Here is a 47,637-nt window from a genome sequence, read left to right on the forward strand (position 1 = left end):
TTCTTTTGCCTACTTTTCTTTGCCGCGGCAAAGAAAAGTAGGTGCCGCCCCGCACAGGGGCAACGCATGAAGCACCACTAACAAAACGCGGACGCCAGCAAAAAAGCAACCCGCGGATGCCAAAGCAAAAAAACAAACCGCAGATACCAACCAACGAGCGACAAAGCAACCCACCCCGCCGCCCGCCCAGGGCAAAAAAACCCTTACCCTAACCACTTACGCGCATTCTGAAACACCCGCATCCACGGACTGCCATCGGTGGCGCTATTCTTCCACGCATCAGGATGCCAGCTCATCTGCACATTCCGATGAACACGCTCAGTGTGCGGCATCAGCACAGTGAACCGACCATCGGCCGTCGTCACAGAAGTAATACCAGCCGGCGAGCCATTCGGATTGAACGGATACTGTTCCGTAGCCTGCCCGCGATGATCAACATACTTCATCGCCACCGCCACCCGCGACATATCGCCCTGCTGCGAGAAGTCCGCAAAACCTTCACCGTGCGCCACGGCAACAGGAATCCGCGAACCTTCCATGCCGGCGAAGAAGATAGACGGCGACGGTTGCACTTCGACCAGTGAGAAGCGTGCTTCGAACTTCTCCGATTTGTTGCGTGTGAACTTCGGCCAGGCCTCGGCACCAGGAATCATCGACGCGAGACTGCTCATCATCTGGCAGCCGTTGCAGATGCCGAGCGCAAACGTGTCGCTACGGCCGAAGAACGCCGCGAACATATCGGCAAGCTCGGCGTTGAAGCGGATCGTCTTCGCCCAGCCCTCGCCTGCACCGAGCACGTCGCCATACGAGAAGCCGCCGCAAGCAACCGCGCCGGCAAAATCCGCCAGCGTCGCGCGGCCGGACAGCAGATCGCTCATATGCACGTCGTGCGCATCGAAGCCTGCGCGGTCAAACGCATACGCCGTTTCGAGATGCGAGTTCACGCCCTGCTCCCGCAGGATCGCCACGCGCGGACGCGCACCCTTGCCGATGAACGGCGCCGCCACGTCTTCGACAGGATCGAACGACAGATGCGGCTGGATGCCAGGATCCGATGCGTCGAGCAATGCATCGAATTCCGAGTCAGCACACGCCGGGTTGTCGCGCAGACGCGAAATGCGCCAGCTCACTTCGCTCCACGTACGATGCAGTTCGGCACGCGGCGCATCGAAAATCTTCTTGGCGTCGCGATAGATTTCGAGCACGTCGCGATCATTCGGCTTGCCGATCACATGCGAGCACGCGGACAGACCATGTTCGCGCAGCGCAGCCAGCACGACGTCACGATCCGACGCACGCACCTGCACCACGGCGCCCAGTTCTTCGTTGAACAGCGCGCGGATCGTGCGATCTTCGCGACGGCCACTGGTTTGCTTCGCCCAGTCCTTCGCGTCGCCGTAATCGGATTCGTGATCCGGGTCGAGTGTGAGCATGTCGACGTTCATCGTCACGCCCACGTGGCCCGCGAACGCCATTTCGCAGACCGTCGCCCACAGGCCGCCGTCCGAGCGGTCGTGGTACGCGAGCAGCTTGCCGTCTGCGTTCAGCGCCTGGATGGCCGCGAAGAAACGCTTCAGGTCTTCCGGATCGTCGACGTCAGGCACCGTGTCGCCGACCTGCTGCGTGACTTGCGCCAGAATGCTGCCGCCCAGACGATGCTTGCCGCGGCCGAGATCGATCGCGATCAGCACGGTTTCGCCCGCGTCCTTCTGGCTGACCAGTTGCGGCGTCAGGTGGCGGCGCACGTCTTCTACGGGAGCGAAAGCGGAAATGATCAGCGATACCGGCGCGACCACTTCCTTCTGAACGTTGTTGTCCGCCCACTTGGTGCGCATCGACAGCGAATCCTTGCCGACGGGAATGCCGATACCCAGCGCCGGGCACAGCTCCATGCCGATCGCCTTCACCGTGTCGTACAGCGCGGCGTCTTCGCCAGGGCTGCCGCAAGCGGCCATCCAGTTCGCCGACAGCTTGAGCTTGTCGAGCGATTCGATCGGTGCGGACGCAATGTTCGTCACCGCTTCGCCGACCGCCATGCGGCCCGACGCCGGTGCGTTGATGACAGCGAGCGGCGTGCGCTCGGCCATCGTCATGGCTTCGCCGCGGAAGCCCGCGTAATCGACCGTTGTGATTGCGCAGTCGGCGACGGGCACCTGCCACGGACCGACCATCTGGTCGCGCGCCGTCGTGCCACCTACCGAACGGTCGCCGATGGTGATCAGGAACGACTTGCTCGCGACAGTCGGATGACGCAACACGTTGACAGCCGCTTCATGCAACGCGATATGCGTGACATCGACGGGTTGCAGCGGCGTCGACACGCGCTTCACATCGCGATGCATGCGCGGCGGCTTGCCGAGCAGGACTTCCATCGGCATGTCGACGGGTTCGTGCGCGCCCGCTTCCGTCAGCTCGGCGTCGATCAGTTTCAGCTGACGCTCGGCCGTTGCCGTGCCGACCACCGCGAACGGGCAGCGCTCGCGTTCGCAGATCGCCGCGAATTCTTCGAGGCGTGCCGGCGGAATGGCCAGCACGTAACGTTCTTGCGCTTCGTTCGACCAGATTTCGCGCGGCGACAGGCCGCTTTCTTCCAGTTGGACCTTGCGCAGTTCGAACAGCGCACCCTTGTCCGCGCCATCCACCAGTTCCGGGAACGCGTTCGACAGACCACCCGCGCCGACGTCGTGAATGCTCAGGATGGGATTGCACTCGCCAAGCTGCCAGCACGAGTTGATCACTTCCTGTGCACGGCGCTCGATTTCCGGATTGCCGCGCTGGACCGAGTCGAAATCGAGCTCGGCCGTGTTGGTGCCCGTTGCCATCGAGCTCGCCGCGCCGCCACCCATGCCGATGCGCATGCCGGGACCGCCGATCTGGATCAGCAGCGAGCCCGCGGGCAGATCGTGCTTGTGCGTGTGCTGGTCGGAGATGTTGCCGAGGCCGCCCGCGATCATGATCGGCTTGTGATAGCCGCGCACGAGGCCCGCCACGTTTTGCTCGTAAGTACGGAAGTAACCGCCGAGGTTCGGACGGCCGAATTCGTTGTTGAACGCGGCGCCGCCGAGCGGCCCGTCGATCATGATCTGCAGCGGCGATGCGATGCGGTCCGGACGGCCATAGACGTCGAACTGGTCAGCGGCGTTGCGGTGGCCGACGGGCTGCGTCGTGTCGCGGGCGTTTTCCCACGACTCGCGTGCGTCGGGCAGTTCGAGGTTCGACACCGTGAAGCCCGTCAGACCCGCCTTCGGACGTGCGCCACGACCCGTCGCGCCTTCGTCGCGGATTTCGCCGCCTGCGCCCGTCGCAGCGCCCGGGAACGGCGAGATAGCTGTGGGGTGGTTGTGCGTCTCCACCTTCATCAGCGTGTGCGTCAATTCGGTGTGACGGCCATAGCGTTCGCCCGGCTCGGTGGCGTCGCCTGCCTTGCGCGGGAACCAGCGCTCGGCCATGCCGCCCACCATGATCGACGAGTTGTCCGAGTACGCGACGATCGTGCCTTGCGGATTGAGCTTTTCGGTGTTGCGGATCATGTTGAACAGCGACATGTCCTGCGCCTCGCCGTCGATGGTCCAGCTGGCGTTGAAGATCTTGTGGCGGCAGTGCTCGCTGTTTGCCTGCGCGAACATCATCAGTTCGACGTCGGTCGGATTGCGGCCGAGCTTCGTGAAGGCGTCGACGAGATAGTCGATTTCGTCTTCGGCGAGCGCGAGGCCCAGTTCCGAGTTGGCCTTTTCCAGCGCCTTGCGGCCGTCCGTCAGCACGCCGACCGTTTGCAGCGGCTTGGCGGGCAGTTCGTCGAACAGGTGCATGGCGTGATCGCGCGACGGCGCGACGCTTTCCGTCATGCGGTCATGCAGCGCGGCGACGACGGCAGCACGCGCCTCGTCCGACAGCGCCTTCTTGCCGCCGAGCAGCCCGCTCTTGAGCACCACCGTGTATTCGACGCCACGCTCGATACGGCGCACCTGGGTCAGGCCGCAGTGCAGCGCGATGTCGGTGGCCTTGCTCGCCCACGGTGACACGGTGCCGAAGCGCGGCACGACGAGGAAGGTTTCGACGGCGCCCTTGTCTTTACCCGCGTCGAACGGATCGCCGTAGTGCATCAGCGCTTCGATCTTCGCGCTGTCTTCTGCTGACAGCGGCGTCTGCGAGTTCACGAAGTGCAGATACTGGCCGCGCACGCCGACGATGCTGGCGTCGATGCGCGACAACGTGTCGAGCAGACGGGTTAGACGGAAATCGGAGAGGGCCGCAGCGCCGGGGAAACACGAGAAGTGAGCCATGGACTTGACGTTGCGTCGATCGGTTGCGTCGCTGGGTGCCGCGCGTGATTGCTTTGATTGCTTCGACAATCGCAAGGACAGTCGCGCGTGGGGCGACGTGAGGCGTAAGGAAGTCCGAGATTATAACCCGGGAAGGCCCGGCAGACCTGACCTGCGTGACGTTCCGCATGCACCGGCGATGCGCGCTCGACGCCGGCGAACCGCGCCCACCGGGCGATTGGCCTTTTTGGGATGCTTTTTTGACCATTTGTGGTAGGCAAAAATGCATATGCACGGCGTGGGCGTCGCGTCCGGCAAGTCAAGGCCGGGCGATGCTTCCCGCGCCGAGCGACAGCGTGCCGTGCGGGTCGTTTGGCTGCTATCATTCGGCCTTTCATCAGATCGGCGCAGCCTTGGCAGTCACACCGCGCCGCATGTCACGAAATACGCCTGGCCCCACGCGTGCCGCGGGCAACACGAATTAACCATGGATGTCATTGTCATTGGCGGCGGGATCGTCGGCGTCGCTACCGCCTATCAGCTTCGTGCGGCCGGTCATCGGGTGTGCGTCGTCGAACGGCACGCCACCGTCGCGCAAGGCGCCACTTACGGCCACGGCGGCACGCTGCTGCCCACCCCGCTCGATGTCTGGTTCGGCCCGACCTTCATGCAGCACCGTCAGGCCACCAAAAGCGGCATCATCAAGAAAACGGGCTTCAACGGCCAGGTGCGCGATTTCGTGCGCAAACTGACTACGTTGGCTGAACCGGAAGCCTTCAAGAAGCAGTTCGCGCTGCTGCGTCCGCTGATCGAATCGGCGCGCGAGTCGCTGGCCGATATCGAGCATCACTTCAATCTGGATTTCGAACAGACGAAGGGCCAGCTTTACCTCGTGCGCAGCCCGCAGGATTGGGAGCACACGCAGCCCGCGCTCGATCTGTTGCGGCAGTTCGAAGTGCCGCACCACGTGCTCAGCCCGCGCGAATGCCAGACCATCGAGCATTCGATTCCGCTCGAACCGCCGTTTGCAGGCGGCGTCATGTTCGACGACGAAGGCACCGCGAATTGCCCGCTGTTCGCCAAGCTCATCAAGCAGACGCTCGATACGCAAGGCGGCGTGCAGTTCCAGTGTGGCCGCGAAGTGACGGGCATCCGCCTCGACAACCAGCGCGCAGCCGTCGAACTGGCGCCTGCCAACGGCGAATCGTCGCGTTCACGCGACGTCGAAGTGATCAGCGCAGATGCCGTGGTGGTCGCGGCGGGTGTCGGCAGCCTCGCATTGCTGGAGAAGCTCGGGCTGAATCTGCCGCTGCATCCACTGCGGCTGCACAATCTTGTTGCGCCTATCGCACGCGAAGAATTCGCGCCGCATACCACCGTGATCGATGCCGTCAAACGCATCACCATCACGCGCAGTAACCACCGGCTGCGCATTGCGGGCGGCGCCGTGCTGCAAAGCGCGAGCCAGACGAAGCAGCCGCTGCCCGAACCGCTGACCAAGGAAGCGCTGGCGCTCCTCAGCCAGGCGACGCACGACTGGGTGCCGGGTTCCGCGCGTATCTCGGCGGCGCTGCCGTGGGAAGGCGTCAAGCTGCTGTCGCCGGATGGCCTGCCCGTGACGGGCAATGCGCTGCATCCGCGACTCTTCGTGAACGCGGCGCACGGCCCCGTCGGCTGGGCGCTTGCGTGCGGCTCAGGCAAGCTGATCGCCAGCCTCGTGTCCAGCACGCCCTCGGAACTGCCGCCCGACACGATCGCGGCGCTGCGCCCCGAGCGCTTCAACGCCTGAAACCTGTCATTTGTCCTATGCCGTTGCGCGTGCTGGCGGCAGCACGCGCAATGCCACTACCATGGGCGTACCCTGTTGCTCTCGTACGCTGCCATGACCGACCCTTCCCTGCCGTTCAGCCACGCCGATCTCGTCAAACCGTATGACCGGCCGTTCCCGCTACTGAGCGTCGCCGAACTTCGCGCGCTCGAAAAAAATGCCGAATCCAGCCTGCCTGCCCATACGTTGATGGGCCGGGCGGGACACGCAGGCGCCCGCTTTCTCCGCGAGCACCTCGCTTTCGACGGATCTGGCGATCCGCACCTGCCCGTGTGGCTTGTCGCCGGACCCGGCAATAACGGCGGCGATGCGCTCGTCGTCGCGACTGAATTGCGGCGCATGGGCGTCGCCGTCGAAGTCTGCATGCCTGTCGAGGTCAAACCCGACGATGCCCGCTGGGCGCTCGCGGAAGCACGCGCCGCGGGCGTGCCCATTTCGGACACCGTGCCGGACTCTTTCGACGACTTCAGCTGGGTCGTCGACGGCATGTTCGGCATCGGGCTGTCGCGACCGCTGGAAGGCGTGTTCGCGTCGATTGCCGGGCGGCTCTCGGCGCGAGCCAGAACGCGCGGACGCGTGCTCGCACTCGACGTCCCGAGCGGGCTGGACAGCGACACAGGGAATGTCGTCGCAGGCGGCGTGGCCGTGCGGGCGACGCACACGGTCAGCTTTATCGGCGCGAAACCGGGCCTCTACATGGCGATGGGACGCGATCTGGCAGGCGATGTGACCGTCGCGCCCATCGGTCTCGAACCAGCGCATGATGCGCCCGTTCGGCTCAACAGCCCCGATCTGTTCGCCCCGCATTTCCCGCCGCGTGATTATTCGACCCACAAGGGCACGTTCGGCAGCCTCGCCGTCGTGGGCGGAGACACGGGCATGTGCGGCGCGCCCATCCTCGCGGCACGCGCGGCGCTGTACGCGGGCGCGGGCAAGGTTCACGTCGCGTTTCTCGGCGCGGGCGCGCCGCCGTACGATCCGCCGCACCCTGAGCTGATGCTGCATCCACTCGACGACCTGCCGCTCGCCTCCATGGATGCGCTATCGATCGGTTGTGGAATGGGCAAGCGCGAGCGCGCCGTCGGCGTATTGCGCGACGTGCTGCCGCTGAGCATGCCCAAACTGCTCGATGCCGATGCGCTCAACCTGATCGCGGATCATGCCGATCTCGCTGCTGCCGTGAAGCAACGCGGCGAATCCGCCGACGATCCATGCGTGCTCACGCCTCATCCACTCGAAGCGGCACGGCTGCTCGGCACGGACGCGAAAAGCGTCCAGCACGACCGGCTGGCCGCTGCACGTGCGCTGGCCAACCGCTATGCGAGCATCATCGTGCTGAAAGGCACGGGCACGGTGATCGCGGCGCCGGACGGACGCCTCGTCGTCAACGCCACGGGTAACGCGGCGCTCGCAACGGGCGGCACAGGTGACGTGCTCGGCGGCCTGATCGGCGCGTTGCTCGGGCAAGGCATCCCGCGCTACGAGGCGGCGCTTGCAGGCGTGTTTCTGCCCGGCCTCGCCGCCGACATGCGCACTGCGCGCGGCAAAGGGCCAGCGGGGCTGACGGCGGGCGAACTCGCGCCGATGGTGCGCAAGCTGTTGAACCGGCTCGGCTATCCGCGACGGGATTGATGGCCGGCCCGCGCCGGCGCGGACATCCCGCTATCTGGCGCCCCATCCCATCTATGCCGGCTGTCATCCTGGCCCGCTATACTGTTTGACTGCGTCGTGGAACCGGCCAACGGCCCCGACGCAAACGGCAGACACCCGCTGACGGGGCACGAGACACGCCGCCGCGCATCCGGCGACCGTACCGCTCAGCCAACCGCGTGTCTGCTGTTTCCCCCGGTACGCCCGATGCGCGGCCGGCCATTCGTTTTCCTTCGTTAGACGGACGGTTATGACTCTCAACTCGCTCCCAGCCTGGAACTCGCTGCAAACACACTACGATCAGATTCGCGATGCGCGCCTGCGCGACTGGTTTGCACCCGAGAACGATCCCGCGCCGACGCGCGCCGAACGCTTGACGCTCGCCGGCGGCGGTCTCGCGGCCGACTTTTCGAAAAACCGCGTCACCGACGAAACGCTCAAGCTGCTCGTGCAACTCGCGCGCGAGGCCAATGTCGAGAAGCGCCGCGACGCCATGTTCGCAGGCGATATCGTCAATCCGACGGAAGGCCGCGCGGTGCTGCACACGGCGCTGCGCGCCAGCAATCCGAATGCGCCGTTCTACGGCAAGATCCAGGCCGAGCGCGCGAAGATGGCGGCGTTCGCCGACAAGGTCCGCAGCGGCGAATGGAAGGGCTACACGGGCAAGCGCATCCGTTATGTGGTGAACATCGGCATCGGCGGCTCGGACCTCGGACCGAAGATGGTCGTGCATGCACTCCAGCATCTCGCAACGCCCGACATCACCACGCACTTCGTATCGAACGTCGACGGCGCGGATCTGTATCGCGTGATGCAGCAGATCGATCCGGAAGAAACGCTGGCCATCATCGTGTCGAAGACCTTCACGACGCTCGAAACGATGACCAACGCCAATTCGCTGCGCGACTGGTTCATCGAAAAAGGCTGCCCGGAGAATGAACTGGCGAAGCACTTTGTCGGCGTGTCGGCGAACCCGGCTGAAGTCGTCAAGTTCGGCATCGCGCAGGACAACGTGTTCGAGATGTGGGACTGGGTCGGCGGCCGCTATTCGCTGTGGTCGGCCGTGGGTCTCTCCATCATGATCTCGATCGGTCCCAAGCAGTTCGACGAACTGCTCGCGGGCGCCAACGAGATGGACGAGCATTTCCGCACGGCGCCGCTCGAACGCAATCTGCCTGTGCTGATGGGCATGATCGGCATCTGGTATCGCAATTTCTTCGGCTCGCAGAGCTACCTGGTCGCGCCGTACTCCGAGGCGTTGCACTTCCTGCCGTCGTACCTGCAGCAGCTCGAAATGGAGAGCAACGGCAAGCAGGCGTGCCTCGACGGCAGTTTCGTCACCTATGACACGTCGGCCGTCACGTGGGGCGAGCCGGGCACGAACGGCCAGCACGCTTTCTTCCAGATGCTGCATCAGGGGCCGACCATCGTGCCGATCGACTTCGTCGCGGTGCTGACGCCGGAACATCCCCTCGTCTCGCATCATCCGAAGCTGCTGGCGAACTGCTTCGCGCAAAGCGAAGCGCTGATGCTCGGCCGCACGCGTGAAGAAGCCGAAAAGGTCGCTGGGCCGAACAAGCCGGAACTCGTGCCGCACATCATGTTCCCCGGCAATCGCCCCACCACGACGCTGCTCGTCGACGCCCTCACCGCCCGCTCGCTCGGCGCGCTGATCGCGCTGTACGAACACAAGGTGCTGGTGCAAGGCACGGTCTGGAACATCAACTCGTTCGACCAATGGGGTGTCGAGCTGGGCAAGATTCTCGGCAAGGTCGTCGAGGCGGATATCACGGCAGCCAGCGTCGAGGAGAAGAAGCACGACTCGTCGACCTCGGCATTGAGCGCGCGTGCCCGCGCGGCGCTCAAGCGTTGATCGCTTAGCCGTTCGTCTGAATGCAAAACGGGCCTTCCACTGGAAGGCCCGTTTTTTTATGCGCTGCGTGCTATCAGATCAGACGCCCTGCTTCGATCGTCACCGTCGTATCGCAGCGCCGCGCCAGCTCGACGTCATGTGTGACGAGCACCAGCGTCGCACCGTTTGCGCGGTTCATATCGAACATCAGATCGATCACGGCATGCCCGGTCGCGGCATCGAGGCTGCCTGTCGGTTCATCGGCGAAGAGAATCGCGGGATGGGTTGCGAATGCGCGGGCCAACGCCACGCGCTGCTGCTCGCCGCCCGACAGGAGCATCGGATAGTGCCGCATGCGCTCGCCGAGTCCGACCTGGGTCAGCAGCGTACGCGCACGCGCATGAACCTCTCTGGCCGGCAACCCGCCTTGCAGCTCGAGCGGAAGCGTGACATTCTCGAGCGCGGTCAGATGCGGCATCAACTGGAAAGACTGGAACACGAAACCGACCGAACCGTTGCGAAGCGCCGCGCGGCCGTCTTCGTCGAGTGCGGTGAGTTCGCGGCCAAGCAGACGAACCGACCCGGAGGTCGCGCTGTCCAAACCGGCAAGCAAGCCGAGCAGCGTAGACTTGCCAGAGCCCGACGCGCCGACGATCGCCACGCGGCTGCTCGCCTGAATCGACAGGTCGATGTTGTCGAGGATCGTCAACTCGCCCGTCGCATCCTTAACCCTCTTGCACAAACCCCGCACTTCGATGACTGGATCGGTTTTCTTTTGCATGGTGAAGCGTAGGTTGAAAGTGCGCGCCCTGATGTCGTTCACGGCGCTGACTGCGGCCTGTTTCCCCATCGTGTTCGCCGCGACTTTTTCTGCAACTGCCCAGGCTGCCAGCAACACCAACGCGGCCGCTGCCATGGCGACCACAGCCGGCAGCACTGCGCAACAGTCGAAGCCGACCATCGTCGTGCTCGGCGACAGCCTCTCCGCCGAGTACGGCCTGCCCCGCGACACCGGCTGGGTTTCACTGATGCGTCAGCGTCTGTCGAGTGAGCGAATCGATTATAACGTTGCCAATGCCAGCATCAGCGGCGACACCACCAGTGGCGGGCGCGCCCGTCTGCCCGCGCTGTTGCAGCGGCTCAAGCCCGCTGTCGTCATCATCGAGCTGGGCGCCAACGATGCCTTACGCGGTGTGCCACTCAATACGACAGAAGACAATCTGCGCACTATCATTGAACAGGCGCAGCAAGGTCACGCGAAGGTACTGCTCGTCGGCATGTATGTACCGCCTAATTACGGCCCCGACTACACCCAAAAGTTCCACGGTCTGTACGGCCAGTTGTCGAAGCAGTTGAGCGTGCCGCTCGTTCCATTTCTCCTTGCTGGAATCGAAGACAAGCCTGACATGTTCCAGTCGGATCAGATTCATCCGACGCAACGGGCACAGCCCCTGCTACTGGACAACGTGTGGCCAACGCTGAAGCCGTTGCTCCACACCACGTCGCAGTAAACCCGGCGCCAGGATGTTACAGCGCGCTAACAACTTGTTTCCGAATAATGGGGAACGTGCCCAGGCACGGTCGATCAGACACATTCGCCTGAATTCGACAACCGGCTCCATGTGAGCGATTTCTGGAAGGAGATAACGTGAAATACTTACCGATTATCGCTATGACTATTGCCATTTCCGCTTGTGCTGCACAACCGCCTGCCGGCGTGCAGTCCGTTGGCACCAGCCAGCAGCCGCCGAAGGTCGTCGGCCAGTGCATCGCCAAGAAGTGGGCTGACAAGACCCAGCAGCAGGTCGTCGCACAAGACACATTGGCTAATGACGCAGCGATGGACGTGTATGTCCCTGGCCAGCAACCGCCGAACGGCGCAGCTGCCGTTGTGCGCCCGAACTATCAGGGTTCGGGTACGTGGGTCGGCTTCCGCGCCGCGGGTGGTGCGGGCAGCGACGCAACGGGCGACATCAGCGCCTGCCTGTAACGCTTCCTGACGCTCCTCGCGAGAAAAAAAGCCCCGCTTATGCGGGGCTTTTCTGTTTGCAGAGGCGGCTTGTGTTGCAGCCGCCAGGCGATGGCTTATTCGCCCGATTGCTGGGTGTCGAGCGAACCGTACATCTTCACCTTCGAGCGCGCCCGCAGCGCATCCAGATACGCTTCCGCTTCGGCCTGCGCGTTCACCGACGCAATCTGCTGCTGGGCCGATGCGAGACGCTGCGCATCGGTCGCAGCCGGTTGCACGACCGCATTCACGCGATAGATCGCATAGCCGTCTGCGCCCAGATCGACGCCGACGTAGGCCGGCAACTTTTGCGCATCGACCTTGTAAATTGCACTCAATGCGGCAGGCGGCACGCCTTGCGCGTCGTTGCGCGATACCTTCAGCGCCGACGAGAACCCGTCCGTCGACTTCGATTTCTGCAGATCCGCCAGCTTCGCCTCGCCTTCCTTACGCGCGAGATCGGCTGCCTGCTGTGCGACCACCTTCTGGCGCACGGCATCCTTGACGGCGGCCAGCGCAGGGACAGCCGCCGGCTTGTAGTCCGTCACGTGCGCTGCGATCAGCGTGTTGTTGCCGACGTCGATGGCCTGCGTGTTGTTGCGGTCCTTGGCCGAATCGTTCGCAAACACGGCGGCGAGGAACTTCGCGTTGTTCAACGGGCTATCCGGCGGCAGCGCGCTATTGGGCTGCGGCGTGACCGTCGCAGTCTGGATCTGCAGCTTGTACTTGTCGGCGGCCGGTTGCAGGCTCTTTGCCTGTTCGTACACCGTCGACGTGAAGCCTTCGGAATCGTCGCTGAATGCCTTGGTCGCGAGTTGCGTCTTCAGGTCTTTGGCGATCGAATCCTTCACTTCATCGAACGGTTTGGTCACCGACGGCTTCACGTCCGTCACCTTGACGATGTGATAGCCGAAGTCCGACTGGATCAGATCGCTGATCTCGTCCTTCTTCATCTTGAAGACGGCGTCGTCGAAAGCCTTGCCGCCCGCGATCATGCCCGGGCTGAAGTAGCCCAGATCGCCGCCCTTCGAAGCCGAGCCCGGATCCTGCGAATTCTGCTGCGCGAGTTGCGCGAACTGATCAGGATGCGCCTTCACCTGTGCCAGCCCTTCCTGCGCTTTCTGCTTCGCCTTGTCCTTGTCGGCAGCGCTCGCGTCCTTCGACACCGTGATCAGGATGTGGCTCGCGCGCACTTCGCCCTGCGTGCTGTAGTGCGCGATGTTGTCGTCGTAGTACTTCTTGAGATCAGCATCGCCCGGTGTTGCCGATGCCGCGAGCGTAGCCGGCGACAGCACGAGATACTGGATCGTGGCCGTTGCCGGCGTGGAGAATTCGTCGCGATGCGCATCGTAGTACGACTGAATTTGCGCGTCGGTCGGCTGCACTTTCGACTCGTACTCCTTCGCGCGGAACGCGAGGCCCTGCACTTCACGCTGCTGCTCGGCAAGCTCAGTCAGATGCTGCGCAAGCGTCTTCGGCGTGAAGGCCGTCTGCGTGATGGCGGCCGGCAGCTGTTGCATGGCCATGCTATAGCGCACCTGCTCCTGGTACTGCTCGGGCGTGATGCCCTGCATCGCAAGGAGTTCTTTGTATTTGTTCAGGTCGATAGAGCCGTCGGGGTTCTTCAGCGAACCGATGATCGGGTCTGCCATCAACGCGCGGCGCAGCGCGTCATCGGACGCCGTCAGATGCAGACGCTGCGTCTCGTCGGCGAGCACGCGCTGCTGGATCAGGCCGTCGAGCATGTCCTTGCGGCGATCCGGTGTGTCGAACATCTTCGCGTCGAACTGCGCGCCGAGCATCTGACGCGCGCGGTCCATCTGCTGACGCCAGCCGTTATCGAATTCGGCGCGCGTGATCTTGTGACCGTTGACGCTCGCGACATTCGCGCTCTCGTCAAAGAAACCGCGGAAGCCCTGGATACCCACAAAACCCAAACCCGGCAGGATGACCAGGATGAGCATGAACATCATCAGACGTTGGTGATTGCGGAAGAAATCGAGCATGCTTGAGGTGCCAAAAACGGAACGCCCGATGTTACATCAGCGGGCAATAAAAAAGGCGAACCGGAGTTCGCCTTTCTAGGATACTGGCGGAGTGGACGGGACTCGAACCCGCGACCCCCGGCGTGACAGGCCGGTATTCTAACCGACTGAACTACCACTCCTTATTGCTGCTTATGCTGCGCAGCGCGTCACTTCGATCTGGAACTGGTGGGTGCTGAGAGGCTCGAACTCCCGACCTACGCCTTGTAAGGGCGCCGCTCTACCAACTGAGCTAAGCACCCGCTCCGAGACCGCTGCTGCCTGATTGCAGAGATCGATTTGCATCGACACATTCATCAAGCAGCGAGCCCGTTAGTTTAACGCATCCTTTAGTGCTTTGCCAGGCCTAAATTTAGGAACCTTGGCTGCCTTGATCTTGATCGCTGCGCCCGTGCGCGGATTGCGACCGGTGCGCGCCGTGCGCTTGCCCACTGCAAATGTACCGAAGCCGACCAGCGTGACCGAACCGCCCTTCTTCAACGTGCCTTTGACGCCACCGATCACTGCATCCAGCGCGCGACCTGCTGCCGCTTTCGAAATGTCGGCTTGTTGCGCGATGTGATCGATCAATTCCGTTTTATTCATTCCAAGCCCCCGAGAATGTAGTTGGGCAAATCATGAAAGCGCTTGTGCGCCCGGTTATATACGGCGCGGCAGAATTTGCCGGCCACTCATTAGAATGGGCCGAAACCCTTGTGTCAAGCGGGATTGCGCCTGATTCGAGGGGCTTGTCGAAGCGCTTTCGATGACGAAATCTTGCAAGCGATGGATGCGGATGCAACCAGTTTACCGCGCGCTGCAAGGTCTCCTGGATAGCGGGCAAATGACTCGATCGACGGCACTGTCGATCAAACGTTTGCTTCGCGCGGACAATAAAAAACCCGCGGACTAGCCGCGGGTTTTTTGATCGCTGAAGACTGAACCGGATGAGGCGTTCAGTACATGGCGTTGGGTTTCATGCGAAGTGATTAGTGCTTCACGACATCGCTTGCGCCCGAGTCTTTCGACTCACCAACGGGCGCGGCTGCCTTCGGCTCTTCTTCCGGCAAGGCCGTCGGCGCGCGTTCCAGCGCCAGTTCCAGCACCTTGTCGATCCAGCGCACAGGCACGATCTCGATCGCGTTCTTCACGTTGTCCGGAATCTCCGTCAGATCCTTGACGTTCTCTTCCGGAATCAGCACGAGCTTGATGCCGCCGCGATGCGCTGCCAGCAGCTTTTCCTTCAGCCCGCCGATCGGCAGTACTTCGCCGCGCAGCGTGATTTCACCCGTCATCGCGACATCCGCACGCACGGGAATGCCCGTGAGCACCGACACCAGCGCCGTGGTCATCGCACCGCCCGCCGACGGACCGTCCTTCGGCGTCGCGCCTTCCGGCACGTGGATGTGGATGTCCTGCTTCTCGAACGCTTCGTCCTTGATACCGAGACGGCGCGAACGCGACCGCACCACCGAGCGCGCAGCTTCGACGGATTCCTTCATCACGTCGCCGAGCGAACCCGTGCGGATCACATTGCCCTTGCCCGGCATCACGGCTGCTTCGATCGTCAGCAGATCGCCGCCGACTTCCGTCCACGCCAGCCCCGTCACCTGACCAATCTGGTTTTCCTTCGCGGCCAGACCGAAGTCGTACTTGCGCACGCCGAGGAACGTATCGAGGTTGGCGGCGTCGACCGTGACCGCCTTATCTGCCTTCTTCAGCAGAAGCATCTTCACGACCTTGCGGCAGATCTTCGACACTTCACGCTCGAGCGAACGGACGCCCGCTTCACGCGTGTAGTAGCGAATGATGTCGCGGATGGCTGCTCCCGTGACTTCGATCTCGCCTTGCTTCAGGCCGTTGTTCTTCTTCTGCTTCGGCAGCAGGTAACGTTGCGCAATGCTGACCTTCTCGTCTTCCGTGTAACCCGACAGACGGATCACTTCCATACGGTCGAGCAGCGGCGGCGGAATGTTCAGCGAGTTCGACGTTGCCACGAACATCACGTCCGACAGGTCGAAGTCCACTTCGACATAGTGGTCCGCAAACGTGTGGTTCTGTTCGGGGTCGAGCACTTCGAGCAGCGCCGACGACGGATCGCCGCGGAAATCCATACCCATCTTGTCGACTTCGTCGAGCAGGAAGAGCGGATTGCGCACGCCAACCTTGGTCAGGCTCTGCAGGATCTTGCCCGGCATCGAACCGATGTACGTACGACGGTGGCCGCGAATCTCAGCCTCGTCACGCACACCACCCAGTGCCATGCGCACGAACTTGCGGTTCGTTGCGCGCGCAATCGACTGGCCCAGCGACGTCTTACCGACACCCGGAGGCCCACCCAGGCACAGGATCGGCGCCTTCACCTTGTCCACGCGCTGTTGCACAGCGAGATACTCGAGAATGCGTTCCTTGACCTTCTCGAGACCGAAGTGGTCTTCGTCCAGCACGCGTTCTGCATTCGAGAGGTCGTTGTTGACCTTGCTCTTCTTGCGCCACGGCAGGCCGATCAGCGTGTCGATGTAGTTGCGTACGACCGTCGCTTCCGCCGACATCGGCGACATCAGCTTGAGCTTCTTCAGCTCGGCGTCGGCCTTCTTCTTGGCTTCCTTCGGCATGCGCGCAGCCGTGATGCGTTTCTCGAGTTCTTCGAGATCGGCACCCTCTTCGCCTTCGCCCAGTTCCTTCTGGATTGCCTTGACCTGTTCGTTCAGGTAGTACTCGCGCTGGCTCTTCTCCATCTGACGCTTGACGCGTCCACGGATGCGCTTTTCAACCTGCAGGATGTCGATCTCGGCTTCGAGTTGCGCGAGCAGATGCTCGAGGCGCTCGATGACCGGGAACATTTCGAGAATCTGCTGTTTCTGGTCGAGCTTGAGCGGCAGATGCGCAGCGATGGTATCGGCCAGACGGCCAGCTTCATCGATGCCCGACAGCGACGTGAGGATCTCCGGCGGGATCTTCTTGTTCAGCTTCACGTACTGGTCAAACTGCGACACGATCGCGCGACGCAGCGCTTCCGTTTCAGCGCTATCGGCGTGGTCGGGTTCGAGCGGCATGACTTCGCACGAGAACTGCGTTTCCTGCTCTTCGATCGACAGTGTCTTTGCGCGCTGCAGGCCTTCGACCAGCACCTTCACGGTGCCGTCAGGCAGCTTGAGCATCTGCAGGATGTTGGCGATACAGCCAACTTCGTACATGTCTTTTTCAGTCGGCTCGTCTTTGGCCGCCGTCTTCTGGGCAACAAGCATGATGTGCTTGCCACCTTCCATTGCGGCTTCCAACGCCTTGATCGACTTCGGGCGCCCCACGAAGAGCGGGATCACCATATGCGGGAAAACGACTACGTCGCGCAGCGGGAGCAGCGGCAGCGTGATGCGTTCCGGCGGGAGGAGTTGGGTTCCTGACATTTCATTTCCCCATGAGTGGAATCAGTTTGTTCGATAGTTGAGGCCGACAAAAAAGATTGCAAGCCTTCGCGTGTGGGAAAAAGTTCAGTGACTCCAGAAAAACGGTCCATCCTGACGACACGATAAACGAAAAAAGCCGTTCACGTCGCCATGAACGGCTTTTTTTCAAAAAACCGGGCAGCCGATCAATTCGAACCCGCAACCTTAGGTGCGTCTTCGTAGATCAGAAGCGGCTTTCCGTCACCATCAATGACATTGTCGTCAATAATGACTTTGCTCACGCCCTTCATTGCCGGCAACTCGTACATGACGTCGAGCAGTGCCTGTTCGAGGATCGAACGCAGACCGCGCGCGCCCGTCTTGCGACGGATCGCCTTGCGGGCGATGGCTTGCAAAGCCGCCGGGCGGATCTCCAGCTCGACGCGTTCCATGTTGAACAGCTTGTGATACTGCTTGATCAACGCGTTTTTCGGCTCGACCAGGATCTTCATCAGCGCGGCTTCATCCAGCTTGCCGAGCGTCGCCACCACGGGCAAACGGCCGATCAGTTCGGGGATCAGACCGAATTTGATGAGGTCTTCCGGCTCGGTTTCACGCAGCACTTCGCCGGCATCGCGATCCTGCTTGCTCTTGACGCTCGCACCGAAACCGATCCCCGTTTTTTCCGTACGGTCGACGATCACCTTTTCGAGGCCATCGAACGCGCCGCCGCAGATAAACAGGATGTTGGTCGTGTCGACCTGGATGAAATCCTGGTTCGGATGCTTACGGCCACCTTGCGGCGGCACCGAAGCCATCGTGCCTTCCACCAGCTTCAGCAGTGCCTGCTGAACGCCTTCGCCCGACACGTCGCGCGTAATGGACGGGTTGTCCGACTTACGGCTGATCTTGTCGATTTCATCGATGTAGACAATGCCGCGCTGCGCCTTGTCGACTTCGTAGTTGCAGTTCTGCAGCAGCTTCTGAATGATGTTTTCGACGTCTTCACCGACATAGCCGGCTTCCGTCAGCGTGGTCGCGTCCGCGATCACGAATGGCACGTTCAGAAGGCGCGCAAGCGTCTGCGCGAGCAGCGTCTTGCCCGAGCCGGTCGGCCCGATCAGCAGGATGTTGCTCTTCGACAGCTCGACGTCGTCTTTCTTGTCGAGATGCTTCAGGCGCTTGTAGTGGTTGTAAACCGCAACGGCGAGAATTTTCTTCGCGCGCTCTTGCCCGATCACGTATTGATCGAGAATATCGCGGATTTCCTGAGGACTAGGCAGGTCGGACTTGGACAGGCCTGTTTCCAGACCGGCGCCCGCCGCTTCGTCGCGAATGATTTCGTTGCACAGGTCGATACATTCATCGCAGATGAATACCGACGGGCCAGCAATCAGTTTTTTGACTTCGTGCTGGCTTTTGCCGCAAAACGAGCAATACAACAGCTTTTCGCTGTTAGAACCTTTTTTGTCCGCCATAGATGTGTGAGCCTCCGGACACTCGAATGACATGATACGCCGTTTGCCCACCTCGTTCAGTCAGGGGTGGGACGGATGCGCAAAAGCTGTGACGGCGTTTGCCGCAGGCGTTCAGACGGGTCTTATTATTTCACAAGGTTTTGCGCCGGCGCTCTTCCCCCAATTCAGGGAAAAAGCGCTCCGGATCAGCCATGTTCCAGCGATTGTTTTACGGGCGCTTGTGCAGCACCTGGTCGACGAGGCCGTAAGCCTGTGCATCGTCGCCCGACATGAAGTTGTCGCGGTCCGTGTCGCGCTGGATGCGCTCTACGGGTTGACCCGTGTGGTGTGACAGCAACTGGTTCAGACGTTCCTTCAGGTACAGGATTTCGCGTGCCTGAATTTCGATGTCCGATGCCTGGCCGCGTGCGCCGCCCAGCGGCTGGTGAATCATCACGCGTGCGTTCGGCAGCGCAAAACGCTTGCCCTTTGCACCCGCCGCCAGCAGGAACGCGCCCATGCTGGCCGCGAGACCCATGCACAGCGTCGACACGTCCGGCTTGATGAACTGCATCGTGTCGTAGATCGCCATGCCAGCCGACACCGAGCCGCCCGGGCTGTTGATGTAGAAGCTGATGTCCTTGTCCGGATTTTCGCTTTCGAGGAACAGCAACTGCGCGATCACGAGGTTTGCAGTCTGATCGTTCACCTCGCCCACCAGGAACACTACGCGCTCCTTCAGCAGGCGCGAGTAGATGTCATACGAACGTTCGCCACGGCCGCTCGTTTCGACCACGATCGGCACGAGGCCGAGCGCTTGCGCTTCGAGATCCCGATCCCGCGACGACTGCGAGGTCAACGTGTCCAGCATTTGAGCGCGAAAGGTCATGCAATGGATCCTTGTCAGGAAATGTTCTGATAATCGGTTCTGACCAAGTGGGTGCGGCCGCGCGCATCTTCAAGAGCCCGAACGGCCGACATACGATCTTTTACAGAATCGGCCGCGCAGACGGAAAAACGGCGTGCGGGCCGTCGTTCGGACAGCCGGCACGCCGTTACAGCGATGCTATTACGCTTGCGCCGTTGCGCTTGCCAGCTCTTCGAAGCTCACTTCCTTGTCCGTCACCTTCGCCTTGCTCAGGACGAAATCGACGACGTTGGACTCAACGACATACGCTTCCATCTCGGCAAGACGCTGCTGGTTCGAATAATACCAGCGCACGACTTCCTTCGGGTCTTCGTAGCTCTTCGCGAATTCGTCGACTTCTGCGCGGATCTGTTCCGGCTTGGCCTGCAGTTCGTTGGCCTTCACCAGCTCGGCCAGCACGAGGCCCAGCTTGACGCGGCGCTCTGCCTGCTCGGCGAACATTTCTGCGGGGATGGGTGCATCCTTCGCGTTCGGCACGCCACGTTGCGTCAAATCCTGACGCGCCATTTCGACGAGGCGTTGCTGGTCCTGCTCGATCAGCGCCTTCGGCACGTCGAGTTCGGAGATCTTCAGCAGCGCGTCCATCACCTGGTTCTTCACGACAGCCTGCGTGCGGCGCTTCGCTTCGCGCTCGAGGTTGTCGCGGATTTCAGCGCGCATCTTGGTCAGGTCACCGTCTTCGATGCCGAGCGACTTCGCGAACTCACCGTCGATTTCCGGCAGATGCGGCCACTCGATCTGCTTCATCGTGATCGTGAATTGTGCCGTCTTGCCCGCGACTTCCTTGCCGTGATAGTCCTCGGGGAAGGCCAGGTCGAATTCCTTCGACTCGACAACCTTCAGGCCCAGCGCTGCCTTTTCGATTTCCGGCAGCATGCGGCCTTCACCCAGGACAAACGCGAAGTCGTCCGCGCTGCCGCCCTGGAATGCTTCACCGTCGATCTTGCCGACGAAGTCGACCGTCACGCGGTCGCCGTCTTTCGCAGCCGGGTCCGCGCCGCCGTCACCGTGCTCGCCGGCTTCGCCGCGAGCGTGGAAGTGCACGCGCTGCTTGCGCAGGATGTCCTGCGTGCGGTCGATTTCCGCGTCGCTGATGGTGGTCTTCGTGCGTTCGATTTCAGCCGTGGCAACGTCGCCCAGCTTCACTTCGGGGTACACCTCGAAGGTCGCGTCGAAAGCGTAGTCGCCTTCGGTTGCTTCAGCCTTCGGGCTGAAGCTCGGCTGGCCAGCGACGCGCAGGTTTTCAGCGCGGCTGATGTCGAAGAATTCCTTGCCAACCTTGTCGCTCAGCACTTCGGCTTCCACCTGACCCGCGTACTGCTGCGTGACCATCTTGAGCGGCACCTTGCCCGGGCGGAAACCCGGCATGCGCACGTTCTTCGCGAGTTGACGGATACGCGCGTCCACTTCCTTCTGCACCGTGTCTTTCGGCAGGGAAATCGTCACGCGGCGTTCGAGCTTGCCGAGGTTTTCAACAACGTTAGCCATGGCTTCAATCGTCCTAAAATTATTCGAGCGAATCAGTTATCTTGTGTGTGCCGCCTGTCGATGTCCGCTTTGCGTCGTGCGCCCGACCCTGCTTTGCATGCGCTTTCGCAGGACCGCCGCTACGCTTCGCTCACTCACATGTGACATCGATCGCGTACCTCTCGCCACGGGCTGTGAGGCCGCCGGCAGCACAGTTTGGGTCAGAGAGCCAAATATTTTAGCAAACTATTTGCGCGACTAGCCGGATTCGCTTTTCTGCACACGCTTATCGCGTGAGATGCGCGTCTGAATGCATCGCAAAGAGGGGCAGCAACGCGCTTTCGTCGTGCTCTTGCGCGCGCCAGCTGTGAATCAAAGTCAATTCTGCCTATACCTTCCGTTATATTCAGTCGCGCGCCGCATGCTGATAAGCTTCACCACATCCTGATACGTCCGTGCCGTGTGCATGGGCATGGCGGGCGCTTCACCGCATCGCGGCCAGCTGGCGATGCCTTCTCATACCAATCACCCGAGACATCATGCCGAATACGTCGTCCGCGCCCATCGTCGTCATCGCCCCTGACTCGTTCAAAGGCTCGCTCTCCGCGGAGCAGGTCGCGCAATCCATTGCAACGGGCCTTCAGCGCGCACGCGCCGCCGCGACGATCCGCGTCTGCGCGATGGCCGACGGCGGCGAAGGTACGCTCGACGCCATGCTGACGCGCGGCGGCGAACGCCGCAGGCTGACGGTGACGGGCGCCGCGGGCCCGTCGCGCGAAGCCGCAACGGGCCTGCTCGCAGACGGCAGCGCGATCGTCGAGACGGCGGAAGTGGTCGGCATCACAGATCCTGTCGGCATGGGTGTGCCCGTCGAAAAGCGCAGCACGCGCGGCATGGGCGAAGCGATCCGCTCGCTCATGGATGCGGGCGTGCGCCGATTCTTCGTCGCGCTCGGCGGCAGCAGCACGAACGATGGCGGCGCCGGCCTGCTGGTCGGCCTCGGCCTCAAGCTGTTCGATGCGCAAGGCCACGAACTCGCTCCCACACCCGAACAGCTTGCGCAGTTGGCGCGCGTCGATGCGTCGGGCCTCGATGCGCGTCTGCGCGAGACCACCTTTGTCGGCATGTCGGACGTCGACAATCCGCTGACTGGCGAGCACGGTGCGACCGCAATCTTCGGTGCGCAAAAAGGCGTGAAGCCGGAACAGGTTGCGACCATCGACGCCGCCCTCGCCCACTTCGCCGATTTCGTCGAGCCGGCCATGAACCGTGTCGCGCGCAACCAGCCCGGCGCGGGTGCAGCGGGCGGTCTCGGCTTCGCGCTGCATATGCTGGGTGCCGAATTCGAACCGGGCGCGGAAGTGGTCGCGCGCGAGGTCGGGCTCGACGCGGCGCTCGAAGGCGCCAACTGGCTCATCACGGGCGAAGGCCGCTCCGACGTGCAAACGCTGCATGGCAAGGCGCCCTTCATCGCCTGCCGGCATGCGCGTGCTGCGGGTGTGCCCGCCACGCTGCTGTCGGGCGCAGTCGATCCTTCCGCGTTGCCGAAACTCGCTGAGCATTTCAGTGGATGTTTTTCGCCCGCGCCAGGTCCGATCACGCTCGAGGTCGCGATACGCGACGCCGCCACCCTGCTTGCGAACGAAGCCGAACAGATGACGCGACTCAGGTTTGGTCCGCGTTGACCTTGCGAGCGGATGCGGGAACAATCACATCGCGGGACTGCATCCACTCACAACAGGAAGACCATGAAGGCCTCCGACAAAGCCGGACTCGAACAGTTTCTGACGTATCGTCTGCACGTGCTGAATAAACTTTCCGAGCGGGGCATCAGCGAACGGTATATGGCCAAGCTCGACGTGACGCTTCCCGAAGCGCGCGTGATTGCATCGGTCGGATCGTTCGGGCCATTCTCGATCATGGACCTCGCGCGCCACGCGAACCTCGACAAAAGTCAGGCGAGCCGCGCAGCCGAAGCGTTGATCAGACAAGGCCTCGTGCAACGCGAAGCGAGCGCGGAAGATGGCCGCGTGGTGCTCGTTTCGCTGACCACGGAAGGCCGTGCGCTCTACAGGAAGATCATGCCCATCGCGCGCAAGTGGAACACCGATCTGTTCGATTGCCTCGACGAACGCGAGAAGGTCGCGCTCAGCGAAGCACTCGACAAGGTGATCGACAACGCGATCGCACGCAGTACAGCGTAACGGTCAGATCAGACGAAGTCCGGGTCGTGCATCGAACGGCGCTCGCGCTGCGCCGTCGAAACCGTCGTTGCCTAATTCCTTAAACACTCATTCACAAGTTGGCTCGCATCGCTGTTTCGCATGCTTGCGTGCGTTTGGCTTTGCGTGCCTGAGTGTGTCCAACTAGTCGCGATAGGTCGGATCGATTGCATCCACCTGACGCAGCAACGCATTCAGCACATCATCGCCCGCGCCGTGACGCGGATCGAGTTGCAGCGAGTCACGCGTGCAGCGCGCGGCAATGTCGTCGCCGATCATGCGCGCCGGGCCGAGTGCGGCCGTCGCCAGCTGGATTTCGCAGGCACGATTGAGCGTCCAGAGACGCGCGAAGGCTTGCGCAATGGTCTCGCCGATCGCGAGCAGACCGTGGTTGCGCAAGATCAGCAGGCCCCTGTCACCCAGATTGGCAAGCAGGCGCGGCCCTTCATCGGCGCGAATGGTGATGCCTTCGAAATCGTGATACGCAACCATCTCATGCAATTGCGCCGAATAGAAGTTGTTGTTGACCAGCCCGGTTTGCGAGCACGCAACGGCTAGCCCCGCTGTCGTATGCGTATGCATCACGCAATGCGCATCAGGCAGCGCGCGATGAATCGCGGCATGCACGACAAAGCCAGCGGGATTCACGGGATGCGTCGAACCATCGAGCACCTTGCCGTCCACATCGATCTTCACCAGGTTCGACGCCGTCACTTCCGTGTAGTGCAGACCAAACGGATTGATCAGAAAGTGACTGTCCGTGCCCGGCACGCGCACGGTGATGTGGTTATAGATGAGTTCGGTCCAGCCGAGCATCGCGAACACGCGATACGTGCCCGCCAGCCTCACACGCAAGGCGCGTTCGGCATCGGCATGCGTGCCGGTCTCTGAGGTTTGTCTCACGTCGGTCACGGACATTGCACTCTCCCCTTCGCACAATCCGGCGATGCAAACGATGCAAACGCTCGTATAGCGGGTCAGCGCAGAATAGGAGAATCTCGTTGCGCGTGCAACCAGATCGCGAAGCGCAGGAAACAGAAAAAACGTTGCGTAGAAGCGTCGAATGCGCAACCTGAAGGAAATCGTAAACCTTGCTTGCTACGATTCCCGCTCGCGGTTTTTCTCTGACTCCAAGGATCGAAAATGAAGAAGGTTGTTCTGGCACTGGTCGCCGCTGCTGCGGGTTTCGTGAGCATGTCGTCGGCGTTTGCAAACCCGCCGCATCACCACGAGTGCCACAAGGTGCGCGTGCATCACCACTGGGAAAAGCGCTGCCACTAAGCCGGCCGCGCAGCGTCAGTGAGATGCGACAAACCCCGCCACAGAGCGGGGTTTTTTGTGCGCATGATTTCGCCATGCTGCGGAAACGGCATGAACGACGCGCAAAACAAAAAACCCCGCGAGTCGATGACAGGCGGGGTCTCATTTACAGCCAGTACTGCTCTACAACATAGTTGGTGCGAGGGAGGGGACTCGAACCCCTACACCCTTGCGGGCGTCAGGACCTAAACCTGGTGCGTCTACCAATTTCGCCACCCTCGCAGCCGGGCGCCGCATGGAAGCAGCATCCGATGTCTCGTCGGCGTCAGACGTCGCGGTTTCATCGCGATGTCATCTGCGTGGGCAAATCTGAGCCTGTAGGATCAAACCTGCCGCCACCGTGGTCAGACGCACCTTAAAGCACGTCGAACGCGGCACCGCCGAAAGCGTAAGCGCGAGATTCTAACCGATTGGTCTGCGCTTGTCTGCATCTGTCGAATACTGTCGATGCTACAATTTTCGGTCTTGCGTGCACAGCCGTGCGCGACCGCCTCCCCACAAGCCAAACCCGTGAATTTCGACGAATACTGCCTGCAGAAAGCAGCGCCTCCCGGCTCGAGCACCTACTATGCACTGCGCCAGGCGCCCGCCGCCCGGCAGCCGCTGCTCACCGCGCTGTTCGCGCTGCGTCGCGAGTTCGAAGAAACCGTCAAGGAAACCTCCGATCCCACCATCGGACGCACCAAGCTCGCGTGGTGGCAAAAGGAAGCGGCCGCGCTCGCAGCAGGCGAGCCGACCCATCCCGTATCACAGGCGCTGGCTGCACATCTGCCTGACGTGCAGGCCGAATATCCCGCGCTGCAGGCCTTGCTCGCGGGATTCGAGATGGATCTCGACCAGGCGCGCTATCTCGACTATCCCAACCTGCGCCGCTATATGACGGGCGTTGGCGGCAACTTCGCGTCGGTGGTCGCGCGTGCGACGGCGCGTGATCCCGCGCAGGCGCAAGCCTGGGCCGAGCCGCTCGGCGAAGCGTTGATGCTGGCGCAGATCGTCGTCGAACTGGGCAACGATGCGCGGCACGGTCGCATCTATATTCCCATCGACGAGATGCAGCGCTACAACGTGACCGCCGCGGATCTGATCAACCGCAAATACACGGATGCGTTCACCGAGTTGATGCGCTTTCAGACCACGCGCGCCCGCGATGCGATCCGCACCGCGCTCGCCGCCCTGCCCGTCGGCGAGCGTCACTCGCAGCGCACCTTGCGTGCGCTGGCGGCGCTGGCACTGGCGCTGCTCGACGAAATCGAGCGCGACGGGTATCACGTGCTGCATCAGCGCATTGCGCTCACGCCGATCCGCAAGTTGTGGGTCGCGTGGCGCGCCGCGCGCAAGCACTGACCCGCACAGGCATCGACCCTTACGCGCGCAGCAGCGGTAATGGCTGCACATCGTCCTGCAGGACGGCACGTGCATCCAGTTTCAGAAACCCACCCAGTACGGTTGCGTAGAGCCGCCTGAAATCTACCGCGACGGGAAGATTGCCGGCGGCATCGAGTCGCGACAGATCGGGCGCGCGACCATACAGACCGCCCCGCACTGCGCCGCCCATCACGAAATGCGCGGCGGCGGCGCCATGCTCGGTTCCACGATGCAGGTTCTCACGCGCCGACCGGCCAAATTCCGAATACGTCAGAATCAGCGTATCGCGCCAGTGGCCGCGTTGCGTCAGTGCGGCTCGAAGCGCCGCACAGCCGTCGGCGAGTTGTGCGAGCAAGGCTGCATGCCGTTCGGGTTGATTGCTATGCGTATCGAAACCATCGAGCGTCAGCCGGATCGCCCCGTTCAGGCGAGGTGTTCTGCCAAGCCAAATGCTGCGCAACACCTCGTCGATCGAATCGCGAAAGGTGGGCGAGTTGCCAACGTCGAATGTTCGAGTCGACGCGACCTGGCGTTCGTCGGTATCGGCGGAATCAACGTGCGGCGCCGTGTCGGGATCGTCGACACGCGACCACGCGATTTCAGCCTCGTCGCGCGACATCCCGGCACCTGCGAACGGCCCCGCCTCCGCGCTGCCGAGCGAGGCCATCGTCACATCCGGATGTGTGACAGCCCACTGGCCCTTCGCGCGGCTCAGCCAGCCGTCGCGCCGATAGACCTCGGCAGAGGATGCCGTGTCCCAGATCTGCATCGAGCGGAAATGCGATGCCTGCTCCTGCCCGCAGCCCACACCCTGAACGATCGCCAGTTGCCCTTCGCGCCATAACGGCAGCAATGGGCGCATCGCGGGATGCAGCGCCGCTCGCCCAGTCAGCGGCAACACCTGCTCGCGCGGTATCGCGATGCGCTCGCGCAGTGCGTAGTACTGTGGATCGGTAAAAGGAATGACAGTGTTCAACCCGTCGTTGCCGCCCTTCAGTTCGATCAGGATCAGCAGTTTGCGGGCAGGCTCGCGACCCGTTGCGCCCGCATCCACTTGCGACGATATGCCGCCGCTCATCTGTGGCGCAGCGAACACGCGTGGCATCGAGATTGAAGCGCCCGCTGCGGCCGCCATCGTCAGAAACTCGCGTCGCTTCATCGATGCCTCACGAAACAGACTCGAAAACACGTCGGGACGACCTCGGGAATCAACGACTGCGCGCAACGGCAACGGCTAGCGCACCGCCGTCGCGCGAAAGCGTCAACGGACGATCAAAAGTGAAATGCAAAACCCCCAGGTGTCAGCGCTTGTAGAGTTCGCGAACGGCGTCTTCGATATGCTGACGCAAGAGACGCCGTTCTTCGGGCGTCATGTGTCCGTCGCGTCGGCGCTGGTCGAGATCAGGCGGCACGGCAGTTGCTCGCATGATCGTGTCGGACGCCGGGTTGTCGGCGTTGGGATTGTGCGGCTGGCGGCTCGAGCGCATATGCGGACGCTGAGGCGGGCGCGTATCTGTGCTGCGTTCCGTCGAGGAATCGGCATAGGCGGAGGCCGGGCTCAACGCGCTCGCGAACACGATCGCCACTGCTACTGCGATCACGCTCAGGCGCATAGTCGGCCAGACCCCTCCCTTCATCTTGTTCCCTTCGTGGCGCGGCAACCGGCAACCTCAGATACGTGTATTGACTCCGGTTCTCGAAACCGGGTGCGAGAGCTTTATTCGAGTGAAGTATCTACCGAACTGGCGCAAACAGTAAAGGAGTGTAAGCGCCAAGGCTTTACGTCGTGCCACAGGCCGGGTAAATTTTGTAACTGACTGTTACGTGATAATTGGTGCAAACGCGCACCCCTTTCTAATCGCGCTAAGATGCCGACCATGGAAACCAAAAACCCTTCGAAAATCCTCGTCGTCGATGACGACCCGCGCCTACGCGATCTGCTGCGCCGTTACCTCGGCGAGCAGGGCTTCAACGTTTATGTCGCAGAGAATGCGCCCTCGATGAACAAGCTGTGGGTGCGTGAACGTTTCGATCTGCTCGTGCTCGACCTGATGCTGCCGGGCGAAGACGGTCTCTCCATCTGCCGGCGTCTGCGCGGCAGCAACGATCGCACGCCGATCATCATGCTCACCGCCAAGGGTGAGGATGTCGATCGCATCGTGGGCCTCGAAATGGGCGCCGACGATTACCTGCCCAAGCCATTCAATCCGCGTGAGCTGGTCGCGCGCATTCACGCCGTGTTGCGCCGTCAGTCGCCGTCCGAATTGCCGGGCGCACCGTCGGAAACGTCGGAAGTCTTCGAGTTCGGCGAATTCGCGCTGACCCTCGCCACGCGCACGCTCACCAAGGCGGGCCAGGAAATCCCGTTGACCACGGGCGAATTCTCGGTGCTCAAGGTATTCGCGCGCCATCCACGTCAACCGCTGTCGCGCGAAAAGCTGATGGAACTCGCGCGCGGTCGTGAATACGAAGTGTTCGATCGCAGTCTCGACGTGCAGATTTCGCGTCTGCGCAAGCTGATCGAACCGGATCCGGGCAGCCCGCGTTTCATCCAGACCGTGTGGGGTCTGGGCTACGTGTTCATTCCCGACGGCGCAGCCTGAGTTTGCCGTTCCAGTTGTCTCTCTTCAATAAGAAGGCCGCATGCGGATCGACCGGCGCCTCCTGACGCTCGCGTTCGGCGGCCTGTTCTGGCGAACGTTTCTGCTGATCGCGCTCCTCATCGCGGTCAGCCTCGCCGCATGGTTCCAGAGCTTTCGCGTGATCGAGCGCGAGCCGCGTGCACAACGCGTCGCGCTGCAGCTCGTCGCGATCGTCAAGCTCACGCGCACCGCACTCCTCTATTCCGATCCCGATCTGCGGCGCGCACTGCTGCAGGATCTGGAGAGCAATGAAGGCGTGCGCGTGTATCCGCGCGAAACCACCGACAAGTACAAGCTCCAGCCCGACGAATCGCTCAATCGTTTGATCGAACATGACATTCGCGGGCGTCTCGGCGACGACACGATCATCGCGCAGTCGGTGAACGATATTCCCGGCGTGTGGATCAGCTTCAAGATCGACGACGACGATTACTGGGTCGCCCTCGACCGCGATCAACTCGATAGCGTCACGGGTTTGCAGTGGGCCGGCTGGGGTATTTTCGCGTTGGCGCTGTCGCTATTCGGCGCGGCATTCATCACGAGTCTCGTGAACCGTCCGTTCGCGCGGCTGGCGATGGCCGCGCGCAAGGTCGGCTCGGGCCAGGCGCCCGAGAAACTGCCCGAGCGTGGCATGGGCGTCGCGGCGGAAACCAATCGAAGCTTCAACCAGATGGTGCAGGATCTCGAGCAACTCGAAGCCGATCGCGCGCTGATGCTCGCCGGTATCTCGCACGATCTGCGCACGCCACTCGCGCGTCTGCGCCTGGAGACGGAAATGAGTCCGTCGGATCAGGCGACCAAGGACGCGATGATCGACGACATCGAACAGATGGACATGATCATCGGGCGCTTCCTCGACTACGCGCGCCCGGTTTCGCGAAACCCTGAACCGGTGGATCTCTCGGTGATCGCCGGCGAACTGGCCGCACGCATGTCGAGCGAAGACGGCATGCGACTGGTCACGCGCCTTGCACCCTCCGCCGTGATCGAAGCAGACGAGACGGACATCAGACGCGTCGTCGGCAATCTGATTGAGAACGCACGCAAGTACGGTCTATCTGAATCGGATGGTAGCCCGCATGTGATTCTTGAGCCGCGTGTCTCGCATTCTCGCGTTGAGCTATCCGTCGTCGATGAAGGTCCGGGCATTCCGGAAGATCAACTCGCGCTCGTCACGCGACCGTTCTATCGCGTGAATTCGGCACGCACGCAAGCGAACGGAACGGGCCTTGGCATGGCGATCGTGCAGCGGCTGGTCGGGCGTTATCGTGGTGCATTGCGGTTGCGTAATCGCACGCCGCTGCCCGGCCTCGAAGTCACGATTGAGTTCCCGCTCGCCCGAAGCGTCTGAAATGAGCAGATAGCCGGCGGAAATATCCGCCTCGCATTTTCATCTGCCACATTTTTGAGCAAATTATTCCCCGCATCTGTGCAAAAACGATCGTTCTAAAATGCACTATCGATGTGTTCGAGAAAATCTATCTACGTTGTTAGATAAAAACTATTGAGTCGATTGACTAATAGAGTTATAGTTTTCTTCGTGACACGCGTTCGTTATAGCCAGCGTGTAGTTTGAGCGGGCTGTTTTGAATCTTCTTTGCCACTTCTCAAGGAGTCAACGCATGAAAACTGTCGGCGATAAGCTCGAAGCCTTTACCGTCACCGCTGCGAAGCCGGGTTTCAACAACCACGAAGAGAACGGCGTGTCGGCGTTCGAAGAAATCACCGAATCGTCGTTCCCGGGCAAGTGGAAGATCATCTATTTCTACCCGAAGGACTTCACGTTTGTTTGCCCGACGGAAATCGTCGAATTCGGCAAGCTGGCGAAGGACTTCGAAGAGCGTGACGCGATTCTGCTCGGCGGCAGCGTCGACAACGAATTCGTCAAGCTCGCATGGCGCCGCGAGCACAAGGACCTGAGCAAGCTGAACCACTACGCGTTCGGCGACGTCAAGGGCGAGCTGATCGACCAGCTCGGCGTGCGCGACAAGGAAGCTGGCGTCGCGCTGCGCGCCACCTTCGTCGTCGATCCGGACAACACGATCCAGCACGTTTCGGTGAACAACCTGAACGTCGGTCGTAACCCGGAAGAAGTCCTGCGTATCCTGGACGGTCTGCAAACGGACGAACTGTGCCCGTGCAACCGCGCAGTCGGCGGCGCGACGCTGTAATACCGTGCAGCTGAAAGCCCGCTAAGCTTGAAAAGGCCAGCGGGCTTTTTTATCGGTTATTTGATAGGAGATATCAATGGAATTCATCGCCGCGATTAAGGAGTGGATCCCCGATTACGCGAAAGACATTCGCCTGAATCTGGACGGCACGATTGCGCGCTCATCGCTGGAAGGCAACGATGCCGTCGGCGTCGCGCTCGCCGCCGCGTTCGCTGCGAAAAGCCCGAAGATCATCGCCGCGATCCGCGAATCCGGTGTGCTGTCGCCGGAAGAAGTCAACGGCGCGCTGACGGCGGCCTCGCTGATGGGCATGAACAACGTCTGGTATCCGTACCTCGACATGGCGGACAGCGCCGATCTCAAGTCGCAGCCGGCTGGCTTGCGCATGAACGCGTATGCGTCGCATGGCGGCGTCGACAAGCGCCGCTTCGAGATGTTTGCGCTCTCGGCATCGATCATCGGCAAGTGCCCTCATTGCGTGAAGTCGCACTTCGAGACGCTCGTCGCCGAAGGCATGAGCTCGACGCAACTGCGCGACGTCGGCCGTATCGCGGCCGTCGTCAATGCGGCGGCACAAGTGATCGTCGCTGAAGGCAAGTAAGCCTGGCGCTCGCCTCTCCCGCACGATCAAACACGCCACGCCATGCGTGGCGTTTTGCATTGGTCGCGATGTAGTTAGCGAGACTGAGTTTGCGTTTGCGTTTGCGTCCTCACAGCGGGCAATCTGCGTGCAATCGCTGCCTCGAGCGGCTTTTTCAGTTCGAGCAGGGGCTTTTCGATCAGATGCCACGACAGATGTGCGAGCAGCACGGCGAGCGCGAATTGCAGCGTGAGTGCGAATAGCGTTGGCATCCACGACGGCGCATGCAGCCAGGCAAACCAGGATGGCACGTGACCGAACTTCGCCGGAATCAGGTTGTGAAACAGATAGAAGCCGTAACTGATCTTGCCGAGATAAGCGAGCGGCTCGCACTCCAGCGCTCTCACGACAAAGCCGCCAGGACCGCCGACGATCCACGCGAACAGCATGCACAGCGACAGCGCGAGGCCAATCTCGATCCATGCGGAATTAAGCATGCGCACTGGCAACGTCCATTGATCCCAGATCGGCAGCGTCGCAAACAGCAGCATACCGAGCGCGCCGGCGCTCCCGATCGACGAACGCCCACCGGCGATCCCCTGCCGCCTCATCACGCCGCACAATCCACCTAGCGCAAGCAGCGCGGCGTTCAACGGCGAGAACGCGTAAAGCAAAGGCTCGCTGGCATCGGCGGCATGCATCGCAAGATGACCTATGACGCCGGCTACGACCATCAGCACACACACCCTCCGCTGCTTCGAGGCCGGCGTCAACACCAGCAAAAATGGCGCGACGAGATAGAACTGCTGCTCGACGGCGAGACTCCAGAAGAGCGAGACCGACCCCGGCCAGCCGTCCTTCACGACACCGATCCAGTAGATCGACAGAAAAGCGAAGTGCCACGCGAGTCCAAGATCGACATCGCGCTGATAGAACAACGCATGCGCGATCGACAGCGCGATCAGCAACAGATAGTAGATGGGGAAAATGCGCAGTGCGCGCTTCATGAAAAACACGCACATCACGGCCTGGCGCCGCGCGCTGCCCGCCTCGATGCGCAGACGGTCGCGATGCAGTTCGCCGATGATCAGAAAACCGCTGATCAGAAAGAAAATCCACACACCGAGCTTGCCGACGTCGATGGCTTCGACGTGCGCCTTGTGCGACAGGAACACCAGCACGACAGCCAGCGCTCTGAGCCCATCGAGGCCACGCACGTGGCGCTTCGCGTGTCCCGCATGTTCGACGTGCGTATCGACCGCCGCCCTTGTCCGTCCGCTTGACTTCATGCGGCCCACTGTAAACGGACAAATATCGACAAAAATTCGCAGCGGCCGAATTCGGGTTTTTTAACGCATTTTCGCGCGCGAAACCGGCAAATGATGCATGTTCACGCGCGGGCCAGGCAAATCTGACCCGCTACAACGAGACGCTCAAGCGCGCAGCAACAGCGCCGCGGCCTGCGCTTCGATGCCTTCGCCACGGCCGAGATAGCCGAGCTTTTCGTTGGTCTTCGCCTTCACGTTGACGCGCTCGATGGGCAAACCGAGGTCTTCGGCGATATTTGCGCGCATGCCTTCGATATGCGGCGCAAGCTTCGGCGCCTGCGCGATCACGGTGCTGTCGACGTTCTGGATCGTGAAGCCCGCCTTGGCGATGCGCGCCGCGCATTCGCGCAGCAGCACGCGGCTGTTGGCGCCTTTGAACTCCGTCGCCGTATCGGGAAAGTGGCGGCCGATGTCGCCGAGCGCGGCGGCACCGAACAGCGCGTCGGTGATCGCGTGCAGCAGCACGTCGGCATCCGAGTGGCCGAGCAGCCCGCGCTCGTACGGAATCGTCACGCCGCCGATAATCAGCGGGCGTCCCGGCACCAGTGCGTGAACGTCATAGCCTTGTCCGATTCTCAAATCCATATGCGTGGGGTTCCGTTGTTTCGTGAAAGCGTTGTGATGATGCTGCCGCCGCACAGGCTGCCTGCCCGCGTGACACGGACGGCATGCCCGTCAGCTCGACGTGCCGCGCGCGAGAATCGCTTCGGCCAGTTCGAAATCTTCGGGATATGTGACCTTGAAATTGCGCAAACTGCCCTGCACCAGTTTAGGCGCGTGTCCCGACCATTCAATCGCGCTGGCTTCGTCGGTGAGATCGTGGCCGTCGCTCTGGGCGCGCAGGATCGCCTCGCGCAACATGCCGATGCGGAACATCTGCGGCGTCTGCGCCTGCCACAGGCCGTCGCGCGGCTCGGTGTGGTCGCTGCGGGTGTCGGTGTTCGGCGTCACGCGCTAGAGCGTATCCGCGACGGGCAGCGCCATGATGCCGCCCACGGGATCGTCCTTCAGCGCGCCGCCCAGCGCGCGGATCAGCCCCGGCGTGATGCCGGGACGCGCGGCGTCGTGCACCAGCACCCAGTCGTCGTCGTGGGCGTTGAATTCGGACAGCGCGTGCAGCCCGTTGAGCACGGAAGCCTGCCGCGACGCGCCGCCGCAACGCTGCACGGCAAAGCGCAAGCCGGCGAAGCGGCGCGCGTCGAAGTGCTGGTCGTCGGGCGCGAGCACGACGAGCGTCTGCGTGAACTCACTGCAGGCGTCGAAGGCGGCGAGCGAATAGTGCAACATGTCGCGTCCCGCGACGGTGCGATATTGCTTGGGCATCGGCGCGCCCGAACGGCTGCCGGTGCCGGCGCAAGGGATCAGTGCAAAAAGGCGGGAAGTCACGGAACAGACGCGTTGCAGGTGAAAGTAAAGGACGGATTTTATAATAGGTCTCCGGCACGCATAGCCGAGCACGCGTAAACTTGCCGATTACGCACTTTCAGCGTCACGTCCACGCGGCGTCCGCTGGGGGTTTTCATTGGTTTTCGCAGTTGTGTCCCGCAGCGCTTGTGCTGCAGCTTTTGTGCTGCAGATTGATGCAGTAGACCGTTGAATCGTCGTTCATTGGCGCCACCCAAAGGCCGTTTCCCTTTTATGCCCGACATCGCCGCATCCACGCAGTCTTCCTCCTCAACGCCCGTCGCGCTGGTCAAGGCCGGCCAACGTTTCGTGTTCGATGGCCCGCACGGGTCGTCCGACGCGCTGCTGATCGCGCGCTATCACCTCGCGCACAAGGCGCAGATGCCGCTGCTGGCGGTGGTCTGTGCGAGCGCTGTCGATGCGCAGCGGCTCACGCAGGAACTCGCGTTCTTCGCGCCGGAAGCGCGGGTGCGTCTGCTGCCCGACTGCGAAACGCTGCCCTACGACTCGTTCTCGCCGCACCAGGATCTCGTGTCCGAGCGTCTGGCCACGCTGCACGATCTCGGCGAAGGCCGCTGCGACATCCTGCTGGTGCCCGCCACGACGGCCTTGTACCGCATGCCGCCCGCGTCCTTCATGGCCGCGTATACGTTTTCCTTCTCGCAGGGCGCGCGTCTCGACGAAGCGAAGCTGAGAGCACAGCTGACGCTGGCCGGCTATGAGCATGTAAGCCAGGTCGTGCGTCCCGGCGAATACTGCGTGCGCGGCTCGCTGATCGACCTGTTCCCGATGGGTTCGCCGCTGCCGTACCGGATCGACCTGTTCGACGATCAGGTCGATTCGATCCGGGCGTTCGATCCCGATTCGCAGCGCAGCCTGTATCCCGTGAAGGACGTGCGCCTGTTGCCCGGCCGCGAGTTCCCGTTCGACGAAGCCGCGCGCACGGCATTTCGCAGCCGCTGGCGCGAAGTGTTCGAGGGCGACCCGAGCCGCGCGTCGATCTACAAGGACATCGGCAACGGCGTGCCGTCGGCGGGTATCGAATACTATCTGCCGCTGTTCTTCGAAGAGACGGCCACCCTCTTTCACTATCTGCCCGACAACGCGCAACTGGTGTTCGTCGGCGATCTGGATGCCGCTATCCGGCGCTTCACAGCGGATACGAAGCAGCGCCACGGTTTTCTGTCGCATGACCGCGACCGGCCGATTCTCGAACCGAAGCGCCTGTTCCTGTCGGACGAAGATTTCTATACGTTTGCCAAGCCGTTCGCGCGCCTGTCGCTGCCGGGTAATGCGGGCGGCGGCTGGGCCGTGCCGCTGCCGAATCTGGCCATCGACCGCCATGCCGACGATCCCGTCGCCGCCTTGCGCGCGTGGCTCGCCACCACGCCGAACCGCGTGCTGTTCGCGGCGGAATCGGCGGGCCGTCGCGAGACGATCGCGCAACTGCTCGCGGACAACGAACTGCGCCCCGCTTCCGCCGACAGCTACGCCGACTGGCTGACCTCCGACGCGCGCTTCGCGCTCGGCGTCGCGCCGCTCGCGAATGGCTTCGCCGTGCCCGCCGAAGGCGTCGCGATCCTCACCGAGACGGAACTGTACGGCCCGCTTGCGCGTCGCGCGGGACGCCGCCGCCAGGAACAGGCGAGCAACGTCGATTCGATGGTGCGCGACCTGTCCGAACTGAAGGTCGGCGATCCCGTCGTGCATTCGCAGCATGGCATCGGCCGCTACATGGGCCTCGTGACGATGGATCTCGGCGAAGGCGAAACCGAGTTCCTGCACCTCGAATACCAGGGCGACAGCAAGCTCTACGTGCCCGTCGCGCAATTGCATGTGATCTCGCGCTACAGCGGCGCCGACCCTGAAAGCGCGCCGTTGCATGCGCTCGGTTCGGGACAGTGGGAAAAAGCCAAGCGCAAGGCCGCGCAGCAGATCCGCGATACCGCCGCCGAACTGCTGAACCTGTACGCCCGCCGTGCCGCGCGCGAGGGCCACGCGTTCGCGCTCGAACCGCGCGACTACGTGAAATTCGCCGAAAGCTTCGGCTTCGAGGAAACACCCGATCAGGCCGCCGCGATTGCCGCCGTGATCGGCGACATGACGAGCGGCAAGCCGATGGACCGCCTCGTGTGCGGCGACGTCGGTTTCGGCAAGACAGAAGTGGCGTTGCGCGCGGCCTTTATCGCCGTGATGGGCGGCAAGCAGGTCGCGCTGCTCTCGCCTACCACGCTGCTCGCCGAACAGCATACGCAGACCTTCACCGACCGCTTCTCCGACTGGCCGGTGCGTATCGCGGAACTGTCGCGCTTCAAGACGGGCAAGGAAGTCAGCGCGTCGATCCAGCAGATCAACGAAGGCAGCGTCGATATCGTGATCGGCACGCACAAGCTGCTGTCGTCGGATGTGCAGTTCAAGCGGCTCGGGCTCGTGATCATCGACGAGGAACACCGTTTCGGCGTGCGCCAGAAGGAAGCGTTGAAAGCGCTGCGCGCCGAAGTCGATGTGCTCACGCTTACCGCGACACCGATTCCGCGTACGCTCGGCATGGCACTGGAAGGTCTGCGCGACTTCTCGGTGATCGCCACCGCGCCGCAAAAGCGGCTCGCGATCAAGACCTTCGTGCGTCGCGAGGAAGATGGCGTGATCCGCGAAGCGATGCTGCGCGAACTGAAGCGCGGCGGCCAGGTGTACTTCCTGCACAACGAAGTCGAGACCATCGAGAATCGCCGGCAGATGCTCGAAGCGCTGGTGCCGGAAGCGCGCATTGCCGTGGCGCACGGCCAGATGCACGAACGCGAACTGGAACGGGTGATGCGCGATTTCGTCGCGCAGCGCGCCAACGTGCTGCTGTGTACGACGATTATCGAAACCGGCATCGACGTGCCGAGCGCGAACACGATCCTGATCCATCGCTCAGACAAGTTTGGTCTCGCGCAGCTTCACCAGTTGCGTGGCCGCGTCGGGCGCTCGCATCACCAGGCGTACTCGTATCTGCTGGTGCACGATCCGCAAGGGCTGACCAAGCAGGCGCAGCGTCGGCTCGAAGCCATTCAGCAGATGGAAGAACTCGGCGCGGGCTTCTATCTGGCGATGCACGACCTCGAAATCCGCGGCACGGGCGAAGTGCTCGGCGACAAGCAGTCGGGCGAAATCCACGAGATCGGTTTCCAGCTTTATACCGACATGCTCAACGACGCCGTCAAGGCACTGAAGAACGGCAAGGAGCCGGACCTCACGTCGCCGCTGGCTGCCACGACCGAGATCAACCTGCATACGCCCGCGATCCTGCCCGCCGATTACTGCGGCGACGTGCAGGAGCGTCTGTCGCTCTACAAGCGGCTCGCGAACTGCGAACACAGCGACGCTATCGATGGCATCCAGGAAGAGCTGATCGACCGTTTCGGCAAAATGCCGCCGCAGGCGCATGCGCTGGTCGAGACGCATCGCTTGCGGCTGGCTGCGAAGCCGCTCGGCATCTCCAAGATCGATGCGGGCGAAGCAGTGATCGGCTTGCAGTTCATCCCGAATCCGCCCATCGACGCGATGCGCATCATCGAAATGGTCCAGAAGCACAAGCACATCAAGCTCGCGGGCCAGGACAAGCTGCGTATCGAATCGCGCAGCCCGGACTTCACGGTGCGTGTCGCGACCGTGAAGGAAACGCTGCGCGCGCTCGGCGCGCCGGCGAAAGGCGCGGCAGGTCAGCGCGTCGCTTCGTAACGCTGCCGCATGACGGGCGTGCCTGATACGGCATCGATCGTCGACCTGCTGACGGCGCTGGTGCGCGTGCCGAGCCGTGGCCGGATCGATGCGCGCACGCCTGTGCTGGCATGCATCGAAGCGTGGCTCGACGCGCATGACGTGCGTTCGCGCCGGATCGTTTCCGCTACAGGCGAGCCGCTCGCCCTGCACGTAGCGATACGCGGCGGCGCGGGCGCGGGTCCGCACTATCTGCTCAACGCAACCTTGGACACGGCCGGCTTCGGCGACGAAGCGACGTGGACCTGGCCGCCGTTGAGCGCGCACATCGAAAACGGCTGGCTATACGGGCGCGGCAGCGCCGACAGCAAGGCGGCCGTCGCGATCTTCGCGCATCTCGCCGCGGCGTTCTCGCAACGTGCAGCGGCGCTCGAAGGCACGCTCGGCGTGCTGTTCGATCTCGATGAACACACGGGCCGTTTCGGCGGCGCGCGCGCCTTCTTCGATGCACCCGATGCGCCCAGACCCGACGGCGTACTGATCGGCTATCCCGGCATCGACCGGATCATGGCCGGCGCACGCGGCTTCCTGCGCGCGAAGCTGATCGTGCACGGCGTGGCGGCGCACTCGGGCGCGAGCAGCACGCGCGGCATCAATGCAGCCATACGCGGCGCGACGCTCGCCGCTGCATTGGACGGATGCACCCTGCCCGCCGATCCCGCATTCGGCCGTCCCGCGCAGTTGACCGTCACCGGACTGCGCGCGGGCGACGGCACTTACACCAGCGTGCCGGATCGTTGCGAACTCAATCTTGATTGCCGCCTCACCCCTGCCTTCGACGCGGATGAAGCAAAGCGGCTGATCGAACGTATCGTTCGCGATCAGGACGTGCACATCGCTCCCGAACTCGCAACGTCGATCGAATGGATGCCGGGCTGGCCCGCGTACCGCGTACCGGATTCGCATCCGATGACAGATGCGCTGCGGCGTGCCGCGCGCAGTGAACTAAGCGCGGATCTACCGCTGGCCGTCGCGGGACCGTCGAATATCGGGAATTACCTCGCGTCGCTCGGTGTGCCCGCGCTATGCGGCTTCGGTGTGCGCTGCGAAGGCATCCATGCCGCCGACGAACGTATCGAACTCGCCAGCATCGTGCCTGTCTATCGCATCTATGAACGCGCCTTGACGATGCTGCTCGCGCCCGAAAACGGCCCTTCGTGACCCGCGTCAGCCAGCGTTTTCAACCCGGGCCGCCGATTGCTGCATCGCGCAAAGCCCCGTCCCGCAAGCCACCGGGCTTTATGAGCTTTGGCTAATTAAGCGTTATTTGGGGATGATCGAAAGACACACAAGCTGGAGCCAAAGTCATGTCTCAGGTCGCTGACCAAGCGCTATCTGCCCAAACGTCTTCCTCTTCCGCAGCTTCCGCCGGTACGTCTTCTCCCGCTTCGCTTCCCTGGGTCAACCGCCTCGTATCGTTCGATACCGTCAGCCGCAATCCGAATCTCGGCCTGATCGAAACGGTGCGCGACGCGCTGCGTGAACGCGGCATCGACGCCACGCTCACCCACGACGAAAGCGGCAAATGGGCGACCCTGTTCGCGACCATTCCGGCGCATGACGGCGAGACCAATGGCGGGATCGTGCTATCGGGCCACACGGACGTGGTGCCGGTGGACGGCCAGAACTGGGACAGCGACCCGTTCAAGCCCGAAGTGCGCGGCGACAAGCTCTATGGGCGCGGCACCTGCGACATGAAAGGCTTTATCGGCGCGGCGCTGACGCTCGTGCCGCAAATGCAGCAGACCAGACTCGCCAAGCCGATCCATCTGGCCTTTTCCTTCGACGAAGAAGTGGGTTGTGTCGGCGCGCCGCTGATGATCGCCGATCTGATGAAGCGCGGTGTGAAGCCGGATGGCTGCATCGTCGGCGAGCCGACCAGCATGCGTCCTATCATCGCGCACAAGGGCATCAATGCGTATCAATGTTGCGTGCGTGGCTTCGCGGCACATTCGTCGCTGACGCCGAAAGGACTGAACGCCATCGAATACGCGGCGCGGCTGATCTGCTACATCCGCGATATGGCCGACCAGTTCCGCGAGCACGGCCCGTTCGATCAGCTCTACGATGTGCCATTTACCACGGCGCAAACCAGCACGATCAAGGGCGGCAACGCGATCAACACCGTGCCCGCCGAATGCAGCTTCGAATTCGAGTTCCGCAATCTGCCGACGCTCGATCCCGAGCCGATCTTCGCGCGCATCGACCAGTACGCGCGCGAGACGCTGTTGCCGAAGATGAAGCGCGAGCACGAAGCCGCTGCCATCGAATTTACGAAAATCGCCGCCGCGCCCGGCCTCGATGCCACGGAACAGGCGGCCATCACGCAACTGGTGCGCGCGCTGACCGGCGATCAGGACAAGCGCAAGGTCGCCTACGGCACGGAAGCGGGGCTGTTCTCGCTGGCGGGCATTCCCGCCATCGTGTGCGGTCCCGGCGACATTGTGCAGGCCCACAAGGCGAACGAATTCGTCACGCTCGATCAGCTCGCGCAGTGCGAGCAGTTCCTTGGCAAGTTCATTCACAGCATGTCGGTCGATGCGCACGCGCATTGATCGACGCACGACATAACAACATCACAACAACAAGGCATAACACGCGGACCTCACCTACCGACGACGCACGCCATGTCCACCGCCACGCCGCAGCACACTGACCACACGATCGACGGCGAGCCGATCCCCACCCTCGACGACATCGCTTCGCAGCATTTCGCGCTGACGCCGTGGGTGGTGCGAACCCCCGTGTTCGACCGGCTGGATTTTCCGACGCTCGAAGGCACGCTGGTCAATTTCAAGTTCGAGCTATTGCAGGCAGGCGGCAGCTTCAAGGCGCGCGGCGCGTTTTCGAATCTGCTCGCACTCGACGAAGCCCAGCGCAGCGCGGGCGTGACCTGCGTGTCGGGCGGCAATCATGCCGTGGCGGTTGCCTATGCGGCGATGCGCATGGGTGTCAGTGCAAAGGTGGTCGTGATGCATGCGGCGAACCCCGCGCGCGTCGCGCTGTGCCGCCAGTATCGTGCCGAAGTCGTGATGGCCGACAACGTCGAAGCTGCATTCGAGATCGTGCGCCGTATCGAGGCCGAGGAAGGCCGCTATTTCGTGCATCCGTTCACTGGTTACCGTACCGTGCTCGGCACGGCGACGCTCGGCTACGAATGGGCGACGCAGACGCCCGATCTCGATGCCGTGATCGTGCCGATTGGCGGCGGCGGTCTGGCGGCGGGCGTTTCGACAGCACTGCGTCTCGCCAATCCGCGCGTGCATGTGTATGGCGTCGAGCCGGAAGGCGCCGACGTGATGAGCCGCAGCTTCGCCGCGAATCACACGCTCAGCATGAGCCATATGCATTCGATCGCCGATTCGCTGAAGGCGCCGCACACGGAGCAATACAGCTACGAGTTGTGCCGCCGCCATGTCGACCGCATCGTCACGGTCACCGACGATGCCTTGCGTGCAGCCATGCTGACACTGTTCACGCAACTGAAGCTGGCCGTCGAACCGGCATGCGCGGCAGCCACGGCGGCCCTGCTCGGCCCGTTGCGCGAGCAGTTGCAAGGCAAACGCGTCGGCGTGCTGCTATGCGGGACCAATACGGACCCTGTCACGTTCGCTGCGCACATCGAGCAGGCGCGCGCCGCCGAAGTCTAGGCGCCACGCGCCACGCATTCTTACAACACCTTGCCGTTACAAGGACGGCACGCTATTGCACACGAACACTCGCTGCATGCATGGCAGGCCCGCCGTTTGCAATCCCCGACGGTTCCTTTTCACTTCTGCGACATGGCGGCCAGATCAGGCTCGCATCTGAAGGTTCACTGCGATCGGGCGCCAAATCATTTCACGCTGCGCCGATCGTTGGCTATCATGTCGCCATCGACTTCAAGGAGAACTGCCCGATGAGCATCGTCAAGGAATTCAAGGAATTTGCCCTCAAAGGCAACGTCATGGACCTCGCAGTCGGTGTGATCATCGGCGGCGCGTTCTCGACGATCGTCAATTCCGTCGTGAAGGATCTGATCATGCCCGTCGTCGGCGTGGCGACGGGTGGCCTCGACTTCTCCAACAAGTTCATCCTGCTCGGGCACATACCCGACAACTTCAAAGGCAACCCCGAATCCTACAAAGACCTGCAGACGGCAGGCGTCGCCGCGTTCGGCTACGGCTCGTTCATTACCGTCGCAATCAACTTCGTGATTCTTGCCTTCATCATCTTCATGATGGTCAAGTTCATCAACAAGCTGCGCACGCTCGAACCCGCTGCGCCGCCGGCACCGCCGGCGCCCACGCCGGAAGACGTGCTGCTGCTGCGTGAGATCCGCGATTCGCTGAAACAGCCGCGGGTCTGACGGCATCGACGCGGCGCCCGCGCGCCGCGCAGTCAGCGAGCACACAACACGAAGGGTCTGTTGCGCCACGCGCGCAACAGACCCTTCGTGCTTTCACCGGATAACTTCGAGCGGATGGCGTCTTCCGAGCGCCATTAGTTCGTTCTCGCCTCGCCCGCGCTTTTCTGCGTCTTCACCACTGCCGCGCCTTCGATCACCTGCTCGAGTTGCGAGAAGTTGACGGGCTTGGTCAGGTGCGATGTGAAACCCGCCTCCAGGCAGCGCCGGATGTCTTCGTCGCTGCCGAAGCCCGTCAGCGCCACAGCGGGCGAATCGTCGCGTTCGCGGAAAACCTAGATGAAGTCGAGGCCCGTGCCGTCGGGCAAGCCCACGTCGCTGACGATCAGATCGAACGTGGCGCTTTGCGTGGCGGCGATCGCATCGGCGACGCGGCCCACGCCTTCCACTTCATGGCCGAGCGTGCGCATCAGTTGCGCCATCACTTCCGCCGTATCCGCGTGGTCTTCGATCAGCAGGATCGTCAGGCCGCCCGAAGACTGCGTGATCGCCGCCACGGGCGCGACGGGTTCGGCGAGCGGCTCTTCGGCGGTGGGCAGCGTGATCGTGAAGGTCGCGCCGCAATGCGCGCCGGGGCTTTGCGCTGTCACCGTGCCGCCATGCGCGTCCGTCAGCGCCTTCGTGATGGCCAGCCCCAGCCCGAGCCCGCCGAACTGCCGCGACATGTTCTGGCTGCCCTGCTCGAACGCATTGAAGAGCTTGCCGATCTGCTCAGGCTCGATGCCCACGCCCGTGTCTTCAATGGAAATCTGCACGTGCATCCGTTCATCGCGGGTGCGCACATAGATGTGGCCGCCGTCCGGCGTGAACTTCGCGGCATTGCGGATCAGGTTCCACAGCATCTGCTGGAGCCGCGCGCGGTCGGCGATCACGAAATGATGCTGTGCGCTCTTGCTGACATGCACGTCCTGCTGCTTGGTCTGAATCTCGCTGCGGAACAGTTCGAGCACGCTTTCGATCACGTCATGCACATCCACGGTTTCCAGCGACAGACGCAGCTTGCCGTTCGCCACCCGCGTCAGATCGAGCAGATCGTCGATCAGGCGCGCTTCCAGTTCGACGTTGCGGCGGATCATCACGACGCCCGCGCGCACCGCATCGGGCACGTCCTGCATCATCTCGAGCATGCGCGCGCCCGCCAGCACGGGCGTGAGCGGCGTGCGCAACTCGTGCGACAGCATCGCAAGAAAACGGTCTTTGGCGCGGTTCGCCTCTTCGGCTGTCTGGCGCGCGGCCTGCTCCGACGCGAGCAGGCGGTCGCGCTCCTCGATGGCTTCACGTTGCGAATGGATGTCCGTGCAACTGCCGAACCATTTGCTAACGGCGCCGTTCGCGTCACGCATCGCGGCAATGCGCGCGTCGACCCAGCGATACGCACCGTCATGGCGACGGATACGGAATTCACTGCGATAGTCGCCGCCATCGCCGCGCACCGTTCTGAGCCAGCTGCGGCGCGTGGCTTCGCGATCGTCGGGATGCACGGCGTCGAGCCACGCGAGGCCCAGCGCCTGCCTGTCGTCGTGCCCCGTGTATTCGACCCATTGCTTCGAAACGAACTCGCAATCGCCGTTCGCCGCGCACGGGAAAACGAGGTGCGGCAGCGCTTCCGACAGCATCCGGTAATGCGCTTCACGCTCGCGCAGCAGCAGCGCTTCCGCCGATGCCCGTTGCAGCCGCGTCTGCGCCAGCACCCGTTCGACGGCTTCGGGCAGATAGTCGAGATAGTCGCCCGCTTTGGGCACGACGTCGGACACGCCCGAACGCAGCGCTTCGATCACGCGCGATTCGTCGGTAAAGCCGGTGACGAGAATGGCGGGAATGCGCACGCCTTCACTGCGCAGGCGACGGAAGAAATCGAGCCCCGTTTCCGCGCCGTCGAGCTGATAGTCGAGCACGATCAGGTCGGGCGGATTCGCGACGATCGAGCGGTGCGCGGCCTCCAGGCTGCTGCTCAGTTCGACCCGGCAGCCGGCGCGCTCCAGCGACTTGCGCGCAAGGCGCAAGATACCTTCGTCGTCGTCGACGACGAGCACGAGAGCGGCGGGTAGCGAGGTTGCGTCTTCTGTCATGCCAGATGAGTCGGTCAATGAAACGGATCGGAGACTGCGGCAGCGCGGCCGTCATGCCGGATGCATCGCCGCATGCCTGCTTCAGCGCAGCACGGCGTACGCCCGATTATGCTGCGGGCGCGTAACGCTGTCCCGGCGGCAGCTTGACTACCTGCAGGAAAAAACCCAGCCGCCGCACGGCTTCGATAAACGCATCGTATTCGACCGGCTTGGTGATATACACGTTGCAGCCCAGTTCGTAGCAGCGCTCGATCTCACGCGGATCGTCGGTGGTGGTCAGCACGATGACGGGCATCGACGCCGTCGCCGACGACTCCTTCAGCCGCCGCAGCACCTCGAAGCCATCGACACGCGGCATCTTCAGATCCAGCAGCACGACGTAGTTCGCCAGTTCATCGCGCGCCGGACGGCCGTTCGTGTGCCCGCCTGCATGCGGTTCGCCGAAGAAATAATCGAGCGCTTCCTGGCCGTCGGCAAAGCGGATAAAACCGTTTGAAATGCCCGCGCGCCGCAGATTGCGCTCGACGAGCGTGGCATGCCCGTCATCGTCCTCGATCAGCACGATGCCGACCGACTTGCCGACCGCTTCCCCGTGTGACATGTTTCCTCCGGCGCCCTTGCGCCGCATCTGGACGATGCGTTGCGCGTGAGCTGCGACTGCGTGAATGGTACGACTCGCTGCCCGCTATTATGCGGCTGTTGGCTTACGGCTTCTTGCACCTTTACACATGCCGGCAGCCGTCTGGCATGCGTCTCAGTGGCGCATCGGCTGGTCGGGCAGCGTGACGAAGAAGGTCGATCCCGCGCCCTCCGCCGATTCGACCCACACGCGCCCGCCATGCCGCTCGACAGTGCGCCGCACGAGTGCAAGCCCAACGCCATCGCCCTGCGCGACATCGCCATGCAGCCGCTGGAAGGCGCGAAACACTTTCGACATGTACGCGGCCGGAATGCCGAGGCCATTGTCGCGCACAAAGTAGGTGCGCGTGCGCGGCGCCGACGACTGCGGACTCTCGTCGTGACCGCCGTCCAGCGCGCCGATTTCGATGTGCCCCGGCCGCGCCGGATCCAGAAAATTGATCGCGTTAGACAGCAACTGGCCAAACAGCTGCTCGATAGCGGACGGATCGCCCCACGCGGTCGGCAACTCGCGCACGACGACCTCGGCATGGCGCGCCTCGATGCGCGACTGCAGCGCGTCGACGGCGCGCGCGACCAGGCGGCCCCCGCTCACGCGCTGCCATTGATATTCGAGCCGGCCTGCGCGCGAGATGCGCAACAGCGCCTCGATGATCGCCGCGGCGCGCGTCACCGACGAGCGCACGAAGCGCAGCGATTCCTGCACGTCGCCATCGAGCACGTGCGCGAGCCGGTTGTGTTCGTCGGCGGGCAGATTCGCGCCGACCACGGTCGCGCGCAGTTCATCGCACGAAACCTGCAGTTCTTTCGAGAAGCCCTGCATGTTGACCAGCGGCGAGCGCAGATCGTGCGACACGCTGTAGATGAACATCTCGTTGTCCTGCGTCTCCTGGCGCAGCGTCTCGTTGACGCTCGCCAGCTCCGCCGCGCGTGTTTGCAGCGAGGCCTTCAGCGCGGCCTGATTCTGGTCGGCCGTACGCAGCAACTCGCTCGTGCGATGCAGTGCCGAATCGAGCGCGGCGATTTCGTCGTTGCCCGCCAGCGGCGCCGGCAGCGGCTGCGCGTGGGCAAGACGCTGCGCGTTCTCGGCGAGCACATCGAGCCGCCGGCCGCTCCCGCGTGCGAATGCGAAGGCCGTGCCCGCCCACAGCAGCATCGAGCCGATCACCGCGCCGATCAATGCGTATTGCTGGCGCTGGCGCGTTCTGGCAAGCGTGGCGTTGCGTTCGGTTTCGAGCCGCGAGGCTGCGTCGATGAAAGCCGTCAACTGTTCGCGAAAGCGCACCACCTGCGCGGGCAGATCGCCGCCTTCAAGCGTGGCGAACGGCTTCATGGTCGCGCCCATGCGCAACGATTGCGCGACGGACAGTGTCTGCTGGCGGTAGCTGTCCACCTCTTCGCGCATGCGCTGCACGCGCAGGATCTGCTCGGGCGTGTCGGCAACGCCCTCTTCGAGCCGCCCGAGCCGGTCACCGATATCGACCCACGCCGCATGCCGGTCCATGAAGGACGGATCGCCCGTGGCGATGCCCGTGCGCACCCGCGCGACCTGCCGGAGCACGGGGTTTTCGAGTGCGGCCGCCTGATACAGGATCTGCTTGCTGTCCGCCGAACGTTCGACGGCACGCGTGGTTTGCGCCTGCATGTCGAAGACGACGCCGAGCAGCACCAGTTCGATGGCGCTCGGCAACGCGATCAGCAATAGTCCTTTTGAGAACAGTTTCATGAATGGCTGGCGCTATGCGGCACGAACGTCCGGCGCGACCCGCGCCGCTTCCGTTCTCCTGGACGACGGCGCAGTCATGCGCGATGCGCATGCATGGCCGCCGTGCGGCGCGTGTCTAACGTCGCCGCGTGGCAAACGCTATCAATATTTTCACTCATATGCCACGGCCGGCCGCGCGCCCGGCGGTCCAGAGGCTGGACCGATATTGCTGAAAGCCGCACCACGACTGGGACGCGGCCATTATCGACGGGTGCAGCGGATATTTCAATGCGCGCCGAGGAAGGGGTGGCGCACATAAAAATGTCTTTTTTTACGGGTCCGGAAACACGCGCAGCGCGTGTGAGTCTATTATTGAGACCAGATGCACAGGGGATGCGAAAGCGCACGGCGACGCGATTCGGCCGGGTTCGCACGGACGATGGAGTGAGACAGACGAATCACCGTGTATCCGGCAGTTTCGTATGCTATAAAAGATCGACGTGCGGCGCGCGAAGCCGGGAGTGGTCGCATGAGGACGCTGCGTTTCTTGCAATTCTTTTTCAGGCGAGTATCTATGTCCTTCCCGAAAAAGCGCAGACGCGCGAAGGTGGACGGCGATGAGTCGTTCCTCGCTGTGCTGCGACATTTCAAGCCGTTCGGTCAGCTCGACACCAAGATTGCGCGCGCCCGCGCGCAGGATGAGCCTGTGCTGTATGCGCATGTGCTGCCGGGACTCGACGTTCTGCTATGCAGTGTGAGGGGCGCGCAGCCGCCCTATCCCGCTGTTGCCGAATTGCGGCGGCGCTGTATCGAATCGATCGCCAATGCGCTGGAGCAGCCGCTCGATGGACTGGAGAACGGCGGTTACTGGTATGAGGCCGACGGGTTCGGTTTTCTCGTGTTTGCCAGTCGCGCGAGGTCACGGATTTTGCCTGAATTTGGTGCTACGCGGACGGCGGCTAGCGCGCGCCGGGGCGTTAGACGGGATGCGGCGGCTGGGGATCCTACGCCGAGGTCTTTGAGGTAAGGGGTCTTTTCGCTGCGCGGGGTTTGGTTTCGCTGGCATCCGCGATTTGCCTTCGCACTTCACGCGTCGCCCCTGTGCGGGGCAGCACCTACTTTTCTTTGCCGCGGCAAAGAAAAGTAGGCAAAAGAAAGCCGCT

General features: G+C 62.6%; 34 protein-coding genes, 3 tRNA genes and 2 pseudogenes. 19 read left to right on the forward strand and 20 right to left on the reverse strand.

Features of this window, described 5'->3' with window-relative positions; genetic code table 11:
* Positions 1-203 precede the first annotated feature (203 nt).
* Complete coding sequence (purL, locus tag DK391_RS29490; protein WP_109481539.1) at positions 204-4,283, reverse strand: phosphoribosylformylglycinamidine synthase; 4,080 nt, start codon at positions 4,281-4,283, stop codon at positions 204-206.
* A gap of 466 nt (positions 4,284-4,749) precedes the next feature.
* Between purL and DK391_RS29495 the strand changes: the two genes are divergently transcribed.
* The 3 genes from DK391_RS29495 (at position 4,750) to pgi (ending at position 9,613) form a co-directional block, all read left to right on the forward strand.
* A complete protein-coding gene (locus DK391_RS29495) occupies positions 4,750-6,051 on the forward strand; it encodes an FAD-dependent oxidoreductase (protein WP_109481540.1) in 1,302 nt (433 codons plus the stop codon).
* Between the two features lie 93 nt (positions 6,052-6,144).
* Positions 6,145-7,722, forward strand: coding sequence for an NAD(P)H-hydrate dehydratase (locus DK391_RS29500; protein WP_109481567.1), 1,578 nt, complete (start codon positions 6,145-6,147; stop codon positions 7,720-7,722).
* A 268-nt stretch (positions 7,723-7,990) separates the two neighbouring features.
* On the forward strand, positions 7,991-9,613 hold the full coding sequence (gene pgi / locus DK391_RS29505; protein ID WP_109481541.1) for a glucose-6-phosphate isomerase: 1,623 nt from the start codon (positions 7,991-7,993) through the stop codon (positions 9,611-9,613).
* A gap of 73 nt (positions 9,614-9,686) precedes the next feature.
* Here pgi and DK391_RS29510 read toward each other — a convergent pair whose 3' ends face one another.
* Entirely contained in the window at positions 9,687-10,373 is a 687-nt protein-coding gene (locus DK391_RS29510) for an ABC transporter ATP-binding protein (protein WP_109481542.1), read from the reverse strand.
* 31 nt (positions 10,374-10,404) lie between these two features.
* Between DK391_RS29510 and DK391_RS29515 the strand changes: the two genes are divergently transcribed.
* On the forward strand, positions 10,405-11,103 hold the full coding sequence (locus tag DK391_RS29515) for an arylesterase (RefSeq protein WP_204117466.1): 699 nt from the start codon (positions 10,405-10,407) through the stop codon (positions 11,101-11,103).
* A 137-nt stretch (positions 11,104-11,240) separates the two neighbouring features.
* Positions 11,241-11,582, forward strand: coding sequence for a hypothetical protein (locus DK391_RS29520; protein WP_109481544.1), 342 nt, complete (start codon positions 11,241-11,243; stop codon positions 11,580-11,582).
* Between the two features lie 95 nt (positions 11,583-11,677).
* Here DK391_RS29520 and DK391_RS29525 read toward each other — a convergent pair whose 3' ends face one another.
* The 8 genes from DK391_RS29525 to tig form a co-directional block, all read right to left on the reverse strand.
* Positions 11,678-13,606, reverse strand: coding sequence for a SurA N-terminal domain-containing protein (locus tag DK391_RS29525; RefSeq protein WP_109481545.1), 1,929 nt, complete (start codon positions 13,604-13,606; stop codon positions 11,678-11,680).
* 84 nt (positions 13,607-13,690) lie between these two features.
* Positions 13,691-13,767, reverse strand: a tRNA-Asp gene (locus DK391_RS29530).
* Positions 13,768-13,811: 44 nt separating this feature from the next.
* A tRNA-Val gene (locus DK391_RS29535) sits at positions 13,812-13,887 on the reverse strand.
* 70 nt (positions 13,888-13,957) lie between these two features.
* On the reverse strand, positions 13,958-14,230 hold the full coding sequence (locus tag DK391_RS29540; protein ID WP_007585907.1) for an HU family DNA-binding protein: 273 nt from the start codon (positions 14,228-14,230) through the stop codon (positions 13,958-13,960).
* 383 nt (positions 14,231-14,613) lie between these two features.
* A complete protein-coding gene (gene lon / locus DK391_RS29545; protein ID WP_109481546.1) occupies positions 14,614-17,031 on the reverse strand; it encodes an endopeptidase La in 2,418 nt (805 codons plus the stop codon).
* Positions 17,032-17,216: 185 nt separating this feature from the next.
* The gene (clpX, locus tag DK391_RS29550; RefSeq protein ID WP_109481547.1) at positions 17,217-18,488 is read right to left on the reverse strand and encodes an ATP-dependent Clp protease ATP-binding subunit ClpX; all 1,272 of its coding nucleotides are present in this window, start codon (positions 18,486-18,488) and stop codon (positions 17,217-17,219) included.
* Positions 18,489-18,696: 208 nt separating this feature from the next.
* Positions 18,697-19,356, reverse strand: a complete 660-nt coding sequence (gene clpP, locus DK391_RS29555; protein ID WP_007585897.1) for an ATP-dependent Clp endopeptidase proteolytic subunit ClpP — start codon at positions 19,354-19,356, stop codon at positions 18,697-18,699.
* Between the two features lie 180 nt (positions 19,357-19,536).
* On the reverse strand, positions 19,537-20,883 hold the full coding sequence (tig, locus tag DK391_RS29560) for a trigger factor (protein ID WP_109481548.1): 1,347 nt from the start codon (positions 20,881-20,883) through the stop codon (positions 19,537-19,539).
* Positions 20,884-21,401: 518 nt separating this feature from the next.
* On the opposite strand from tig, the gene DK391_RS29565 reads away from it, so the two are divergent.
* Positions 21,402-22,547, forward strand: coding sequence for a glycerate kinase (locus DK391_RS29565; RefSeq protein ID WP_109481549.1), 1,146 nt, complete (start codon positions 21,402-21,404; stop codon positions 22,545-22,547).
* 63 nt (positions 22,548-22,610) lie between these two features.
* Positions 22,611-23,066 (forward strand): MarR family transcriptional regulator, encoded by a 456-nt coding sequence (locus DK391_RS29570; protein ID WP_109481550.1) that lies wholly within the window; start codon positions 22,611-22,613, stop codon positions 23,064-23,066.
* A gap of 162 nt (positions 23,067-23,228) precedes the next feature.
* Here DK391_RS29570 and DK391_RS29575 read toward each other — a convergent pair whose 3' ends face one another.
* Positions 23,229-24,002 carry a class II aldolase/adducin family protein gene (locus tag DK391_RS29575; protein WP_109481551.1) on the reverse strand — a complete coding sequence of 258 codons (774 nt, stop codon included), beginning with the start codon at positions 24,000-24,002 and terminating at the stop codon, positions 23,229-23,231.
* Positions 24,003-24,227: 225 nt separating this feature from the next.
* Between DK391_RS29575 and DK391_RS45015 the strand changes: the two genes are divergently transcribed.
* Positions 24,228-24,365, forward strand: coding sequence for a hypothetical protein (locus DK391_RS45015; protein ID WP_204117465.1), 138 nt, complete (start codon positions 24,228-24,230; stop codon positions 24,363-24,365).
* Positions 24,366-24,539: 174 nt separating this feature from the next.
* Here DK391_RS45015 and DK391_RS29580 read toward each other — a convergent pair.
* Positions 24,540-24,626: transfer RNA gene (locus DK391_RS29580), tRNA-Leu, on the reverse strand.
* A 288-nt stretch (positions 24,627-24,914) separates the two neighbouring features.
* On the opposite strand from DK391_RS29580, the gene DK391_RS29585 reads away from it, so the two are divergent.
* Positions 24,915-25,748, forward strand: coding sequence for a squalene/phytoene synthase family protein (locus DK391_RS29585; RefSeq protein ID WP_109481552.1), 834 nt, complete (start codon positions 24,915-24,917; stop codon positions 25,746-25,748).
* Between the two features lie 19 nt (positions 25,749-25,767).
* Here the strand turns inward: DK391_RS29585 and DK391_RS29590 are convergent, their stop codons facing one another.
* The gene (locus tag DK391_RS29590; RefSeq protein WP_109481553.1) at positions 25,768-26,928 is read right to left on the reverse strand and encodes a DUF1501 domain-containing protein; all 1,161 of its coding nucleotides are present in this window, start codon (positions 26,926-26,928) and stop codon (positions 25,768-25,770) included.
* 142 nt (positions 26,929-27,070) lie between these two features.
* The gene (locus DK391_RS29595) at positions 27,071-27,406 is read right to left on the reverse strand and encodes a hypothetical protein (RefSeq protein ID WP_109481554.1); all 336 of its coding nucleotides are present in this window, start codon (positions 27,404-27,406) and stop codon (positions 27,071-27,073) included.
* Between the two features lie 240 nt (positions 27,407-27,646).
* Here DK391_RS29595 and ompR point away from each other — a divergent pair, with 240 nt between their 5' ends.
* The 4 genes from ompR to DK391_RS29615 all read left to right on the forward strand — a co-directional run bounded on the left by ompR (position 27,647) and on the right by DK391_RS29615 (position 31,183).
* The gene (gene ompR / locus DK391_RS29600) at positions 27,647-28,372 is read left to right on the forward strand and encodes a two-component system response regulator OmpR (protein ID WP_109481555.1); all 726 of its coding nucleotides are present in this window, start codon (positions 27,647-27,649) and stop codon (positions 28,370-28,372) included.
* A 40-nt stretch (positions 28,373-28,412) separates the two neighbouring features.
* Entirely contained in the window at positions 28,413-29,762 is a 1,350-nt protein-coding gene (locus DK391_RS29605; protein WP_109481556.1) for an ATP-binding protein, read from the forward strand.
* A gap of 271 nt (positions 29,763-30,033) precedes the next feature.
* Positions 30,034-30,582: a peroxiredoxin gene (locus DK391_RS29610; RefSeq protein ID WP_109481557.1), complete on the forward strand. Its 549-nt coding sequence runs from the start codon at positions 30,034-30,036 to the stop codon at positions 30,580-30,582.
* Positions 30,583-30,658: 76 nt separating this feature from the next.
* A complete protein-coding gene (locus tag DK391_RS29615) occupies positions 30,659-31,183 on the forward strand; it encodes a carboxymuconolactone decarboxylase family protein (RefSeq protein WP_109481558.1) in 525 nt (174 codons plus the stop codon).
* A 74-nt stretch (positions 31,184-31,257) separates the two neighbouring features.
* Here DK391_RS29615 and DK391_RS29620 read toward each other — a convergent pair whose 3' ends face one another.
* The 3 genes and pseudogenes from DK391_RS29620 to ispD form a co-directional block, all read right to left on the reverse strand.
* Positions 31,258-32,451 (reverse strand): acyltransferase, encoded by a 1,194-nt coding sequence (locus tag DK391_RS29620; RefSeq protein WP_109481559.1) that lies wholly within the window; start codon positions 32,449-32,451, stop codon positions 31,258-31,260.
* 144 nt (positions 32,452-32,595) lie between these two features.
* Positions 32,596-33,075 (reverse strand): 2-C-methyl-D-erythritol 2,4-cyclodiphosphate synthase, encoded by a 480-nt coding sequence (gene ispF / locus DK391_RS29625; RefSeq protein ID WP_109481560.1) that lies wholly within the window; start codon positions 33,073-33,075, stop codon positions 32,596-32,598.
* Between the two features lie 90 nt (positions 33,076-33,165).
* Positions 33,166-33,876 (reverse strand): annotated as a pseudogene (gene ispD, locus DK391_RS29630) (2-C-methyl-D-erythritol 4-phosphate cytidylyltransferase).
* Positions 33,877-34,128: 252 nt separating this feature from the next.
* On the opposite strand from ispD, the gene mfd reads away from it, so the two are divergent.
* From mfd to mscL, 5 genes are all read left to right on the forward strand, one after another.
* Positions 34,129-37,617 carry a transcription-repair coupling factor gene (gene mfd, locus DK391_RS29635; protein WP_109481561.1) on the forward strand — a complete coding sequence of 1,163 codons (3,489 nt, stop codon included), beginning with the start codon at positions 34,129-34,131 and terminating at the stop codon, positions 37,615-37,617.
* A 9-nt stretch (positions 37,618-37,626) separates the two neighbouring features.
* Positions 37,627-38,817, forward strand: a complete 1,191-nt coding sequence (locus tag DK391_RS29640) for a M20 family metallopeptidase (protein WP_109481562.1) — start codon at positions 37,627-37,629, stop codon at positions 38,815-38,817.
* A 146-nt stretch (positions 38,818-38,963) separates the two neighbouring features.
* Complete coding sequence (gene argE, locus DK391_RS29645) at positions 38,964-40,211, forward strand: acetylornithine deacetylase (protein ID WP_109481563.1); 1,248 nt, start codon at positions 38,964-38,966, stop codon at positions 40,209-40,211.
* Between the two features lie 72 nt (positions 40,212-40,283).
* Positions 40,284-41,306, forward strand: coding sequence for a threonine/serine dehydratase (locus tag DK391_RS29650; RefSeq protein WP_109481564.1), 1,023 nt, complete (start codon positions 40,284-40,286; stop codon positions 41,304-41,306).
* Positions 41,307-41,554: 248 nt separating this feature from the next.
* Positions 41,555-42,004, forward strand: a complete 450-nt coding sequence (gene mscL / locus DK391_RS29655; RefSeq protein WP_109481568.1) for a large conductance mechanosensitive channel protein MscL — start codon at positions 41,555-41,557, stop codon at positions 42,002-42,004.
* Between the two features lie 134 nt (positions 42,005-42,138).
* Here mscL and DK391_RS29660 read toward each other — a convergent pair.
* The 3 genes and pseudogenes from DK391_RS29660 to DK391_RS29670 all read right to left on the reverse strand — a co-directional run bounded on the left by DK391_RS29660 (position 42,139) and on the right by DK391_RS29670 (position 46,495).
* Positions 42,139-44,130, reverse strand: a pseudogene (locus DK391_RS29660) (response regulator).
* Positions 44,131-44,236: 106 nt separating this feature from the next.
* The gene (locus DK391_RS29665) at positions 44,237-44,731 is read right to left on the reverse strand and encodes a response regulator (protein WP_109481569.1); all 495 of its coding nucleotides are present in this window, start codon (positions 44,729-44,731) and stop codon (positions 44,237-44,239) included.
* Between the two features lie 153 nt (positions 44,732-44,884).
* Complete coding sequence (locus DK391_RS29670) at positions 44,885-46,495, reverse strand: ATP-binding protein (protein ID WP_109481565.1); 1,611 nt, start codon at positions 46,493-46,495, stop codon at positions 44,885-44,887.
* A 508-nt stretch (positions 46,496-47,003) separates the two neighbouring features.
* Between DK391_RS29670 and DK391_RS29675 the strand changes: the two genes are divergently transcribed.
* Positions 47,004-47,501, forward strand: coding sequence for a hypothetical protein (locus tag DK391_RS29675; protein ID WP_109481566.1), 498 nt, complete (start codon positions 47,004-47,006; stop codon positions 47,499-47,501).
* Positions 47,502-47,637: the final 136 nt, after the last annotated feature.

It is taken from the genome of Paraburkholderia sp. C35 (genome assembly GCF_003121405.1).
In the GTDB taxonomy this organism is placed as follows: domain Bacteria; phylum Pseudomonadota; class Gammaproteobacteria; order Burkholderiales; family Burkholderiaceae; genus Paraburkholderia.

Coding starts and splice junctions, on each gene's coding strand:
- purL (WP_109481539.1), bottom strand. CDS start 4,283: ATGGCTCACTTCTCGTGTTTCCCCGGCGCTGCGGCCCTCTCCGATTTC.
- DK391_RS29495 (WP_109481540.1), top strand. CDS start 4,750: ATGGATGTCATTGTCATTGGCGGCGGGATCGTCGGCGTCGCTACCGCC.
- DK391_RS29500 (WP_109481567.1), top strand. CDS start 6,145: ATGACCGACCCTTCCCTGCCGTTCAGCCACGCCGATCTCGTCAAACCG.
- pgi (WP_109481541.1), top strand. CDS start 7,991: ATGACTCTCAACTCGCTCCCAGCCTGGAACTCGCTGCAAACACACTAC.
- DK391_RS29510 (WP_109481542.1), bottom strand. CDS start 10,373: ATGCAAAAGAAAACCGATCCAGTCATCGAAGTGCGGGGTTTGTGCAAG.
- DK391_RS29515 (WP_204117466.1), top strand. CDS start 10,405: ATGTCGTTCACGGCGCTGACTGCGGCCTGTTTCCCCATCGTGTTCGCC.
- DK391_RS29525 (WP_109481545.1), bottom strand. CDS start 13,606: ATGCTCGATTTCTTCCGCAATCACCAACGTCTGATGATGTTCATGCTC.
- DK391_RS29540 (WP_007585907.1), bottom strand. CDS start 14,230: ATGAATAAAACGGAATTGATCGATCACATCGCGCAACAAGCCGACATT.
- lon (WP_109481546.1), bottom strand. CDS start 17,031: ATGTCAGGAACCCAACTCCTCCCGCCGGAACGCATCACGCTGCCGCTG.
- clpX (WP_109481547.1), bottom strand. CDS start 18,488: ATGGCGGACAAAAAAGGTTCTAACAGCGAAAAGCTGTTGTATTGCTCG.
- clpP (WP_007585897.1), bottom strand. CDS start 19,356: ATGACCTTTCGCGCTCAAATGCTGGACACGTTGACCTCGCAGTCGTCG.
- tig (WP_109481548.1), bottom strand. CDS start 20,883: ATGGCTAACGTTGTTGAAAACCTCGGCAAGCTCGAACGCCGCGTGACG.
- DK391_RS29565 (WP_109481549.1), top strand. CDS start 21,402: ATGCCGAATACGTCGTCCGCGCCCATCGTCGTCATCGCCCCTGACTCG.
- DK391_RS29570 (WP_109481550.1), top strand. CDS start 22,611: ATGAAGGCCTCCGACAAAGCCGGACTCGAACAGTTTCTGACGTATCGT.
- DK391_RS29575 (WP_109481551.1), bottom strand. CDS start 24,002: ATGTCCGTGACCGACGTGAGACAAACCTCAGAGACCGGCACGCATGCC.
- DK391_RS45015 (WP_204117465.1), top strand. CDS start 24,228: ATGAAGAAGGTTGTTCTGGCACTGGTCGCCGCTGCTGCGGGTTTCGTG.
- DK391_RS29590 (WP_109481553.1), bottom strand. CDS start 26,928: ATGAAGCGACGCGAGTTTCTGACGATGGCGGCCGCAGCGGGCGCTTCA.
- DK391_RS29595 (WP_109481554.1), bottom strand. CDS start 27,406: ATGAAGGGAGGGGTCTGGCCGACTATGCGCCTGAGCGTGATCGCAGTA.
- ompR (WP_109481555.1), top strand. CDS start 27,647: ATGGAAACCAAAAACCCTTCGAAAATCCTCGTCGTCGATGACGACCCG.
- DK391_RS29605 (WP_109481556.1), top strand. CDS start 28,413: ATGCGGATCGACCGGCGCCTCCTGACGCTCGCGTTCGGCGGCCTGTTC.
- DK391_RS29610 (WP_109481557.1), top strand. CDS start 30,034: ATGAAAACTGTCGGCGATAAGCTCGAAGCCTTTACCGTCACCGCTGCG.
- DK391_RS29615 (WP_109481558.1), top strand. CDS start 30,659: ATGGAATTCATCGCCGCGATTAAGGAGTGGATCCCCGATTACGCGAAA.
- DK391_RS29620 (WP_109481559.1), bottom strand. CDS start 32,451: ATGAAGTCAAGCGGACGGACAAGGGCGGCGGTCGATACGCACGTCGAA.
- ispF (WP_109481560.1), bottom strand. CDS start 33,075: ATGGATTTGAGAATCGGACAAGGCTATGACGTTCACGCACTGGTGCCG.
- mfd (WP_109481561.1), top strand. CDS start 34,129: ATGCCCGACATCGCCGCATCCACGCAGTCTTCCTCCTCAACGCCCGTC.
- DK391_RS29640 (WP_109481562.1), top strand. CDS start 37,627: ATGACGGGCGTGCCTGATACGGCATCGATCGTCGACCTGCTGACGGCG.
- argE (WP_109481563.1), top strand. CDS start 38,964: ATGTCTCAGGTCGCTGACCAAGCGCTATCTGCCCAAACGTCTTCCTCT.
- DK391_RS29650 (WP_109481564.1), top strand. CDS start 40,284: ATGTCCACCGCCACGCCGCAGCACACTGACCACACGATCGACGGCGAG.
- mscL (WP_109481568.1), top strand. CDS start 41,555: ATGAGCATCGTCAAGGAATTCAAGGAATTTGCCCTCAAAGGCAACGTC.
- DK391_RS29665 (WP_109481569.1), bottom strand. CDS start 44,731: ATGTCACACGGGGAAGCGGTCGGCAAGTCGGTCGGCATCGTGCTGATC.
- DK391_RS29670 (WP_109481565.1), bottom strand. CDS start 46,495: ATGAAACTGTTCTCAAAAGGACTATTGCTGATCGCGTTGCCGAGCGCC.
- DK391_RS29675 (WP_109481566.1), top strand. CDS start 47,004: ATGAGGACGCTGCGTTTCTTGCAATTCTTTTTCAGGCGAGTATCTATG.